This is a genomic window from Dielma fastidiosa (genome assembly GCF_000313565.1).
GTDB classification, from domain to species: Bacteria; Bacillota_I; Bacilli_A; order Erysipelotrichales; family Erysipelotrichaceae; genus Dielma; species Dielma fastidiosa.
Window position 1 is genome coordinate 55,580 of record NZ_HE578926.1, and the last position, 57,671, is coordinate 113,250.

The following is a 57,671-nucleotide window of genomic DNA, read 5'->3' on the forward strand; positions in this document are numbered from 1 at the left end:
ATACCACACTGAAGGAGAGACAAAAAACAACTGTGAAAGTGCATAAAAAAGCCTGCGAGCCTTTACAAACGACTCAAAAATGCCTATAATGAAGGAGAAATGAAGTGTCTCATAAAGTATACTTTTTGATACACTATACTAAATTGTGATTTTTTTAAAACAATTTCTTTAATAATAAACAATCAAAAGAATATTTAACTATTCCATCCATATTCTTCAAACAAAAAAGCCGAATCAATGCAGATATTAATTCTGCATAATTCGGCTTCTTATATTATTCTTTACAGCTAATCACAAACAATTAGCCTTTCATATGATATGAACTTTTATGTTTAGAAAATCAAATACAACATGGCAATTGTCATACCCAAACCAAACAGCACAAGGCTCTTTGCCAGATTAATTGATTGTGCCTTATCAGGATCAAGCGCCGCAATCGTAATTTTATCATCCTCAGGCGGTATTACAACACCATTTTCCTGATTGAAGATAAATCTTCGTGACAGTTTAATCAGCCATTCAGGAATTGAGGCAATCACCCGTGAAACTAAAGCGCCAATAAATGGCAGTACATGCAGCAGCAATGGCCGGTAAACGCCATTCTCAAGATTAAGCCATGCCGGCCAGCGATCCACATAAACACTAGATCCATCAGCCTGCTTACTCATCAACCATGTGCGGACAAAACCAAAGTAAACAACGGCACCGATAACGATGGAAATTAAAGCACCCTTTAAATTAGTCAATGAGAAATATGCGACAGCTTCCCCGGCATGTGCGTTCATTGATCCCAGCGTCATAGCCGCAATAGCGTCCATGCTCTGATGCGGGAACATTCCTAAAATCGGCAGGATCAATGCCGCAATCAACAAGACAGCACCGCTGACTTTATTCATTGATTTAGCTTGATCCATTTTCTTTTGATCAGCATTTGATTCCACAAATAAAGCTACAAATAATTTTGTCATATAAGCGATTGTCAAGCCGCCCGCAAAAAGGAACAGCATTTCAACACCCTTGAAGAAAAGCATTGAACTGCCTTGTGACATTGCAATCATCTCAACAATACTTTCATGAATTAACGTTTTAGAAATATAGCCATTCCACAAAGGAATCCCACAGATTCCCAATACACCCATTAAAAAGATAAACATTAATAATTTTTTATGCTTCCCATATCCACGGATCTTGTTTAAATCAAGCTCATGCAGATTCATGTAGACAACTCCTGCCGCCATAAACAGTACCAGCTTCAATAAACCATGATTAAGAATATGCAGCATCGTACCTTGAGCAGCCAATGTATTATGCTCGCCCAATAAACACTGCATACCGATGGCCACGGTAATAAACCCAATCTGTGAAAGTGATGAACAAGCCAGCGTTCGTTTCAGGTTGATTGAGAACACTGCCAGTACCGCGCCTAATACCATAGTGATAACACCAAGAATTAAAATCATCATTCCCCAGTCCGCATTATGCAGAAACATTCCGCAGCTCAGCATAATGACACCAAACACACCGCTTTTCGTTAGGATGCAGGAAAGCAATGCACTCGCCGGTGCCGGTGCTGCCGGATGCGCTTCAGGCAGCCAGATATGCAGCGGAAACATTCCCGCCTTCGCCGCGAAGCCGGTTAATACCAAGATGCCGCTGATCATCAGCAGCCCTGGATCAGCTACAGTATCCACCGCTCCAATTAATTCATTATAAAATAACGTCTGACATTGATGATAGACCATAAAGATACCCATCAACGTCACTAAACCGCCGACAACCGCAACCGCCAGATACGTCTTTGCCGCTTTTAATGCCGTATCACTCTCATCATGAATAACCAGGACAAATGAAGTGAAGGACATAATTTCAAAGAAGACAAAAGTCGTGAATAAATCCGCTGACAGGAAGACGCCCAGCGTCGCTCCTAAGCTTGCCAGCATGAAGAAATAATAACGGTTGCGGTTACGATAATGCGCGAAATATTCATCAGAGAAAATCGTTGTCATCATCCAGATAAACGCGCACAAACAAGCAAGCACACCATGGATGCCGCTTGCATCAAAGCTCAAACCCAACCCACAAATATTTTCCAAAGTTAATGTTCCATTCTGATTAAGCAAGCTCAAAGCTGCTCCCATCACTAAAACGGTAACTAAGATTGCGAACCAATTTCTGGCATGCTTATTATAACGCCCGATCAAGTAACTGACAGGGGCCATCAGCAGCGGAAAAAATACGGTGAAAATCAGCATTATTTCAATGGTCATCGTCTTTCCCTCCTAACTGATACCCGCAATCAAATTGATTGCCTGCAGCAATGGCTGCGGATATAGTGCCACAAGTATAGTTGCTGCTGATAAAATAATCAATGGTGCGCACATGAGCCAATTCGGATCATGCCCTTCTGCCTGTTCACCCTTTGGCGGGAAATAGGCCTTAACCAATAATGATATACAATATAAAGCGGTCAGCAATGCCGATAGAATTAATACCATCACACCGACATAGGCTAATGGATTACCGCTGTCTACCGCTGCCGTAGCCAATGCCCATTTACTGAAGAAACCAGCGAACGGCGGAACACCAATTAACCCAAAGGATGCCACTGCCATACAGCCAAAGACAATCGGCATCTTTCTGGCCAAACCGCCAATTTCATAAATATATTCCTTATGTGTCTTATATAAGATAGCTCCTGCCGCAAAGAACAAGGTAATCTTAATCAGCGCATGATAAATCAGATGCAGCAGCGCGGCTGACATCCCCTGCGGTGTACACAGCAGAATACCAAAGATAATATAAGAAAGATTAGAAATTGTCGAATAAGCAAAACGGCGTTTGATATGCGGTGTTCTTAATGCCATGATGGAACCGTAGAGAATGGTAATCATCGCCAGAATCAGCAAAAATGACTGTTCCCAAGAACCGCTGATCAATTCAGTGCCAAAGCTGAAATAGGTCAGACGAATCATCGCAAATATCCCTGACTTAACAACCGCTACCGCATGCAGTAAAGCAGTTACCGGTGTCGGTGCCACGGATGCCGCCGGCAGCCAATGACTGAATGGGAATAATGCCGCCTTGACGCCAAAACCCAAAAAGGTCAGCAGGAAGACAAAACGCAGCAGCTCCTCATTGCCCTTCACAAGCATCGGATCAAGCGTACCGCCCAAGGTGAATAATTCATTGCCGCCATACAGACAAATGAAAATAAAACCGATAAATGCCAAGGATGCACCTGCCATCATATAGATAATATAAGTCTTGCCCGCATGCCGCGCCTTGCCATCCATCGCATGCATCACTAAAGGAATCGTTGACAGCGTCAAGAACTCATAAAATACATAAAGTGTAAACATATTGCCCGCAAATGCCAAACCAAGCACAACCCCAAAGGCCATGATAAAGAAAGCAAAGAAACGCTGCTCATGTCCTTCATGCTTCATATATTCAAAGGCATAAAAAGTAGTTAATACCCAGAGGATTGAAACCATCGTGCCAAAGAAGGCTGAAAGTGAATCTACTCTGAATACAAAAGCCAGCGTATCTGTAAAGCTAAACAGTACAAACGGTTCAGCACCGTGGGTAAAAATCATCAATAAAGCTGCCAAAGCATTTAAAATCACAATACCGGCAACCCAAAAATACAACGTCTTGCGTTCCTTAAAACGGAACGTCAGCAAGCCAGCTCCTGTCAAAACAGGAAATAGCACGGGGATGATAGTTAAAACTGAATCAAGCATCTTGTTACCTCCTGTTTTAAAAGAGTGCGCTAAGCAACAGCGTCAATGAATCCATGATTGTTTTTGGGAATAACCCGCAAACGATCAAAATCACTGCCAATAGGCCTAACGGCAGCCCCATAAGTATATTCACATCATTCTTTTTCAGCTTCTTATAATTAAACGCAGAGCCTGGAAAGAACGCGTCAATGATGATAGGCAGCGTATAACCAGCTGTCAAAAGGGCTGAAATCATCAATACCGCAATACCCAATAAACCTAACGGATTACTGAAAGCTCCCTGCGCGATATACCATTTGCTGACAAAACCGCCCAATGGTGGAATACCGATCAATGATAAGGAAGCAATGGTAAAGATAATCATGACAAATGGCATCTGCTTACCGAGTCCTTTATATTCATCAACCCGTTTCAGACCTGTCTTATAAATGATTGATCCCGCTGAAAGGAAGAGCATATTCTTAGCCAATGCATGATAAATAATCTGCAGAATTGCACCAATCAAGCCAAGCGGTGTCATTAAGAATAAGGCAAACAGCACATAGGATACTTGTGATACGGTAGAATAAGCCAATCTTTTCTTTAAGACTTTTTCCTTATAAGCCAGCATTGAACCCATAAAGATCGTAAATATAGCTAAGCCAAGACAGATTGTCTGCGCGAAACTGCCTTGCAGAAACGATGCGCCAAAGACAAAATAAGTAACTCTGATAATGGCCAGCACACCACCCTTAGTAATTACACCGGACAGCAGTGCGGAAGCCGGTGAAGGAGCAATGGGATGCGCCGCCGGCAGCCATGCATGCAGCGGAAACATACCCGCTTTGCAGCCAAAACCAATCATCATCAATAAATAAACGGTATAAAGCAAATTCTCGTTGCCCGCAATCAGCTCTGGGACTAAACTTCCACCCGGCACAAAGGCTAATGTAGCGGCAAAGTGATTGATAAAGAATATCCCCAAAAGGCCTAAACCAGCGCCAAAGACGGAATAACCGAGATATTTCAAACCCGCGCTGATTGCTTCCTTGCTCTGTGTATGCAGAACCAAAGGCACACTCAGCAGCGTCATCATTTCATAGCACAGATACATCGTCACTAGATTCTTTGCCATCGACAAGCCCATTAAGGCCGCCAGTGTCAGCATATAAAATAGGAAATAGCGCGGGCGATGATCCTCATGCTTCATATATTCAAATGAATAAACCGCCGCCATCAGCCACAGCACACTGATTAACAGTAAAAAGATCATTGATATGACATCAACACCAAATACCAGTGCAATCGAATCAGTAAAACGCAGCAATTCAAATTCACTGACTGGATGCATAATAAGCATAACTGCCACAAATACCTGTATAAGCAAACTAATTAATACAACACCATTTCTCAACCTGTCCTGTTTCAGACAACCGGCGATAAAACCAGTAAGGACAGGCAGGAAAAGTGCAATTAAACATAATACTTCCATATTGTTCCCCCTATCCTAATAAACGCAGTCCCTGTTCGATCACTGCAACAATCGGCTGGAAAAAGATGCCGAGAATAAAATTAATCATCATAAAAGCTACACATACACATTTAAAGCTGAATGTCGGTTCTGCTTTAGGCTTAATTTCCCCTTCTGGTTTTGACCAGATACTGATCACGGTAGGAATAAAATAAATCGCATTCAAGATCATTGAAATAGCTAAAGCCGTCAATACAATACTCAGCTGAAGCTTGCCGCCGGCTGCTGATAAAGCAAAATAATACTTAGAAGCAAAGCCGGCAAACAGCGGGATACCAACCATTGATAAGGCTCCGACACTATAAGCGACACCGGCAAACGGATTTAAACGGCCAGCCCCCTGAAGATCTCGGATTCCCGTCTTGCCGCCATTAGTTTCAATCAATGAGCCAACGCTGACAAACAGCAATGTTTTGGTAGCCGCATGAGCAAGAATATGAAAACAGGAAGCCGTAAAGCCGGCCATATTGCCGATACCAAAGCCCATGAAGATATATCCGATCTGCGCGACTGAGGAATAGGCAAGCATTTTCTTGATGCGTACCTCCCTGAAGGCATAAATCGATCCCATAATCATACCGACAATACCAAAGACAAATAATACATTCTCAATCTTTAATGCCTGAATGACTTCAAGTGAAAATACCTGAAAGATAAACTTCAAAATCAGAATAATATAGCTTTTCAGCACCAGTCCCGATAAGATACCGGCACCCGCTGAGGTTGAATTATCATAAGCATTCGGCAGCATTGTATGGAAAGGAAACAACGCGCTTTTAATCGCCAGACCAATAAACACCAGCCCGCATACTACGGTTAACGGCAGCGCATATTCCCCGCTTCTTGATAATAAAATCAACTGTTCCTGAATATTTGGCATCAAGAGATGACCGGTAATATCATAAAGCAGACACAAACCGATCAAAAACAAACCTGATCCCAGTGAACTCATGATCAAATAATGAATTGATGCGATAATACTGCGGCCATGTCCCTTAGCCATAACCACTGCACAGGAAGCAATCGTATTAATTTCAATAAATACATAGGCGGTAAATACATCATTTGTATAAATCAGCGCCAAGATTGAACCAAAAATCAGATTGATCATAATAAAGAAATACTTTACTTTATCTGACACAACATCGGTAAAAATTTCTCTTTGACCGCCGGTTACCGTCAGAAACATTAAAATACTGAATACAAATGCCATTAATGCTTCCAGCGGGCCGGCTCTTAGCTCATTTCCCCAAGGGGCTGGAAAATGTCCCATCATAAAAGTAAATGATTCATTATTAGCTGTGACATTTAATAATAAACATAAAGAAAGAATCGCAACGATCAGAGTAATCAGCTGATTCAATCGCAGAGCCTTTTTCCCGTCATTCAGCAAAGCGGTTAAAATCCCTCCCAGCATTGCCAAAAAGATTGAGAAAAAGGGAAAGTTATGAATCCAATTAATACTCACGTTTTTCCTCCTCTCTAGCCAGCTTCATGATCTCATCCATATCAAAAGTATGATACACCTTATACAGACGGATAATTAAAGCCAGTGAAAAAGCGGTCACACTGACAGAAACAACGATACCAGTCAATACTAAGCCGCTCGGTACCGGATTGACAAAACGCTCAATCACCGCTTCCCCGCTTGTGACGATAGGTGCAACCCGGCCATAGATAAAGCCTTTAGCTGCCAAAAACAGGTAAACCGCGGTATCCATGATATTCAAACCAATAAACTTTTTAATTAAATTGCTCTGCAGCAGCAGATTCATAAAGCCAATGCCGAAAAGAATTACAGCAGCTGCTTCATAATAGTTATGCATGAGATGTTCCATTAGATTTCACCTCGCGTAAATAAGGCATAGAAGCCATACATTGTACAAGCTACAATCAGTCCGACACAGATATTCAGCGGCAGAATCAAACCTCCGCTTAAGATATTCCCGGGGATTCCCTTAGGAATAATATTTTCAAGATGGTTAGCACCGGTAAAGAAGGAATAGCTCTTACAGGCACAATAAGTTAATAAGCAGCCGACACTGATATAAGTAAAGCGTTTAAAATTAAAGAATTTGCGGACTGCGCTTTGACCAAAGGCTGTATCAAAAAGAATCAGTCCGGCACCGATGATTGCACCGCCGGAAAAACCGCCGCCTGGTGAAAGATGTCCATTTAAAATAACATAAACACCATATAGGGTAATCAGCGGGAAGATGATCATGGTAAAGCGTTTTAATATGATATTATCATCCTCATCATCAAGATCCATATCCTCATTTAAAATCTTTTCATCATCTTCATCAAAATTATTGCGGTCGCGTTTAAGCAGCATCACGACAGAAATAACTGCTAAAAATAAGACATTTGATTCACCAAAGGTATCAAAGGCACGATAGTCAAGAATCATTCCCGCAACCAGATTAATAGCGCCGGTTTCTTCAATGCCTGATTCAATATAGCGCTCTACAACCTCATTGCTGGCTGGATTATTCGGACTGCCGAAGGTTGGCAGCTTACTCACTGTCGCAAGCAGAATCAATACAAATATACTGCAGATCAGCACACCTAGGATACGATAACCAAGCAAACGCTGTTCCATTGTTAAATGCGGCAGATGCTTTGCTTTTGTCTTTTTCTTTTGATGATGCCCATGCTTTAAATCATCAACGACTTCCTCTCCGTTGACCCAAGCAACAAAACGGGACAGACCGCCCTTTGGCAGCTTAGCCATTATCGCGGGTTCCTTCCAGCATATGCGTCTTTTTCAAAGTGAGGAAGAAAAGCACACTGGTAACACCGGCCCCGACTGCCGCTTCGGTAATCGCCAGATCCGGTGATTCAAGAAACAGCCAGATGATTGACATGATCGTAGAATAACCCATAAAGATCAGGATTGCCTGCATCAGGTTTTTATAGAAAGAAACTGCCAATGCTGATATGATCAGAAATACCAGCAGCAGGATTTGAATAATTTCACTGATTTCCATTATTTTCTACCGATCCTTTCATCTATTTTGGTATTAGTTAAAATTTCCGTTTTAGCAATGATATGCGAACATACGGGACTGGCCATCCATAAAAAGATAACTGCCAAACCTAAACGCAGCACATGGAAAAAATCAAGCGCTAACAGCATTAATCCCAAAACACAAAGCAGCAAGCCCATCGTATCCGCAATCGATGCCGCATGCATGCGGTTTAATACATAATTAAATCTAAACAATCCCAACACTGATACCGCAATGCAGAACATTCCAGCTAACAGCAAAATGGATGCTAATATTACACGGATCATAGTTCTTCCTCCTTTTGTTTCTGATTCAATAAGCGTCCCTTATGATGCAGCGTGATTACATGACAAACCACAACTCCTGACAAACAGCTTAACAGCGTATAAATCAAAGCTATGTCAACAAGCGCCGCTTCTTTTAAGTAGACGGATAAAATACAGATAAAGATTACCGACATCGTACAGATTACGTTATTGGCAACCAGACGGTCAGAATATCGAGGACCGCGGATGGCCCGATAGATGCAGAAGAAAAACAACACTGTCAGAATGATCATACAGAAAATAAGCACCATATTTTTAATCGCATTTGGTTCCATATGTCCTCCTAATCCAGATCCTTATCATCCAGAATTTTCAATTCCTTCACAAATACTGATTGATCTAAATCCTCAGCAAAGCTTTCATCAACCGCTAACACAAGAAAACGGTCACGGTCAAGATCAACCGTAATCGTCCCCGGCGTTAAAGTAATCGAATTAGCCAGCAATACATTCAGCTTAGAATGTTTCAGCACTGATTTAAACTCCGTCAGCACTGGTTTAATTTCAATCTCCCCCGGTGTAAGGATTAAATCCATGACCTGAAGATTCGCCTTAACGATTTCTACCACCAAAACGCCGTAATAACGCAGGCGGTAAGCAATCCTTTTCAGCATCCGCTGATCAATCTTAAACAGGTTCTGACTAGTAATCATACTTAACAGCAGACAGATTGCACTGCATATAACAATACCGAAAATCAAGATTTCTAAAGTGATCCGGCCATTAAAAAGAATCCAGAGCAAAAGCATTCCAATAACCATTTTCCCATCCTTTCTTCCAGCTGCAACCCTGAATAAACAATCAGTCTTTCATCGCCGCTGGTTCATATAATTATGAATTAGCGTAATTGATTCTGTTTGGTTCCCCTTATAAGAAAAGCAATTACCAACAATGATTGATTATAGCACTTATTTGACAATTCTTGTAGATTTAATTGACGCATAAATTAAAAAAATAAATATTTCATTAAAATTTATAATGAAAGGAGCGATTTAATCAATAAACCGCTCCCCAGCTTGACATAATACCGTGTTTTAACTGCTTTTAACCTCTGACAATGGCGCCTTCCTTCATGATTACTTCCATGTTTTCGACAGCGATTGCACGGATGTTTTCTAATGGGTTGCCATTAATTACTAACAAGTCAGCAAACTTGCCGGCTTCAAGTGTACCAGTAATATCGCCGACCTTCAGCATTTCAGCGCCGTCTCTGGTAGCCGCAATGATTGTATCCATTGCTGAGATGCCTGCTTTTTCATTGAAGCTATACATTTCACCAATTGCGGTGGTGCCATAAGGTGTCAGACTAGAACAGAAGGAATCTGAACCAATTGTCAGCTTGATACCCTTTTCCTTAGCGCGGCGCAGATTGCCGTACACGCGGTTCAATTCTTTTTCCGCAACTGTATCACCTGGGAATTTATCATGAACCTCTGGGATATAAGGCGGCTGATAGGTTTTAAACCATTCATTTAAGAATTGAATCGTAGGACAGAAGTAAATACCTTTTTCAGCCATGATATCTAAGCATTCATCATTTAATGTCTGACCGTGAATAATCAGATGCACACCGGCCTTCGCAGAATCAAGAGCACCGCCATAGCCTTCCGCATGTGACCAAACCGGAATGCCGACCATGTTGCATTCATCAACAACCGCTTTAATTTCTTCAAAGGTATAATGCTGATCCAGCTTTTGATCCCAGCGCCAGATACCGCCGCCGGTTGACCAGATCTTGATCGCGTCTGGATTTTCACGCAGTTTCGCTCTTACTGCTTTGCGTAATTCCCATGGTCCGTCAACTCTTTCTGCCCATGGATGAGATTCATTATTATACCAGGTTGGCAGCTTGTGTGAGTCACCATGACCGCATGTGCGGCAGAATCCTGTACCCGTACCTACAACACGCGGACCGCTCATTACACCTGCTTCAATCATATTGCGGATGTGCAGACCTGAACGAGAGATTTCCCCAACGGTTGTTAAGCCATGTTCCAGACATTCATGTGCCTGCTGTACAGCAACAACAGTTTTTTGTACTGGATGCTCCAATACCCAATCAGAATCATCATCAGTTAAATTCCCTGAGAAATGCAAATGGCTGTCAATAAGACCTGGCATAATTGTTTTGCCGCTGATATCGCGTACCTCATAATCAGCTGGTACTTCTTTACTTTCACCTGCATAAACGATTTTCTTGCCATCAACTAATACCAGTGATTTTTCAATCGGTTCACAGCCGGTACCATCAATCAGTAATCCATTTACAAATGCAACTTTAGACATAGTATTCTTTCTCCTTTTCTCTTTTAAGCCTGATTTATAAGGCTTTCGTGACAGCGCTTTCACTGTTCATGACCCTATTTAACTATGAAATCTAAGGCTTGACAACCCTGTTTCAACAAATGGGATTTTCACTGTCATAATTGGTCAGCGCATCACTCTTTAAATGATTGAAGTTTTAAATCCTTTAGTGTACGCTATAAGTGTAGAAAAAAAAGGGGGTTCTTATGATTCATATTGCTATCTGCGATGACAATGCATCAGAACTAAAACAAATTAAAATAATTGTGGAAAAGATTTCATTAATTGAATATGAAATCCATGAATATACTGATCCGAATGAGTGTATCCAAGCCATTGAACAGGGTATGATTTTTGACTGTTTTCTGCTTGATATCTTAATGAATAAAGACAATGGGATCGATATCGCACAAAAGCTGCGGGAAACACATCCGGATACACCGCTGATTTTTATCACCGCGACACCGGAGTTTGCCTTGGCCGGCTATGAGGTCAATGCCGCCCGCTATTATCTTAAACCGCTGGATGAGGTTTGCTTCCTGCGTGATCTGAAGAAGATTTTAGCGCTGGCTTATGCTAAGAATAATGATTATATGACGATCAGCAACGCATCTGGGCTGACGAGAATCAGATTGAGTGATATTTATTATATTGAGTCAATGCTCAGAACCATTCAAATTCATACAAAAGATAAAAATTATACGATGGTTGGGAAAATCAGTAAGTTTGAAGAATCACTGAGGCATCAGCATTTTATCCGTGTTCATAAAAGCTTTCTTGTAAACCTTCGTTATGTGCAGAATATTTTCAAGGATACGATAACCTTGGATAATGGCGAACAGATATTATTAAGCAAGCACCGCTCTAAGGAAACCCATGAACAGCTGGTGAAGTATATTCAGGAGCATGTATGATTGAGCTGTTATTTAAGCTGTTTCTGGCAACGTGTGAAACGTTTCTGATTGTCTATTTTTTAAATAACCTGCTGACGAAAATTGATGAATTAAAGCATGAGCGGACAGCGGCTTATGTTCTCTATTTTGTTTTTCAGTGCATTACCTATCTGATTGACTTCCCATTCTTTTCAACAAGTACCTATTATGTGCTTTTTACCTTAGTGATTTCACTGCTGTTTTATTTTAATGAAATACGCATCAAGCTGATCGCATCCAGTATGTTTGTGACTTTGAATTATGCGTCGAAGCTGCTATCGGCAATTATCTTTACCGCTTTGACAGATTATACGATGACGAATAATCCGTTTACTTATGTATTAAATCTGCCGACACAGCTAATGGCCTGCATCATCATGGCTTTGGTCATTACCTTGATCATCGCCCTGCGTAAGATCAGCAACAACGCGGTTAAAATACTTGTAAATATTTTAATTTTTATCCTGCCGCTGACGATTCTTTATGTGTCAATGCATTTACTGGAAAATCTTCAGCCGGTCAATCTGTATTTTAATATTACGATGCTGCTGTTCTGTTACACCTTTCTGCTCTTTTTTATTATCGATCAGATCATTTACTCCAATACCCATCTGATGCAGAGCAATCTGATGCATGAGCGGCTCCAGATGCAGAGTGTTTATTACAAGGATATTGAGCAGTATAACCACAATATGTCACGTTACAAGCATGATATGATTAATCATTTAGACAGTGTCTATGGGATGCTTGAAAGTAATGAAATTGAAGAAGCGAAGAATTACTTGGAATCAATCAGCAAGAAATTAAATCGTGTGGAAGCGGTCATTAATACCGGCAATTCTGTCATTGATGTAATTTACAATGCTAAAGCCTCACTTGCCAAGGCGAATCATATCGTCTGTCATAACAACATTGTCGTACCACCGCATATAGATATCGACAGCGTTGACTTGTCCGTGATTCTTTCTAATCTTTTGGATAATGCGATTGAAGCAAGCCTGAAGCTGGAAAGCGATCGGATGATTGAATCCCATATTCATATTTATAAAGGAAATCTGTTTATCAGTGTAAAGAATCATTATAACGGTGAGATTATTTCCAGTCATGCTGTCTATCTGACAACAAAAAAAGACAGTCATGAACATGGCCTCGGATTAAAGAATGTCCAGCATGTAGTGACTAAATATAACGGCACACAGAATGTTGAGCATGATGATACAACTTTCACCGTCAGCATTATGATCCCGTTAAATAAATAAAGCATTCGTTCATCACAAACGAATGCTTTTTGGTTATTTAATATCTATGCTTTACCAGCCTCAGCCTGCGCTTCCAGCGCTACTTTAGCTTCCTTTGCCTCTGCCTTTTTATCAAGGACAGTCAACAATGTCACAGAGCCGAGAATGACGATACAGCCCATGATTTTCATCGGTGTCAAAGGGGTACCGAAGACAATCAATTCGCCGACTACCGCGGTAACCGGTTCAAACATACAGAAGATGGCAGCTGTTGAAGCACCTAGATATTTGATTCCCAGCTGCAAAGTATAAACTGCCAGGAAAGATGTTCCGATACCGATTATAAACGCATATACATAAGCCATCGGTGCCATCTGTGATAAAGATAATTTACCAGTAACAAGACTGTATCCTAGCATAACGATGGCTGAGAAGATAGCCAGATATAACGTCAGCTTATAGGAATTAATTTTATTTAGCTTGAAGATTTCAATACCGCTCATGTAGAAAGCATACGTACCACCTGATAATACTGATAATACGATACCTAATAAAGCGTTGCTGCCTTCCATTGATTCAAGGAAGAAGAAGATGCCGCAGGTAGCAATCAACAGTACAAAACCCTTTACCTTTGAGATTTTTTCTTTAAATACCACTAAACCAATCAACGCTACGAATACCGGATATAAGAAGTGCAGGGTGGTTACCGTTCCTACCGGCAGATACAGATATGCGTTATACAGCAGCAGCGCGGTCGCTGTCATACCAAATACCCCGACAATGAATGCATGCTTTAAATCCGTACCGCCCATTTTCAAATCAATTTTCTGTGCCTTGCAGACAATAAATAAAACCGGTATAACGAATAGATTTCTTAAAAATACCAGTGTTTCCGGTGTTGCTCCCAGCTTATTGGCACTGGCGCAAAGCAGCGGTGTTAAACCAAAAGCAGTTGCTGAAACAATTGTGTAAAATATTCCCTTTTTCTTGTCCATTTTTACTCTCTCTTTCTTAGTTTCTGACCTTGTAAAATTCTTCATAGACTGCTGACTTTAGGCTGAAGCAGCGGGTCTATGTTAACTTCATGATTATTTAAACATGAACGATTATGCATTTTCAACCGCTTTCAATAAACGGTCATTTCACTGTCATCACTGGCTTAATGGGCAAGAAAAAAAGATGCACTTGGCATCTTTTTCAATCGTTATATGCGCTTATTTTTTATGCTTGTACAAGCTGCTTTTTAAATGCAGACAGCTGGTTTCAAATTGTGAAATCAACAGCGGCGAGGAGAAGTAATTTCCTTGTCCGATATTGAAGCCGCAAGCTTTTAACTGTTCAAACTGCTCCTGATTACTGATGCCTAAAGCCACACTCTGCGGCTGCTTAGCATCACTGCACATATTGATGCTTTGTCGGATATGCTTTCCACATTCAGCATCACTCATCAGCATTTGAATACAAGCTTCATCAAATCTAATTTCATTAAGCGCAATTTCATTCGTCAGCGCTAAATCATTCAGCACGTGCGCATTTAAAGAGACCGCAAATCCGCTGGCTAAAAACCGATCAACAACAGCTTTAAGTTCATTTATATGAAGCTTTGAAACAGCTTCATCAATTTCAAGGCAGAATTGTCTTGGATGTACTTCATGCAGTTTCAGCACCCGCTGGATGGACTCAACAATGTTAGGTTCTAAGAGTGTTGTCTGTGACAGCTTAATTGAAATTCTGATTTTCTTTTCACCAAGTTTTCCCCAGCTGCTTAATGCTTTGCATATCGTTTCCAGTGCATAAAAATCAATAAAGCGAATTACCCCTTCATTTTCAAATTCAGATTTGAATTGATCATACCATAGAAAGCTGCCATCCTGTAACTGCCGGCGAATCAACGCCTGTGCTCCGGCAAGCTCATTGCTGCTTAACCATATCCTCGGCTGGAGAAAAACCGCAAACCGTTCATTGTTAATTTCACTGATTACCCTCGCAACAGCATCAGCATGATCATTACTTGCATTCGGATGCTGGTCGTGATAGTTTTGCTTTTCCGCATACATTAAATCATCGGCATGATTGACCAAAGAATCCATTTTAATCGTACCCTGCTGCCAAGTAGAACCGATGGAAGCATCAAGCTCACTATCTTCACTAAGACGCCTGCGAAGCAATGCGATACGCTGATTAAAAGCATCTTCATCAAGATCAAGGCAGATCACCACAAACTCATCACCGCCGATTCGATAAATTGGTTCACTAAAAACACCGCATAATATATCAGCCGCTTTTTTGATAATATAGTCACCATAGCGGTGACCAAAACTATCATTAATTCTTTTCAGACCGTTGATATCAAGATAGAGTACACCGCTGTACATGTGGTTTTCAAGCTTTATACTTTCAAGATCTGAGATATAACGGTTGCGGTTATAAACCCCTGTCAATAAGTCTATATAGCTCATATACTCTAACTTCATCAGCATTTTACGCTTTTGAATATCATTAATAATATAATAAGTAATCGATTTTAAAAGATGCAGATTATTCATATTGGCAATCGGATCATCTACACCAATGAAACCGATAATCACATCATTTTCAATTAACGGTGCAGCTATCAGGCTTTTGATTCCCTGAGCCGCTAGGATGCGGTATTCTTCACTGTCTTTATTTAATGTTTCATTTACTGAGGTAATATAAAATTCACCAAATTTTTCAAACTTCGCTAGCCAGCGGCTGATAGTATCGATTGGCATATCTTTCAAATTCTGAATTTCCTCACTGACACCTTCAGCGCACCATTCATAAGTATTGGAAATTGTATCATTATCATAATTGATTTCAAAAATATAGACACGCTGTCCCTGATAATAGGCTGCCACAATGTTCAGAAGCTCATTAATCGCCGCCTGCTGATCATTATAAGCTGAGAGCGTCTGTACACATTTAAGCAAGGTTTCTTCTGTTGTCAGCCGCTGCTCGAGATCCTGAGCCCGCTTTTCACTTTCGGTAATATCAACAGCAATTTCCAGACGGACTGCATGGCCCGGTTCAATTTCAATCAGCTTATCATTCATCATAAAGTAACGGTTAAGCGGTACATTAAAATGTGTCCATTGGTAAAAGCTTTGCTTATTCAATAAATGATTCGTGCAGAATTCACAGGGTGAGTCTTTGCCTTGAAGCAGCTTATAACACTTCTGGCCTTGATATTTATTATCTTCAATTTGAAATGCCTTTTTCCCCTTCTCGTTAAGATAAAGCAATTCATAAGTAACAGGATCAGAAACATAAACGATATTATCCAGATGCTTTACTATCAGTTGTTCATATTCAGCTTCCTTAGCCAATGGTACTCACCCTTTCTTATTTACATATCCTATGCAGCAATCAAAAACATGTAAATAGTTATAATTATTTAAGTTCTATCGATATGCAAATCATAGATGTTAAATCTTAAAAAGTCAACCCTGTTCAGGATTTAAAACACAGCTTTGATAAAAAATTATCATATTAAAAATAATAACAGCTCCGCCCCTTTAGAAAAAGCCGGTAAAACTGCTTTTTTTACCTGCCGTCTTATAAAGTATACTTTGTAAGACACGTAAAAATCCGGTTAAAAAGCACAATAATCAGCAAAATTAGTTTTACAAACATCAAAAAAAGCCTTATAATGTGATTAAATACAGTGTCTCATAAAGTATACTTTATGAGACACTTCTCGTTTGATATATAATATTAGAATTTAAGTTCTGATAAAATCAATCCGTTAAGGAACACAATTAATTTTCCATTGTCTATTTTTAATCGTACTTTTTTAATATTTTTCATTTTGGTTATTTTTCCGTTTAATCACAATGAAAATAAAATTTCCTATATAATAAAAAAATCCATGGATATCATCCTTGGATTTGTTTTACACTTGGTGACTCGTACGGGATTCGAACCCGTGAATGCTTGCGTGAAAGGCAAGTGAGTTAACCGTTTCTCCAACGAGCCAAAATGGCGCCTAAAACAGGACTCGAACCTGTGACCGTTCGGTTAACAGCCGAATGCTCTACCTACTGAGCTATTTAGGCAAGTGCTTAATTATAATACCACAGGGATATTGATTTAGCAAGCACTTTTTTAAATTTTTATCATTTTTTTGATACCAATTTCTGCCAATATAAAGACAAACAGCCATTTTATAATGGCTGTTTAAATTCACTTATTTAATTTTTGCTAACGCATCTTCAACTGCAGCAATAATTGCCTTGCTGGTTACAGTTGCGCCAGAGATTGTTTCTACTTCTGTTGACTGAGCTTCAACGATTTCATCCGGTACAGCTTCAATTGCCGGATCACTGATTCCTTCTGATTCTGAATGAGAGACAATTTCAACTTTAGCAATCTTGTCGCCATCCATTGTAACTTTAACCGTCAGTGTGCCGCCCATACCTTCGGCTGAGCCGATATATTCATTATCTGCTGTTTCGATTTCCGGTGCGTCATTCTTGAGATCGGTAACATCACCTAAACCAGTAGGTGTTGATTCTACCTTAGCAGCTGGTGTATAAACCGGCAATGCTTCTTTTGCGGCCGCTGCATTCTTACCAGCAATCTGTCCGAATGTGATACATTCTGCAAGGTTTGTACCACCCTGATACATTGAAGAAGTGATACCGCCTAATTCACCCGCACTGTATAAGTGAGGAATTGGATTACCGTTCACATCAAGAATTTCAGCATTTTCATTCCGTTTAGGTCCGCCCTGAGTGTTTAAAATCTCAGGCAGAACTTCAAATGCATAATAAGCCTTGCCATCAAAAGCACGCATTGTATCCGCAGGTCTGTTTTGTTCTAAATCAATACCTGTAGATGCATAATTAGAGAAATTTTCAATAGAAGCTTTCAATTGATCGGCTTTGGCACCGATTAAACCTGCCAATTCTTCGATTGTAGCCGCACTTACGACCTGATTTCTGAATTGCTCAGGCATGCTTTCATTAGCTGCAATCTCATCAGCCTTAGCCTGATCATAAACAACCCATGATTTAGTTGGGTATTGTGGATTTTCCCAAACACCATTGTTATAAACATGACCATGACGTACAACTTCTGATTCATTCAAATAACGGTCGCCGTCAGTACCAACCATAATCAGTGAACCTTGGTTAAAATCATTCAGTGTCAGAACAGCTACCTGAGAAGCACGTTCACCTTCATTAACTTTAAATGAAGTACCGCCTAAACCAAAACCACCTTCATATACATGCATATGCCATAAGTCAGCGCCAACCTCTTGAGCCATACGCAGGCCGTCACCTGTATTATACAAGGCACCGATTACCGCATAATTACTTAAGCCTAAGTAAGTTTCTACCATTTCGGCATTGTCTTCAAAACCACCAGTACATAATACAACACCATTATTGGCACGAACATTCATTGTTTTACCGTCACGTTCAACTTTCACACCAATGATAGTTTTTGAGACTGGGTCCTGAATCAATTGAACAGCTGGACTTTCAAACCAAACATCAATTTTATCCGAACGATCTGTTACATTCTTCTTTAATAAACGATATAATTCACCATCACTGACACCTTGGTGAATAGTATCCAGTGAAATATTGTCTGAATCTTCAAATTCAGGATATTCCGGTGACATATTGCCAATTACAGGCAAGCCTGTCCAAGACATAAACTGTGATCTGTCAGCACCAAAATCATTAGCTAATGTATCAGCCATATTCGCTACACCTGTAGCAATTACTCTCAGCATTGATTCTGGTACATCCGTATCAGCAGCAAGCTGTTTGTAATAATTTAATGTTTTCTCAACATCACCATGTCCGTTTGCGAATAACTGACCGGCATATTTACTATTACCGCCAGATTCACCTTCACTCATCTTTTCTACAATTAATACAGTAGCACCTTCTTCAGCTGCTGTCTTGGCTGTTACGGCACCTGCGGCACCAAACCCTGCGACAACAACATCATACTGCGCATCCCATGCAATCGTATCTGCGTAAGTGTAGTCACTTTGAACCGGTGTCTGTGTGTTAGAACAGCCGGCAAGAACTGTGCAGATCATCATGCTGCTTAAAGCTAATTTCAATAACTTTTTCATTCTTAAATCCCTCCTGTCCATATTTTATCATGCTAATATATTATCATAGTACGCCAAAATATTTTATTTTCAGAAAATTTATGCTAAACTGGAAACATGGAAAAACATGAGTTAATACAAAAACGCAGCACTGACTTTGTTGCCCATAATATGCTGATGAATTATTGGCTATGGGATGATAATCAATTATTAATTGAAAGCTTCATCAAAAATTGTGAATTAGAGATCAATTTTGATGTCAATCACTACCATTTCTGCATTACCGGTGTAGACAGCAAATATAATAATTATACTAAATCAGATTCCTTTGACCATGATGTAGCTAAAGTATTAAAAGAATATGAAATCATTTATGATATACTTGAAAAATATCATTATCAAGGGAATTGTTTTCTGATCAAAGTCGATAATTCTAAAAAAATCGCTGTTTTATTTAGTGAAAAGGGACAACCGCTTTGTCCGCCAATTGCGGCTGCAACAAAGATTGATAACGTAATCAAGGCCCATTACCGTGACCGATATGTTCCTATTGCAACTTCGTTGGCAGTGAATTACAGCGGTTATGAATCAATTCATTTAGCTTATGAAGAAGCCCGCCGTTTAAATCAGCTGGTTTTCTTTGGCATCAACGAAAAAGTTATTACTCAGGAGCTTGTAAGCCAGACTACAGTTGAATGTGCATTAACCTTAATTGATGAAAATTGCCGTAAATTAAAATATTTATGCTGCAATGCATCCTTAGAAGAAATTCTGCATCAGGTAGATGTTATATTTAATGAATTGGTACGCTACTCTTTGAGTGCTGAATGTTTTAATACGGCATTCATTCTCTGTGAAATGATGATTCAGCTGTTTCAAAAAGTCTATAATTTGACAAATATTCCTTCTAAAAAACGTCAAAAGGATTATGATTCTTTGGAAGCTTATATCAAAGACTTAAAAGCACGGCTTACTTTGATTTATGAAGCTTGTCAGAATCGTCAGCGCTTCTCACACAACGTATTGCTTGCGATTAGTTTTATTATGGATAACTATACTCAAGACGTATCTTTAAAAATAATTTCTGAATATACAAATGTGAATCCAACTTCCCTCAGTACAGATTTTAATCGTGAGGTAACAATGTCAATCAGCGAATATATTTCTAAGCTGAGAATTGATAAAGCAAGGTCACTTTTAGCAACTGATTTGGATATCCAAGAGATCATGACTGCTGTTGGTTTTACAAATATGCGTTACTTTACAGATGTGTTTAAAAAAGAAATGAACATGACACCATTGGCATACCGTAAAGCTATACAAAATGATATGATTTTGTAAAGGTATTTAGATGCTTAAAAATACGATTTCATATATAACAAAAATCCCACCAGAAACAAATTTTCCGGTGGGATCATCCTTTTTGATTATCAAAAAGTTTATTTATAATTTGGTGACTCGTACGGGATTCGAACAATAGTGTTTTTTAATGTTTTTATATAATTATAAAATGCATATAATCAATTATCTATGTATATAATAACCCATTAATTTATATGTCTTTTACTAAAAGTGGACATAAATTGGACATAAAAACTAGTTAAAGTAAAAGTCGTTTCACTTCATCCGGCAATTCTTTTTGCTCAAGTAAAACTTTTCTCATTATGAATAACAATTCTTCATTTTTATTATTCCTATTGTAAAAGCTATATAGCTGATGATAGTCATTGGGCACATCCATAATTCTCTTAATTTTATTTAATCTTCTAACCTTCGCTGCCTTATTTATCTCTTCAAATTTCTTGATTTTTTTCGTATTCATCGCCTCTCAGCATTAGTATATATATTTATTATATTTTAGTAAATATATTTATTAGATTTACTTGTTATCACTTAGCACATGATAAATTGAGTTAGGTGATTAATATGAATAAAAATTACATACAAATTATTAGAGAATTGAGAGAAGATAATGATTATACTCAACAGCAAATTGCTGAGAAATTAGGTACATCACAAACCATGTATGCTAGATATGAACGTGGCGCATCGGAATTGCCTATCCGTCATTTGATTGCATTAAGCAAGTTATACGGAGTATCCACTGACTATATTTTAGGACTATCGAAATCTAAATAATAAAACAGCTTACCCTCAATTAAGAGAGTAAGCCAATTTTTATATATTAAAGTCTAGTAGCAACGCCACTATTGTCGAAAGAATATCTTACACCGTCAACAGTGAAAATACCGTCTTTATACATTTTCCCGTCAGAGCCAACATAATAGACTTTATCAATCCATGTTGAAACAGCCATTTGTCCTGCTTCAGCACCAGAAGTATATAAGAAATACCACCCTAGCCAAGCGGAGCTCCATACCCAGCCTGTCTGCATTACACCACCATCACCAAACAAATACCAGTGATCATCAATCCACTGCCATCCAGTAAGCATTACACCCCCAACATAATTCTCTTTATGCCCTGCTTCTCCATCCTTCGGATTAAAGTAATAACTTGATCCTTTTTCTGTAAACCAGCCTGTCAACATGGCATTACCTTTATTAGGATCTAAATAGAACCAACCATCGCTAGTTTGTTTCCATCCCGATACTTTTACACCGTTTTCGTAATAGTACCATTCTGAACCATCTGCAATCCAACCATTCCATTGACCAGAATTAATTAGTGTAAATTTTCTAACATATATTGAATTTTCAAAATCAAGCTTCGTACCATTATTATAGAAAATATCCTCAATTGGTAAGTCACCCTCTAAATAATAGTTTTGTTTAATTTTTGTTAGATCCATATCAATGAAATTATCGCCTAGTCTCGCATCAATATGTATATGTGGTCCAAATTCAATTAGATTACCATCATTATCTTTACCATCTTCTCTTCCTTGTGTATAAAAATGATCTCCTTGTTTGAAGGAAGCTCCTTTCTTTACCTCGACTCCTTTGTCAGTTACAATCTTTTTACCGCCATGTGTACAAAAAAAAGTAACCTTATGGTTACCTACAGGAGTCATAACTACATTATCTGAAACAAATACCGACATATATGGTGAAATTGATCCATCTCTATGTATTTTACTCTCATGCATTACACAGTGCATATCAAAAGGTGCGTAGAATTTTCCGTCTGTAGGACAAATATCATTCGCTCTATTTTCCTGATGTGAAAATGTAGTTAAAGCTATATTATTACGATCAATTCCAGCAGTTTGAGTCACAGCTGCACTTCTTGTTGGAAATAAACTTGTTTGCATATAAATTCCTCCTAAAAAAGCACCAAACGGTGCTCTTCTTAACTTATTTTTATTTTAATACTATTGCCAAAATATAATGGATTATTTAGAAAGCCCATGAAATATAAATCATTATTTTCAACAAACAATACGTATCTTTCTAAGTTATCTTGTTTGATATGATTTGGTTCAGTAAAACAATAATTTTGCTCTTCCTCTGTTTCCGCCTTATCGCAGGAAACCGTCGATCCCTTTGAAGCATAAAAATCTAGAAGTTTATCCTTTATATCATCTATACTTAAAGAATAACGATCAATTAGATTTGTGTTAGAAATTAGATTTCCATTTGTTATATCAAAGTTATAGACAAATTTGCTCCCTTTCCAATCTGATCCCGGAATGAAGCTCCCTTCCTTCACTACTATAGAAAGTATGCTATCATTAAAAAAACATTTATAGCTTAAGTATTGATGACCTACTTCTGTTTGCTTACTTTCATATAGCTCTTTAATGTATTTATTAACTGTATCTGCATCCTTACTATCTATATTAATGCTAAATAAAGTGATTTCAGGATTTGGTGTATAGATTGTATTATACCAATTCGTAAAATCATCACTATGCGTAGATACTAAATCAGAGAGCATTTTTCGAAATATTTTCTCTTCTTCTGTTGAATATAAATCTAATACTTCTGTTTTTTCAACAATAACCCAATCCTTATTTTCATCAATTTTTTTAACATACTTAGTTTCTTCCGGCTTCTCCTGTTCCACAGGCTTTTCAGGCTGTTCAACCACCGGCGGTTCTTCTGGTTTCTCTGCCTCCGTCGGGCCTTGCTGAACACATCCCACTATCATTACCATTAATAAGAAACTTGTTAGTATTTTTTTCATAATATCTCACCTTGTTAGTATAAGTATACGAGATTTTTCAGGATATTTCTAGGTTACGGCGAATGACTCCACGGTTTTGATTTACTCATTTTCTTTATCAATTTGCTACTAGATCTTTGATTTTCTGATTCAGTGCATCTACATCATAATTTGATAGATTTCGGCAGTTTCCTTCTTGGTGGTTCCATATAGATGCTCCTTTCTTTTTCTTTTCGGCAATAAAAAATGCAGGTACTCTCCTCAATGAGAATCCTGCATTTTAATTCATGGTCATTATACGTTTTATCAATCGTTTTTACATAAGCGTGATTACACACCTCCTCATCTTCCTTCAAGGTAAAGAAAAATACCCTATACAGGTGCTAAAACATTTTTTCTTTAGCTTCTTTGATTTTATCTTTCAAATACTTACGATATTGCTCAATACTGTCATAAGTATCCCAATGATACGGACATCCCTTACCATATAACTCAAAATATTCATGCCTTAGTTCAGCTATCTCTTGATCATTAACTAAAGTTTCCATAATACCATTACCCATTTATCCCACCATCCTTTTATATTCCTCATAAACATCTTTTAATATCCCGTTCGATTCTAAATCTAGTATATCAATACTAGATTTATTTGCAAATTTTCCTTTAGCTACATTATGTTCTATTAACCAGTATTCATCCGCGTGCCCTGCAGGCAATTCAATTTCGTTCCTTGTTAACGCAATCCGTCGATCGGATTATAATACAAAGTCTATTCATCATCACTGAATTTATGAGATTTTTCAGGATTCGAATCATCTAATAAAAAGCCCAAGTTCTCGATACACCCTAATGGATAAAACATTGCTATCTCATTAGCAGGATGATCTTCTTCAACAAATTCAACCATATCCTGAACTAGTTTTTGTATTTCTTTTTTGGTAACTGCTTTGGATGCAGAGTCATCTTTAAGCCTTATCCACAAGTCTTCATTTCTTTTTATTAAATCATCATAGTTTTGAATGTCATCACATTTTCCCTTTTTTATTTCTGTACTTACTCATATGCCTTTGAGCTATCATAGTTAACAAATTTCTGACATTAGTTAAGATAATGAGCTACTACATGGATCATCATCAATGGATTCCAATCATGTAAAAACTCCGAGGAATCAGGATTTGATAAATGATATTCTTTGAGATCTTTCATTAACTTTTTTACTTCTTCTAAGCTCATCTTATCCACATGCAGAAATCTATCATAGATTTCATCAAATCTATTCATTTTAACATTTCCCTAATTTTTCTAATATATTTATAGCTTCACTCATCTATAAGGAAGCCTAATGATTCAAGAAGACCAAGAGGCCCTGCAAATTTAACTTTTTCCTCTCTAGGATGATCTTCACTCACAAATTTTTCCATGTCCTGCATCAGTTTCTTAATTTCCTCCTGAGAAGTTGAAGAATCTATTTAATTGTATCTGTTGATTAATTCATTATAATTATACATAATTACCACCTCCATACAAACTTTCTAATAATTCGTAAATTATTTCCAATTGATCTATACTGCTTTGCATATCCATATTATCATAAATGCTTTTCTCAAGCCAATCCAATCTTTCCAGAAGCTTGTGCTTAATCAATTCAATAGAAAATTCATAATCCGTTTCATATGTCTCAATATCTATCTTTGCTAATTTTTTGCGTAGCTAGCTGCACTGATGCTTCTTCAATATTCTGATATTTTAAATATGTATATCTATCGAAACTTTATTATACAGGTTGCGCTGCGGTGAAATGCTTGCTGTAACTTGGTAAGATTTTACCAGAAGTACAATCATTATCAATAAATCACTTACCAAGAAAACTAAGACAGCCAGTTACTTAATAAAGTCTGTAAAAACAAATACCTCTAAAAGAGAAATCGTTTTACCTCACAACCTCATCATATCAATGAATGAACTCCTTGAGCATGAAAAAAAAGAAGGAGGGATTTGAAGAAACATGGTTCATTTTTCCAACACCTTTATCCCATTCAATCTTACGAAGAAGGGCTGATGATGCTATGTTGGCAGCTGGTCTCAAATACATCACTATATATGGTTTTCGACATTCTCATGCTTCACTTTTAATTAATGGCAACATGAACATCAAACTTATATCATCAAGACTAGGTCATTCTGATGTGCCAGAAACCCTTAATACTTACACGCACATGTTTCCTGATCAGCGTACAGTTTGTGTCAACTACCTGGATTCAATTATTAAAAATAACGAAAAACTGGACACAAATTGGACATTGATAGCACTAAGCATAAAAAAACGCCTTGTAATAGGCGTTTATTTATAATTTGGTGACTCGTACGGGATTCGAACCCGTGAATGCTTGCGTGAAAGGCAAGTGAGTTAACCGTTTCTCCAACGAGCCAGAACTGCAGTATCAGCAGTGCTTTTAGATTATAGCAAATACCCATAGATGCCGTCAATACTTTTTTTAAATTTAAGCTTACTTTCCTGAACAAATCAAGTGTTTACATAGTAAAACAACCATTAGATTCATTTACTTTCAGCCGTCTGCGGCAATGCCCGGCTTACCTTTTGCCTCCACACTCCGCTGATGAAACGCAGAATAAACACACCGGCTCGAATCAACTCATCGGCTGCCATCGCAATCCAGATGCCAACCAATCCCCAGCCCCACTGCACACCTAACAGATAACCCACTCCGACAGCAATTCCCCATGCTGACAACACGCCGGCAATAACTGGCACATTCACATCATAGGTCGCGACTAACGTGCGGGTCATTGCAATGTTCACTGACCGGCCCACCTCCAAGGCAAACTCCACAAAAACAATTTGTTTCGCCAATGCGAGAATTTGCGGATCATTCGTAAAGATGCCAAAAATCAAATCAGAATTAAAATAAATAATGCCCGTTAAGCCAACCGATACTGCAATCGATATAAATACACAGTTCCATACTTTGCGGCCAACCTCATTCAGCCGCCCGGCACCTACTAAGTAACCAATGATAATTTGGGTAGCCTGAGCAATCGCCATTGAATAAATATAGGCTACATTCGCCATCATGCTGCAATACACCTTTGTCGCAATCACTGCCGTACCCATCATATTAATAAATTTCATGATGATCGTCTGTGACAAATTATATGACAATGCCTCCGCACCTGAAGGCAGTGATATATACAGCAGCTTTTTACATGTTTCAACAGGAAAAGGCTTCAAATAAGACAGCTTCAGCTCAGCATAGCCTCTGAAACGAAAGAGCATGAATACCAACACCAAACCGATCAGCTTACTGAAATTGGTTGAAATCGCCGCCCCTACGATGCCTAGTCTTGGGAAAAAGAAATAGCCATTGATCAGCATCGCATTGCCGATGATATTCAGCACATTCATCACCACCGATATAGTCATAACTTGCTTCATCAGTGCATAACTGCGCAAAATTGCTGAAAACGTCAGATACAATCCCTGTACTAAAATAAAGCTGCCGACAATCAAAAGATAAGAAGCCGCTTCATTGAAAATTTTTTCCGGTATTGAAAGCAGCTGGAAGACCGGCTTATAAAACAGAAACAATACAACCGTGAGCGCAACACTGAAAAAGCCCATGATAGCCAGAGACACATTACATACTTCAGAAACCTTATGCTCATCCTTAGCACCAATATATTGCGAAATCATGATCGTAATGCCGACACTTGTCATATTTAAAACAATGATAATCAAATTCATTATCTGATTGCCATTACCGATTGCTGCCACTGAATTTTGAGAAAACTGCGACAGCATGATCTGATCGACATTGCCAACCAGCATCTGCAGCAAAAGCTCGATAAAAATCGGCACCGACATCATAAAAACTTTACGTGAATCATATTTTTCTGACAGCATAAACAAGTCCCCTTCGCATTAAACATGTTTATGATACAGCAATTTCACTAAATGTAAATAATCAAATCAGATGATAACGCTAACACTTTTTAAAGACTTACTTCACCTACATAATTCACCTCAAAAATAGCCTTCACCACCTGCGGATCTAAGGTTTTACCAAGCGCCCACATCAGTTTTGTAACCGCTGCTTCACTGGTCATGTCAAAGCCTTGAATCACACCTTGCTTCAGCACCTTCTGACCTGTCTGATAGATAGAAAAATCACTTCGCTCATACAAGCATTGAGAACATACCACAACACTGATGCCATGATCTACCAATAGCTGCAGCTTAGCAATTAAATCACGGCGGATAAAATGCAGCCCGCCGGCACCAAAGGCTTCAATGACAATGCCCTTATAACGCATTGATACAAGCAAATCAAAAAAATCAGGATTAAAGCCAGGTGTCAATTTAATCAGAATCACTTCACTGCATAAATCTGCCTCCAGCTTAAAATCGCCAGTACGCTTAGGCAGCAGTTCACGATGAATCGTTAAGCCACGGGCATCAACACAGCCTACAGGTTCACAATTAACACTTTCAAATGCGTCAAAGCCCATCGTTCGTACCTTAACAGAACGTGAACCAAGAATTATTTTACGATTAAAAGCTACAAACACACCACAGCTATCACTGGCAGCCATCGCAATCGCACAGCGGATATTATCATATCCATCGCTTAACGGATGTGATAAAGGCAGCTGAGATCCTGTCAATACGACGGGAATTGGCAGATTGCGCAGCATAAAGCTTAAAGAAGAAGCGGTATAAGCCATCGTATCTGTTCCGTGCGTCAGCACGATGCCGTCAACCTCATCAACATGGCGGGCAATTTCTCTGGCTATCACCTGCCATTCCTCCGGCTGCATATTAGAACTATCAATCTTCATCAGGTCAATGCAGTCGATACTAATATCGGATTGCGGCGGCAGGAAATCAAGCAATTGTGAGCTGGTCAGTTCAGGCTCTAGTCCTTCCTCACCTTTAGCGGATGCGATGGTACCGCCCGTAGTAATCAATAATAATTTTTTCATAAACCTCAAATCATCAATATAGGAATCGTCTATATTGATTTTTCCTTCCTAGACCGAACTATAATAAGTATATCTTACGGCCATCTGATATATTTATTTTACACTGTGAATAAGTTTCTATAAATTTAAAGCTTAACGGTTAAAAGGAGCATCCTGCCACAGTTCTTTTCTGATTTGTTGATTAACACCTTGATGATTTATAAATAACATGTTTATTTGAACTGAACACGATATGAATATTATCAATAGTTCCATTTATAAGAAGATGTCATCATGACATACTTTATCGGCATTGATATTGCCAAATATAAGCATGACTGTTTTATCTATAATCATAAGGATGAAGTTATTTATGACTCTCCTTATTTTTTTATTTGCCAACTGCCGGCTTTTCAGACCGCACAAAATAACCGATCACACAACCTATTATGGCCGGTATCAGCCAACCCAGACCAAGATTAAACAAAGGCAATGATGATGCCCATGCACTGATGCCCGGAAGCAGGATTCCAGCATTTTTTAAGCCATCAAGCAAAGAGAACGGAAATACAAAAAGCATACCGCACAGCATGATTCGATTGTGATCCTTCAGCCATGGATCAAGCAATGAAACCACAATCAGCACAACTACGATCGGATATAAAACAATCAGTACCGGCAGCACAATTTTAATCAGCATGCTTAAACCCACATTAGAAATCACAAAGGAAAATAAGCATACACCAGCCAATACCCAGCGGTAAGCCAGCTTAGGGAAATGCGAACAAATAAAATCAGCGAAAGAGGTGGATAAACCGATGGATGTAGTAAGACAAGCCAAAACCACCGCAGCGCCAAGAATAAATCCGCCTAAACCACCAAATAAAGTACGTGAAGCATAGCTCAGTAAAGCGCCGCCATTGGCAAATAAATCCATTGATGATGTTTGCAGACCGATCAGCGCCAATGCCGCATAAACAAGAATCAGCAGCAGGCCTGCCAGACAGCTGCATAGGAATGCCGATTTCACCATGGTTTTGTGATCAGTAATCTGAAACTGCTTCAATGCCTGATAAACAAGAATGGCAAACACTAAACCAGCAAAACCGTCTAATGCCAGATACCCCTCAATGATACCCTTAAACAGCGGAATCTCCAGATACTCACCCCGCGGCATGCCTACACCGCCCAGCGGATTCATTAACGCCGCGATGAATAATGCCAGAATGGTAAGCAGCAGAATCGGTGTCAGCACTTTACCGACAATATCTACAATTTTACCTGGTCGAATACTTAAAAGAAAGGTCAGGCCAAAGAATACTGCAGTAAACAATACTGAAAATAGCATCGGCTGATTGTTTATGTAAGGCAGCAGACCAATTTCAAAGGATACCGAACCGCATCTTGGCAGTGCAAAGAGCGGACCAATACATAAATACACAGCAAAAGACAGAAACAATGAGAATTTCTTTGAAACCCTTGAGGCCAGCTCATTCATTGAAGTTCCGGCGATAACGACAGCCATAACACCTGCTACCGCAATCCCTACATCGCTTAAAACAAAACCTAAAAGGGCAATCGGCGTACTGCTGCCCGCAAGCTGAGCCATAGCTGGTGGGAATATCATATTTCCAGCACCAAAAAAGATAGCAAAAATCATACAGGATAATCCTGCAATTTGTGATAAACTCAATTTTTTCATAATCGTCTCCCTCTCTTTAATTATATTAATTCAATCCAGCTTAGAGGCAGACTCGCACAAGAAAAGGATAACAGACGCTGACCGCATGCTTATAAGATATTATCGATAAATTTTTATGTAGTTCATGACTCATGCCATACGTCCTCCGCTTTATTAATCATTATAGCATAAAAATATTCCTATTCACTACAAATCATAATTTTATGTATGCTGACAAGGATGTAAATCCATCAGATTTTCTTTAAATTTATGATGAATATGCTATGATAATACCAAAAGAAATGAGGAATTGTATGAAAACTCAATTAGTTCTATTAGGCTGCGGAACACCCAATGCATGCCCTAACGCATCTGGCCCCGCCTCAGCCATTACTTACGGTGAGGACAGCTATCTTTTTGACTGCGGTCCAGGCATTGTCAGACAGGCTGCGAAAGCATATCATCAGGGAATTGATGCATTAAGCATGGATCGTTTGAAGTATGTATTCATCACCCATCTGCATTCTGATCACACGCTTGGCTTAAATGATCTGATCCTGACACCCTGGGTACTTGAACGTCATGAGCCGCTGCATATTTATGGTCCTAAAGGAATTAAAGCGATGGTTGAACATCTGATGCTGGCTTATCAGGCTGATATTGAGCTGCGTATTCATGGCTTTGAACAAGCAGATGCGAAGGCATGCCAGCCAATCATTCATGAGATTGAAGCCGGTATTGTCTTTCAGAATGACACGGTCAAGATAGAAGCCTTTGCGGTCAGTCATGGTGAATGGCCTTGCTATGCATATAAAATCATTACTCCAGATAAAACGATTGTCATCAGCGGTGATACTTGTCCGTTAGACCTTATGATACAAAAAGCTAAGAACTGTGATATCCTGCTTCATGAAGTATATTATGCCGCCGGTCTTGCGCAGCGGACACCCGCGTGGCAGAAATACCATGCTTCGATGCATACTTCTTCCTATGCGCTGGCAAAAATTGCGCAGGCTGCCCATGTCAAATTATTAATTACTTATCATCGCATTTATCATATGAACATACAGGATAACCATGAGGATATCACGGTTAAAATGCAGGAACGCGACAAACTCATTGAACAGGAGATCAGAGAAATATACGACGGTGCTCTCGCTATGGGCAAGGATCTTGATGTATACGAATAACCATCATCACATAGAAAAAAGGAAGCCTTATAATCATTGCAATGAATTAAAGCTTCCTTTTTATTGTATGAGCCATTGCTCAGCTTATTAAACTTATTTAGCTAATGCTTCTTTAGCAGCATTCATACCGCCTAATTTACCTGAATTCAAGGCAAATCCAGTTGCCAAACCTTCATATGAAGGATAAGATGTAATATTGCCATAGAAACCGCCAGCATCATTACCAACTACATATAATCCCTTAACAGGTTCAAGATCAATATTAACTGCCTGTAATTTTTCATTAACGCGTACACCGCCTAATGTACCTAAATTACTGATCTGCATCTTAACAGCATAGAAAGGACCGTCACTTACCGGATAAACCAGATTTTCAGCACTCTTGCCGAATGGATCCGCTTTAGAAGCGCATGCGGCATTGTATTCTTCAATATTAGCAGCAAAACGTTCAGGATCCATACCGGTATTTTTTGCCAGTTCTTCTAAAGTCTCACCCTTAAATACATTTCCTTGCTTAACACCTTCTTCAGCTAATTCCACAAAATCAGCCGGATCAAAATTAGCGCCGCCAACTGCTGGGTCAGTCACTAAATGTTTGCCTTCTGTATAAGCATTTAAAGTTGCAGTATCGACAACGATATAATAGATACCACCCACTGAATAACCAAGATTTGATGTATACGCTGTATCATAAACAGCTTCTTCATTACCAAAACGGTTACCTGAACGGTCAATCCATAATAATGGTGAACGTACAATCTGATTAAATGGTGAAGAAGCTAAACTTACTTCTGTTGGATTAGTCGCAGCTACAATACCTGAACCATGCAGCAGTGAAGATTGAATATCCCATTTTGCAGCACCGGCATTCCATGCCATCTGTACACCGCTGCCTGTTTCACCCCATGTAGAGATGTATGGCGTATGATAATATTCACTCATCATATCAGCATTGCCGGCAAAACCACCAGTGCCCAGCACTACTGAATCAGCATGTACAATTAATTTACTGCCATCTTCTTTAGTAGCGATAATGCCCTTAACAACACCGTCTTCGATGATTAATTCATCACATGTAGTATTCATTCTTAAATCAAGACCAGCCGCTACCATGTTATCTCTTAATACATCACTTGCGGAAATATCTGTAGGTGCATAAGAGAAAGTATCAAACCAGTGATAGATCCGCCATCTCAGACCATCTGCCTGATGAGCCAGCTGCGGTGCTTCTGGATTGACATGGAAAGTCAAGCCATAGCTCTCTAAGAATTCAATCGTATCCGCACTTGTTTCAATAATTTCTTTTGTTAATGGTGCGTAATTAATAAAATGACTGTAATCATTTAAAGTTTGGAATAACTCTTCTGTCGTAATAGCTGCATATTCCCCGCCAGCTTCTTTCTGCAGGTGACTTTCTACCGCAAAAGGCCCGCCAGAGAAGAATTTACTGATACCGCCGACATTGCTTGTCTTTTCAACACACAATACATTAGCGCCTTCTTTTAAAGCCGCTCCGGAAGCTGATAAACCAGATAAACCAGCACCAACTACTACTACATCGACAGTGATTTCTTCATCATCCGCCTTTACAACTTCTTTTTCTTCAACACCGACACCGGCTTGTTTCAAACAATCCTTACTGGCTTCAATGATAGCTTTGCTTGTCATTGTCGCACCGGATACTGTTTCTACTTCAACCGTATTACCGTCAATGATTGCCTGCATAACTTCTGGTGCGGCTACTTGACCGATTTTATCGGTTTCAGTTGTGGCATTTACCTTGCCGTCAGTAATCTTTCCATTTTCATCAATCGTTAAGGTTACTGTTACATCACCGCCGTAACCGGCTGCCGCTGCTGTATATTCACCAGCCGTAATCTTACCTTCAGGCTGATCAGATGGTTTGTCATTATTGGCAGTACATCCGCTCATAACCATGAAGATTGAAAGTGAAAGCGCCGTCAACACTTTCCATGATTTATTCTTCATATGTCCCTCCATTTTTGTTCTGTTACCGAACAAATACACTAATAATTTAACAATTTCACATTAAAATGTCAATAAAATTTTGATATATTTTTCACATTTTAGTATGATATACGAACATTATAATTAATACACATATAAGTTGAAGTGATGTGAACATACTTGTATTATCATTCATCTTACAAAATGGCATGGTATTATGAAAAACGTTGATACTAACAAAGCGCATTGTATAAAGCAAGACTGCACTCAATGTCCTGAATGCAGTCTTGTTAGTTTTTATAATTAAATTTCGTTATCAGCTTCTGAAAAACCTCAATCTCTTCTTCACTGAAATTCTTATAACAGCGAGCGCAGTATTCATCAAAATATGTTTTAATAGCTGCCGCGGTTTCGCTGCCCTTAGCACTCAGATAGATGCGGGCCACACGTTTATCACTGGCATCTCCACGGCGCTCAACAAGCCCTGCTTTGACCATTTCAGTAATAATTTCTGAGGTAGTTGAACGTTTCATCATGGAAACATTGGCAATCTCCTGTTGGGTAATACCCTCATGATCCGCAATCAGATGGATAATTTTCGCATGTGTTTCTTTAATTTTTAATGCGTCAATTTCCTTTTCATAATATGTATAAAAACGGCGTACAACATCGGAAAAGCCAATCAGCAGATCAGGCTGTATTGTGGTATACATCAGCATCACTTCCTTATACCAGCATTTTATCACAATCAGTTCCGTTTTGCATTACAATCCGCTCAGCCTATTTGATAAGAAAAAAGGGTTAGGCCCAAGGACCCATACCCCTTTACAGTAATTCAAGTATATCTTTTAATGATTTCTTACCAAAATGTACCTTTTCATCATTGATTACCATACACGGAACACTCATGATTTTATATTTCTCTTTTAATTCAGGGAATTGCGCGAGATCATAGATTTCCGTATCAACATGATGATTTTCCAGTGCGATTCGCTGGGCAGATTGGACTACTTCCGGACACATCGTACAGGATAAGGATACCATTACTTTGATGTTCTGTTTAGCTGTCATTTTGTGAATGGCTTCTAAGAGACTTTCATCAAGCGGCTGTTTTGGGCCTGCGGCATTATAGACTGCCAGTGCAAAGGATGTGAACTCATGGCCGCCGGGAACCGCATGATAGATCAAGCCGAGCGGTTGTTTATCAGCATCACAGAACACAAAGCAAGGCTGTGAATGTGCGGCATCAAGCGGCTGCTTAGTCACCTTGATATGGGGGCTTGTCTGAGCAAATTCATCGATGAAATTACTCATCTCCAACCCAAACTTACTCTCATCAGCATAACAGCTGATCCATACATCTTTATCCAGCTTTTGGTAAAGTGTTTTGAGCTGGGCAGTCATATCACTGCTGATAAAGCTGTCTGCGGATGCTGCTTCAACATTATCTGCCGATGTATTTGCTTTTACTTTCAGTTTTTCAGTTTTCAAGCCATGCTTTTCCACCACTGCCTCAATCACCCGTTCCAGTGAGGTAGCAGCGATGGCGCCATCACTCACTGCCGTTACCACCTGACGCAGATTTTTTTCACAGATATCACCCGCCGCATAAACACCATCCAGGGAAGTTTTGCGGTTCATATCAGTGATGACATTACCAACTTCATTAAGCTTAACCTGATCCTTAAATAAGGCATTGGCCGGTTCATAGCCGGCAAAAACAAAGATACCGAAGCTTTCATTTGCTTTTGCTTCATAAGTCCACGTTTCTTTAGTTTCATTGTTGATAAAGACAGCCTTCTTTAAAGAGCCTTCACCGCTGGCCTCAATGATTTCAGTGTTGGTATAAACCGTGATATGCTCATTGGCACGTGCTTTATCAGCGATCGTCTTGGCGCATGTGAAATCTGGTTCACGCACAATGATATTTACATGACGAGCATATTTAGTAAGGAAAATGGCTTCCTCAGCTGCCGCAAAGCCGCCGCCGATGACAAAGACCTCCGAACCGGTGAAGAACTCGCCGTCGCATGTAGCACAATAGGCGACTCCGCGTCCCTGAAACTCTTTTTCACCTTTAAAACCAAGCTTGCGCGGACTTGAGCCGGTTGCCAAAACGATGCCTGCGCATTGAAAATTACCTTTGTCTGTTTTAACGGTTTTGATTTCATCCTCAAGCTGTAATTCTTCAACCTCAGCCAGCAGGAATTCGGCGCCAAACAGACTCGCCTGTTCCCGCATTTCCGCTGTCAGTTTTTTTCCGTCGGTTTTAATTACCCCCGGATAGTTAACCACTTCTGAAGTAATCGTTATTTGCCCGCCGAATTTTTCTTTTTCCAATACCAATACACTGAACTTGGCACGCGCCAGATAAATTGCCGCCGATAAACCAGCCGGCCCGCCGCCAACGACGATAGCATCGTAGGCTTTATTCATATTAGATAATACCTACCAGATCTAAAGATGGTTTTAATGTATCAGCACCTGGCTGCCACTTAGCCGGACATACCTGATCACCGTGTTCATGAACAAACTGAGAAGCCTGAACACGTCTGAATAACTCATCAGCGTTACGGCCAACATTACCGGCAATTACCTCATAAGCTACGATCTTTCCGTCTGGATTAACGATAAAGCTGCCTCTTTCCGCCATACCGTCAGCTTCGATATAAACCTCAAAATTCTTTGCTAAGAGAGCTGTTGGGTCCGCAAGCATTGGATACTGAATCTTTTGAATTGTCTTAGAAGCATCATGCCATGCTTTGTGTACAAAGTGTGAATCACAGCTTACTGAATAAATTTCACAATTAATTGCTTTGAATTCTTCATATTTGTTGGCTAGATCTTCTAATTCAGTTGGACATACGAATGTGAAATCCGCTGGATAGAAGAAGAAAACACTCCATTTACCTAATACATCTTCTTTACTTACTTCTTTAAATTCATTATTTACATAAGCCTGAACTTTAAAATCTTCAATTGTTTTACCGATTAATGACATATTTTATATCCTCCATTGTCGTATAGTCTATGAATATGAAGCATAAACCTCATGAATCAAAGCACCCTTATTAGCATGCTTCAACTTTATGCTATTATTCATTAGTTAGTCTTAACTAACTGCATACAGGATACCATGGCTGTCGGCATCACGCAACTTTAATGCTCTGGGTTAAAAGAAAAAATCTCTGACTGATGTCAAAGACTTTTCTCAAAGAGATTCTACTTAGTTTTCATTCACCGTTAATACAGAGAACACATTTCCTTTTTCTTGGCCGTGTCGTATCAAAATCAACAAACCAGATGGAACCAAAGGGGCCGCTTTGCAAAACACCTTGATCGATTACAAAGGTTTGACTTGCGCCAATCATTGTAGATTTTAAATGCGCAGGCCCATTTAGACTAATGCCTTGAAAATCAAAGTGCGGACGGCCTTCACGATTCATATGCTTAGGTCCAGGATAATAATAGTTGTCATTAAATGCAACCTCATCGGGAAATATTTTTCTTAAACAGCGGTTCAGATCCAGCTGCAGATAATCGGTGCCATTCGGATCTTCATCATGTACATATTCTTCAAAGAATATTGCGCATGTCGTATGCAGCGACTGAACTGTAACAGTGCCATTAGAAATTCCTGATTCAGCAATCCGCGCTTTTATTTCATCGGTAATATTAAAGAAATATATTTTAGGATAACGGGTTTCAAGCTCAATATAATTTATTTTTATCATGCTTCATCATCCTGTACGATTCTTGAGCCAAAATCTTTTCTGGCTTTAAGAATGCCGGCTAAAAAATCATCAATTTTTGCCAGCGGATCATCACTGCAGAAAATACCTGAAGCGCCGCCGCCTGATTCCGAGCCATATTTGATATTATGATAAATATCCTCGCCATTTTTAATGCCGGCTCCCTGTAAGACCATGATATTGGCATCATAGTCCTTAATGGCTTTCGTTGTCGCTAATAGATAATCTTCAGAGGCCACTATACCGGTGCCGATCAGTTTTGATTGTTCGCAGATAATGCCGGTTGGATGCAGTGATGCGATAATTAATGCCTCCTCAACCGAGTCAGCACACACAAAGGTATACAGTCCTGCTTTTTTAGCCAGCTCGATGGATTTGATTAATTGACTTAAGGTTATCGGTTTGGCGGATGCATGATTGAGAATCACACCATCAGCGCCAGCCTGTGCCAACGCCTCAGCAAGCACGCCGCCCATCGTACCGCCAGGTTCAATTGGGTCCATGAACTGAGCATTGATGATTACATGGGGGGCCGCCTGCGCAATGCGGTAGATATCAACGATAGGTACATTCAATGTCACTGTTACATCATGATCAACCGCAATCTTTTCGCAATATTTCGCAATTGTCAGCAATTCCTCTCCCCACATATAAGCTTTTGCATTTACTCCCAAAGTAGGTGTTTTAATCTGTTTTTTATGTTTCATTTACAACCTCCTAATCACAGTTAAAGACGTGATAATAATGTTCAAGAACAGCCTTGATCGCCTTATCGGCGGTACTCATCATCTGCTTATAATTATCTGCATGCTCCTGATTAATTGCCTGCGCGCCGGCTGTGCAGAAATCCGTGAAAATATTAATCTTGCTGATGCCTGATTCAGCGCATCGCCGTAAGTTTTCATCACCGGTTGAGGAGCCGCCATGCAGCACTAATGGGATCGATACCGCGGCTTTCAGTTCAGCCAAGCGGTCAAAATTAATCTTGGGTGTTCCCTTATAGAAGCCATGAGCGGTACCGATGGAAACAGCAACTGAATCAATGCCGGTCGCATTTACAAACTCAACCAGATCAGCCGCTTCAGTATAGACAGAAGCATCCCCTTTTTCTTCTTCATAATTGATTCCCGCTCCCACATGGCCGATTTCTGCCTCTACACTCACATTACGCGGATGTGCATAATCAACGATAATCTTGGTTTTTCTGATATTCTCAGCAAGCGTATCGGCAGAGGCATCAATCATAACAGACGTAAATCCTAAATCGATTGCTTGCTTCACAAATTCAATAGATTTGCCATGATCAATATGCAAAGCTACTTCCACATCAGCTTTTTCAGCATAATAGCGGCCGATAAAATACGCATCCTCCAAAGAGAGTACCGACTGCATCGCTTCACTATAAGCTAAAATTACCGGTCTGCCGACAGATTGCGCAGCTTCAACATACGCTCTTGCCATATTCATGTTGCAATAATCCGGTGAAGGGATTGCATAATTACTGTCATTAGCCGCCATCAGCATAGCTTTTGTATTTACCAGCATTTCTTACCCTTCTTTCCTAATGATCCTGTTTTTCAGCCTTGGCAAGCTCAGCTGCTGACTGCATTTTCTTCTTGAAATAGATCTTTTGTAAAACAACACAAGCGATGATAATTGCTAAACAGCAGACTGCCCCTATCGTAGAATTGATATTAAACAGCAGGAACAGCGGGAAGGTTGACCATAAGGTACCTGATATAGCTGAAATCAGCGTATACTCACTCTGACTCCACGTATAACCGCTGGATAAGGCAACCTCCGTGATTTTCGGTGCCATGATGGAAGCAATCACTAAGGTTAAGGCTAAAAATATCGTACAGGATAACAAGGTTCTGCCAACCTTGCCGCGATGCACAACATTCAGCATGGAACAATTGTAACCACAGGCCGCCAAGGAAGCGATAGGAATGATTCGATTGCCAGGCACGATTGCACATAACGCGACACAGACTGGAATCGCTATTACTGAAATCAGCATTACGGTTGTATGTCCTAAACCAACCGCATTATCCATACCAATATATAATTCACCGCTCTTATTCTTCTCAGCCATAATCTTACTGCATGCCTGAGAAATCGGTACCAAGCCTTCCATTAAAATCTTCACCATCCGCGGTGTTAAATATAATAAAGCCGCCATTGCCATTCCTGTCGTAAAAGATGTTTTCGCATCCTGACCGCCGATAAACGCAATCACGGTACCCAAGATAAATCCCAGATAAATTGGATCTTTTATGACCTTTAATACCGGATTATCCTGCAGCTTCTTAGCATTTGTCTGACTGATCGTTTTTTCTTCACCCGTTTTCCCTTTGCCGAGTAAATTATATAAAGGCTCAAGAATAAAACCGACGATCCATTGCCCAAGACAGCCGCCGTGCGGAATTGAAATACCCGGAATACCGATAACCTCCTGAACGCGTTTTGCTGTTCGATCCGCAATTAAGAAGATAACAGCCGCATGCGCCAGCGCTGCCAGTAAACCAAAGAATAAATTATTCGTAATGACATAAATCAATGAACCAGTTAACGCATAATGCCAGAAATTCCAGATATCGATATCCATTGTTTTCGTCGCTCCGACAGCTAACATAATTAAATTAAACGCCAGCATAAGCGGAATGATGAAAGCACCAATTTCTGTGCCATAGGCAATTCCCGATAAAGCGGTCCAGCCTACATCAATGACATCAAGATTCAAATTAGCTTTACCGACCAGTCCAGTTGCCACCGGCCCCAGATAATTTGAGACAATAGACAAGGCTAAATCTAAGCCAAATAAACCAATACCAACAGTTATACCACCCTTAACCGCTTTATTAACATTACACTTGAAGGCAATACCGATCAATGCAACCATTAACGGAACCATCAAATATTTGCCTAAGCCAGAAATCGTACTGAAAAATGTACTTAGAAATTCCATAGAATCCTACCTCCTTTTATTTATTTAAGATTTCTAACAGTTTACTTGCCGCTTCTTCTGCCCCTATGCCGGAAATAAACCCAATACCCATGACCGACGGAATCGAATATTCATTTTGTAACTGAGTGGAACTGACAATAACATCGCCGCGGTCTTCATAGCTGTCAATCTCATTAATGCTGCATTGAATAATTTCATGAGAAATATTATGATCATTTAATAATTCATCGATCCGCATGGAAATCATCGTCGAAGTAGCAATGCCGCTTCCACATGCTATAATTACAGTCTTCATATTCACTGCCTCCTTTCTTTTTTTATTTTTCAATCATAAAAGCCTAAAAATAAACTGCCGGATAAAACTACTCAGCTTCAGCCTGCTTAACCAAAGCCACTAATTCCTCCTTACTTTTCACAGACAAGACAGCATTCATGAATGTCTGATTGAACCAGAGCTTTGCCAAACTGGAAATGGCTTGAGTATGCACTGATATATCTTTGATCAGCAGCATAAATACAACCTTTACATGGATCTGCTCATCAAGCTTATCCATCCGCACATAATTGATCGGATGGTTTAATACAGCGATGATTAAAGCGTTTTTCTTCACATGCACTGCATCGACATGCGGCAGAGCGATGTTGTAACAGGTGGCGATTATCCCCGTTGGAAATGTTGCTTCCCGCTCTTTCAAGGCTGACAGAAAGGTATCCTGCACATAATCTTGAGCATATAAATCATCTGCCAAATACGCATATAAATCATCTCTGCTTGTGAAATCACAAAAGTAAACCTTGCCATTTTCAATTAATTCACTGATATGTACCATTCTCATTCTCCTAACTTTCAACGATTATAAGCCTTCCTTTCAGCTTATTAAGTGTAATCATATACACGGCTGTATTTATTACTTATGCTCTTTAATAAATCGAACAAATTTATCATATGTGTTGATATAGCTGTGATGCGCCATCCATCTTGATGATGAAAACATCTCAATTAATTGTTTTAAAATCTTTAAAAAATTATTCTTATCCTTCTGTGATACTGAAAGCAGGAAAATGATATTAATATCATTCTTCCGCCAGCGGAAAGGTTTTTTAAATATGCCAACCGTTATGAACGTACTCTTTTCATCACACTGAATGGGATGCAGCACCGCGATGTTCATATATTCTGAGGGTGATATTTCCTCTCTGATCATGACGCGCTTCAAAAAATCATCATCCAGCTCTTTATGTGTTGCACATAGCTGCTTTATTACTTCTTCATAATTCTTTGCATGTTCAAAGTAACAGAAAGTACCATCAAAATATTGCAGCAGTGAATCATTCTCCATCATGCGTTTCTTCTTAATATCACTGATAGCCGCAAAAATAGTTTCGATATCTTTCTGTGAAATAAAGACGGTGACATCAACAATCTCACAAGTGTAATAGCCTTTCAGCGGCATTGTAGTTAAAATTAAATCAATGTTTTTACTGCCGATTTTAGCCAGTTCACTTTCATCAGAAACCATTGTAATACTTAGATCATTCAGAAAATTTGTTTCCAATTTCGAGTAAATCAAGGCATTTAATTTCAGATATTCCGGATTAATGACTACCGTCTTGATTTTTGTCAGTGTCTGCTTTTCAATTTGAGCGCCGACATGCAGGGCAATATAGGAAATCTGATGATCATTCATATCGATACCGGCATATTGATCCTGAATTTGCTTGGCTATAAATACCGATATTTCATAGATTGTCGGATAAGAATCTTTAATGCTGGTCAATAATGGATTGCGCAATGACATTTTACGATTAATGATGTTATTTAAATGTAATGCGAAATTGGAAATGAATTCATCATTGTCCAGGTTGATATAGTATTCATTGTAAATTTCCACGATTAATTTCTTAACAAAGCGGATAATAGATGGTTCCACAAATTCATTCAGCCGCGCATAGTTTTCCTTTACACCTATTTTTTTCATACTTATCAGCAGAAGCGCATAGATACTGTCAAAATCATTTCTGCTTGCCTTAAAATCATATTTATCCGTTATCCGCGCTAAGATTTGAGCAGCACATTGAGAAGGCGAGTCAGCGTCAAGCAGCGCTGGTTTCATTTCAAAAAGTTCTGGCTGAAGCTCATACTTATTACGGTCAATGATGATGCATACATGCAGGACGATGTTGTTTAAGGCAAAGTCATTGATTTCAAACTGCTGTTCACTGATGATTTTAAAAATGGTATTTTTTATTTCAAAGACATCAATATCCACAAAGAAAGCATTGAGAATGGCGGTATTTAAAATGCTGTTTTCAGCCTCTTTATAAACCATGTCACAGAACAGCCGGCGGATGTTTTTCTCCGTCCCTTTCAGCGCAAGTGTTGTCTTACGGCGGATAATAGTAACTTCATAGGGTGCAATGATTTTCTTTAATGCGGTGATTGATGTCAGCAGTGTCTGTTCACTGATAAATAAGGAATTGGCTAAATCGAAATAATCGAGAGGCTGTTTACTGATTAATAATTCCTTTAAGATGATTAATTCACGATTATTTTCATCAGATGTTTCGGGCTGATCTTTATCCTGAAGCAGTTCTTCAATTTCTTTCGTCTTTTTAATAATTCGATACCCTTGATTCGACGAAAGTATATAGCTGCCTGATGTATTGATGTTTTTGACATCGCTGCGCAGTGTTCTTAATGATATGCCGAAAAAGGATACAATTTCATTGGATGAAACCCAAGCATCCCTTTGCGACAGATATTTGATTAACTTTTTTTCTCTTGATGTGAAAACAGACATAATGGTTCCTCCAATCACACGGTGACAATCTAACTTATAATAAGCATTAAATAGGGTTTTAAGTTGGTTCAGCATATCGTTGATCCTAATTATGAAATTACTTCCCCTTTGATGAGCGGCTGAGCCTTTCACATAAGATTGGTTAAGCGGCTGCTTATTTTAAAAAGATGACATAAATATTGTGCGTTGACTGAATTCTGAATATACTGTTTTAAAAGTTATAATTCCTTGACTGGCTGGGCAAGACAACGATATTCTTACTGAATCATATTCTGTTCTCCAAATTGTTTTTGTATGATGCTTTTTAGATACCCATGGCGCAAAGATGGCAGTTTCTTTTGCGGGAGCGGTTGCCGTCATAGTCAACAAAGTAGATATAGCCATAGGTGCCGGTCAGGATTTCACCATTTTTGATAATGAAGGTTTTATCTGAACCTAATAATGTAGCTTTGCAGTGGGCATCGCCATTTAATAGGCTGGCCGGACGTGTGGCCATAGCGCCGCCATTGTCTTTGGAGAATTGACGATGGAGCGGGCCTGGATATTTATAATCGTCATCGTAAGCAAGCTGTTTGGGAAACAGTTTATTGAGACCTTTATTTAAGTCAGCCTGCAGATATTCATCACCGAGTGCATCAAAGTCATGGACCATTTCTTCGAAGAAGACGGCGCAAGTGGTATGCGGTGACTGTACGACAAGGATGCCATTTTGGATTCCCGTTTCATTGACAAAGTTGCGGCAGTCTTGACGTATTTCAAAATAGGTGGCCTTATTCCCCTGGGTTTCAAAAGTCAGCTGTTTATGATAGATGTGAAATTCATTCATAGTATCCCTCCTTTTGATTTATAGACATTCGTTGAGTATTTGAACAATGTCTTGTTTAGATAATTTGCGATAGCCACTCGTGAAATAACCGTGATCTGAGGCAAGCTTGGCGGCCATTTCATCAAAGTATCGGTTGTCGATGCCTAAAGACGATAAATGTGATTCAAGATGCAGCTGTTCATAACAGAAGGCTTCAATTGCTTCAATGGTTTTCTCTGCCAAGGTGATATCGTCATTTTCGCAGCTTAAGCCGAAGGCATTGATGCCGAGATTTCTAAAGCGTTTTAAGCTTTTTTCATCAATGATGTGACGAAGATAACGCGGCATAATAATCGCGAGTCCTAAACCATGCGTGATGTCATAGTAGGCTGAAATTTCATGTTCAATGGGGTGCATCGTCCAGTTATTTTCTTTGTCATAGCGTAAAAAATCGTTGATTGCCCATGGCGCGGCCCACATCAGATTGGCTCTTGCTTCATAATTATCAGGCTGCGTATAGGCTATTGGCGCATATTGAATCACGGTACGGACTAAGCCTTCCATAAAGGTGTCAAGCATGAACATGCAGTTATCACTGGAAAAGTAAGTTTCAAGTGTATGACAGAGAATGTCAGCGGAGCCGCAGGCGGTTTGAAATTGCGGAACGGAATAAGTATATTCTGGATTCAAAAAGGTAGCCTTAGGCCGTTGGCTGGGTTTGCGCAGGCCCAGTTTATCTTTAGTTTCAAGATTGGAGATGATAGCGCCGAAGTTCATTTCAGAGCCTGTGGCAGATACCGTGGAAATTGTGAGTAACGGCAGACTGTTTTCCACTGGATATTTACCTAATACGACATCCCAGATAGGGGCGTCAATCAGCACACCTGAAGCGATTGCCTTGGCACTGTCAATGGCGGAACCGCCGCCGGCAACGAGAATTACATCACATTGTTCTTGGCGGCAAAGGTCGATGCCTTCCTGGACATCGCTATGACGCGGGTTAGGCTGAATCTTGGTGAATTCAACAATTTCAAAGCCGTATTCTTTACCTGCACTGATGACTAAGTCATAGATGCCCAGCTGTTTGATAAAGTCGCCTTGATAAATGAAGAAGAGTTTATGACCATAGCGTGTGATTTCCTGTCCCAGCGAGGACTTATCAATAGGGCCGAAATAGACTTTCGTACCAATATCATAGACAAATTGCTTAAACATGTGATCCCTCCTTAATGTTGATGGTGTATCAACCTTTTTCTTAATTTCATTATCATGGAAATTGGAGGATAAAAAAAGTTAATAATTGCACAAGGTCATGCAACTAATCTATACCTGTTGATAAATGGAAGGCATGAAAACGCTGAAAAATAAAAAATCTTCAGATTGCTCTAAAGATTTTGTGTTAATAGATATTTATTTTTTGGCAGGCTGGTTGTCATCGGCATGTTTCAGCAATTCTTCTTTATTTAAAACATGGCGCGTGGCAAAGTAGTCCAGATCAAGCTTGTTTAGATCTACAACCGGTTCGTCCTTGATTGCTGCCAGCAATTCTTTTTCCAAGGGCCATAGCTGTTGGCATTCTTCTTCATGAGCCAGATGGGATGGAAAGAAAGGCGGATTGCATTCACGATAGAAGTTCAGTGTGAAGTCTGGATAAGATACAAAATCATCATTGACGATGCAGCCTTCAAGTCCCCATTTTTTCTCATGGGCAATCAAGTCACGCCGCAGTTCAAGACGTTTGGCATTATATGCCTCAGGCTTTGTTTCCAATAGGTTCTCTGTTTCCTGAGGGTCATTTTGTAAGTCGAATAATTCCTCACGCGGGCCGCCATAGTAGTAATTGTATTTGAAGCTGCCTCTGCGCAGGCTAACCCAGCGGCGGGCTCCATGCTGATGTTCAACGTATTGCATGCTGCGGTCTTTCTCGTTTTTTAGCAATGAGGCACCCGGCAGTTCTTTATTTGATGGATAAGGGACGTTGGCGGCATCAAGGAAGGTTGGCAGGATGTCGTTGAGATCTACAAAGTCATCGCAGAAGGTGTTGGGTTTAACTTTTCCTGGATAGCGAAGGATCATTGGTACGCGGCAGGAAGGGTCATAAGGCAGGAATTTTTGATATGTACCCAGATCGCCCAGCATTTCGCCATGATCGCTGGTGAAGAGGATCAATGTATTGTCAAGTTCACCCATGGCTTCCAGCTGGTCGAGAATCAGGCCAATGTTTTTATCAACAAAACTGATGGAAGCATAGTACAGCTCCCTTGCACGCATGAGCGTTTCCATGTTAGGATAATCGGCGATATTTTTGTTTTCTTCTGCAAGTGTTGAAAGTGTGGTTTTGGTGATGGAAGGCTTAGGGATTGCTTTGCCTTTGTACATTTCAGCATAAGATGCCGGTACGTCAAACGGCGGGTGTGGCGCTATGAAGCCAGCCCATAGCATGAAGGGTTTATCCTTGCTCTTGTTTTTGAGGTAGTTGATGGTTTCTTTGGCTACCCAGCTTGAGCCGTGGTCTTCTTCTTTGACTAAGGATTGCTGAGGCTGCATGTACAGCGCGTGACGGACACCGTGCAGGCTTTGCAGGTGCGGATATTTTTCTTTTAGATAGAGTGCGTATTCATCATCTTCTCTGAATCTTGGTATTTCATCCATTAAAAGCAGGCGGTGGAAGCCATTGTGTCGGCGATAAGGCTGAAAGTGCATTTTACCGACAGCGATGGTGTCATAGCCGGCGTCGCTTAAAATCTGCGCGAAGGTAGGCAGGTCATAAGGGATTTGATGGGAGTCATCGAAATAGTTGTCGTCAAAGGTATGTTCTTTGCATGGCAGGCCGCAGAGGATGTTGTGACGAGCCGGGATGCAGACGGGGTTGGGTGAAAAGGCGTGCGTGTAGCTGCAGCCTTCGTGTGCCAGGCGGTCGAGGTTTGGCGTATGCATAAATTCATAACCGTGAGCGTGGATGGTGTCGTAGCGCTGCTGGTCGGTTGTGATAAATAAGATGTTTGGTTTGTTCATGAAAAAAAGCCTCCTGATATGAGTACATCATAGCATATTGGAGGCGTGTGGGAAAGGGACTGAAAAATTTAAATTTGCATATTATTTATTATCAATTAATTAATTAATAAAGATAAGTTTTATTTAGAGTTTACCTCACAAGTATTATTTACCAATTACTAATTATATTTTGTCCTATTTTGAAGGATATTGGCTGTAGATATATTTTTGTTCCCAAATTTCATCATGATAATGCGAGAATTCTGAAATTTTACAATCATTATACAAATCATTTGCCAGCTCAATGATAATATCTTTTAATTCAAGATTGTCTAAATATTTCTGTGGAATGGCTTTTAGCCCTAAATAGGCTCCTAATATGTTTCCAGTGACTGCTCCGGTTGAATCACTATCACCGCTATGATTCACAGAGGCAATAAGTGCTTTATCAAAGTCATCACTATATTTTAATGAACAATAAATAGCAATCGCTAAAGTTTCCTCAGCCACCCAACCTTCACCTATTTGCTTGATGGCATCCAAGTCATTAATATCACTTTTTTGAGATAATTCGATTGCTTTATCCACTAAATCAAGGAAATCTTGTAAAAACATTTTATCAGAAAATAGTTGAGCAATAGCTCTTTTCATATCTTTAACCGCATCTATAAGTGATATATCATCATTATGAGCAACAAGATTAATAATGTGAACCAATCCTGCTGCAGGAATGTAGCCCAGCGGATGTCCATGTGTTAAAGCTGCAACTTCAGCTCCAATCATATCAACCTTTTCGCTACTCCATTTTTCACTAAAATATAGACCAACAGGAGCGACCCGCATCACACCACCACAACCTTTGCTTTTATTGAGCGGTCTATTTATTGTCCCGTTTATGCCATTTGAAATTGTAGAAATACATGTATAGCCAGGATCTCTGCATACAAATAATTCAGGAATATCTACTAACCAAGAAGTGTGTTGTTCCTTTGGCAAAGGATAACGCTCAATTTGGGTTCTATACCAATCTTTATAGCTTTCAAATACATAGTTAGGATAACTCCCCATTATGCCTCGAGTCATTCCTCTTGTATGACCATATAAAAGACCTGTAGCGGTAAATAAGGTCATCTGGGTATCATCAGAAATTTCAGCAACACCATTCTCAAGCGAATATTCAGTAATGCCATTATTCCCGTATTTTGAAAAGATAGCAGAGTCTTTCATAAACTCCACGGGATAGCCTAATGCATCACCAGCAGCACCGCCAATTAAGCAACCTCGATATTTGTCAATGTCCTTCATTACAACACCCTCCTTTTAGCTTAACGTCTTCTATATCTAATTGTAAATCTAATTCTATTCTCTTTAACTCAGAAATGTTTAATTTGCATTATCTGTAATTTTCAGCAATTATCAATCACTGTAATTAATTTGTTTTCAATGATTTTATTTCATAATGAGCATAATTATATGCAGGCATAACCATTCATTTTTCTCTTCTTAAAAGTACAACGGTCTCCACATGGCTCGACACCTCGATTATGATGTCAGGCCAACTTGATAGTCGCTGCCTGTTCTCGGAAACATATCATGTCGATTTTGCATTTGTAGAAACAGTTCCAATAGCACATTCCTCCCTAGATTATATACGTTAGAGGAATAGGGCTTTTTTCGCAACCGTCACGACTTTGACTTTTAGCGTCTCTACTTATAAATTGAACTCCGTTCTCAAAATATCAATCAATTCAGATGCACGTTTCTTATCAAACTGAATTGTTTGTTTTGCTCCTGCTGTACTACCTTCAGAACTATACGTCTGGATTTGAAATAGTTTTTCTCCATAAATTTCAGTTACAGAATAGCTTGTTTCTCTAACATCCTGTTTTCTGAAATTTCTATTTTCCTTTTCCCATTTTTCAACAAACATAATAATGTCCTCCAATCGATGCTTTTTTTCTTATTGCTCCAGCATTTTAATGCTTTTCAAATAATCCTTTTCCACACGGCTAAGTGTTTTGGCTTTATATTTCTTATATTCCATCTGAGCTTTTTCCACCGCCTGCAAATGACTAACTGCTCCATTTCCAATGAGAAGATTTTCACCCGTTGAAGTCAAAATCCCATCCAAATGTTTTACCCAATCCTCCATTGTCATAGGCACTTCACGTTCTGCTTATCTCTGCGCAAAATCAATAACCAGATACTAACTGACCCATTGCCTGCAATTCTTTTTCGTCCAAATAATTCTTTGCGATTTTCGCTTCTCGCAGCGTCGGCTGTTCTCCCGAAAATGACATCAATCCCATGAAGTCTTTTTCGGCATCCGCACGATGGTAAATCACCTCCGCAGCAGTTTCGCCGGAAACAGCATTTATTCTCCTTCTTTTTCTGTAGCAGCCATAACTTTTTCCATCTGCAATTACTATATCTCTATGAGGAAATATAGACTTCCAAATACGTTGCAATTTATCTAACACCAATTCAGGAACTAAATTATGCATTTCCCCCTTGTGCTTCTCTTTCTTTACATTCTGTTACAAACTCTTCTTGCTGATTTGTTTGCGATGCAACCATAGCAGAAAGCACGTTTTCATAATCATTAAGTAACGATGATGTATAATTATATTTTTCTCCGTCCCATTGCCATCTATCATCATGTCCATTTGTTGGAGTTTCTCTTCCGTAAATAAGTAAATTTGTAGCTTGCTCATAACTTTTTTGCTGAATATAATTTCCAAATGTCAAAGCTCTTTGAGCACTTATTCTATACGTATTATTGGGGGTTTGTTTCTCTATTCACGCACCTAATTAACTTTTTCCAGAACCATTAGCCCCTATTATAACCATAGAATGCCATTTACCCTGATGTACAATTGGTTCATTATTTTCAGTTGGCAACACATACTCATATTTTTTTCATCTAACATACTTATATCTCCTCAAAGCACCTCAATACACTCTTTATTTTTTCATTTTTTTCACCATTTGGTGTTTCCATTATTGTTTTAATTCTCCTCCAAGTCAGCTTCGGCTAGTTCGATATATTCCTTTAGTTTTCTCTGTAGTAGGCTCTTATCTATTAATTTCAAATTATATTCTGAAACCATCGTTGGAGACAAACTACGACTAAGTGCAAATTCTACAACCTCATCATCTTTACTTGCACAAAGAATAACACCTACACTTGGATTTTCATTTTCCTTTTTCACTTCACGATCTAAAGCTTCAAGATATAGATTTATTTTACCTACATATTCCGGCTTGAACTCTCCAATTTTTAATTCAAAAGCTACCAGGCAAGAAAGTCCTCTATGATAAAATAAAAGATCAATGTAATAATCATGCTTACCAACTTGAACACGATATTCTTCTCCAATAAAGGTAAAATCCTTGCCGATTTCAAGAATAAAATCTTTTAAATTCCGTATAATAGATTTCTGCAAATCACGTTCAGAAACAGTTTCCGGCACATCAAGAAAGTCAAGCACATAATTATCAAGAAAAACATTTCCAGTTGCTCTCTTTGATTCTGCAATAGCAGGTGTTAGTGTTTTTTGTGATAACATATATCGTTCAAAATAACTGCTATCTATTTGTCTTTCTAATTCTCTTTTTGAAAGTCGCTCTTTCACACACATATTCATGTAAAAAATACGTTCTTCCATTGTTTTGCACGCAGACATAATCTTCAAATGATTCGTCCAGCTCAATTGTGTCACCAGTGGTGACACTTTTTCTTCATCTTTGTACATTTCATAAAATTGCTTCATTCTATATAATCCACGACGATTAAATCCTTTTAATTCAGGATAATTTTCAGAAAAGAAATTAGCAAGCCTCTCTACAAAAGCATCTCCATATTCCGCATTTTTTGATTCTCTGCTAATGTATTCACCTATATCACGATACATCAAGATCAGTTCTTCATTCACTTTACGATACGCTCTATCTTTAGCTGATTCAATAATAGTAATGATTTTTTGAAACTGTTCTCCATGCGATACTATATCTTTCATTAAATCCCTCCTCTCGAACAATTAAATTTATTTACTCTTAGAAGAAGTCAAATCTAATTCATCCGCATGTAACTCTATGTTGACATGTTTTTTTGTAATAAGTTTGGAAAGTAACACAACCGTCTCCACATGATACGTCCACGGAAACATATCCACCGGCTGCACCCGTTCCACCCCATATCCTCGCTCCCCCAAATACTTCAAATCCCTCGCCAGCGTCGACGGATCACACGACACATACACAATCCGCCTCGGCGCCATCGTCAGCATCGCCTCCAGCGTCCGCTCATCACAGCCCTTACGCGGCGGATCCACACAAACCACATCCACCCTTTCCCCGCTATCCGCAATCCGCGCCGCATACTCCCCAGCATCCGCGCACACAAAATCTACATTCACAATCCCATTCCGCGCCGCATTCCGTTTCGCATCCTCGATCGCCGCAGCCACAACCTCAACCCCCTGCACATGCGCTGCCTGCCTTGCCATAAACTGCGTAATCGTCCCAATTCCGCAATACAAATCAACCACACGATCATCCTTCGATAACTCCGCAAACGCCACTGCCTGATTATACAGCTTCACCGTCTGCACCGGATTCACCTGATAAAACGACTTTGATGAAATCTCAAAACACAGCCCATCCAACTCATCTACAATCGTCGGCCGCCCATAAAGCAGCTCCTCCTCATCCCCCAAAATCACATTATCCGCACGCTGATTCAAATTCAAAATGACACTCTTAACCTCTGGTACCTCAGCCACCAGCATGCTTGCCATCTTTTTCAGCTCAGCAACCCTTTTCTCCCTAACAATAAAAACCACCATTATCTCACGGGTACTGAACCCCACCTTCACCAATAAATGCCGAAACACCTCCGCGTTGCCAAACTCCCCAATCAGCCGCTTCATGCACTGCACCGTCTTATTAATCAGCTCATGCTGAATCAAACACACATCCATATCGATAATATCATTGCTGTTGATCCGATAAAACCCACACACCGTCTTCCCAGCCTTATCCACACCAACCGGCACCTGCCCCTTGTTGCGGTAATACCAGCCATCCTCCATCATCAGCGCATCCTCGACATGACAATCCAAACCACCGATCCGCTCAAGCGCATCCTTCACCCGCTGCGTCTTAAATCGCTGCAGCTCCGCCAACGAAAAATGCTGCAGCTGACAACCGCCGCACTGCTTAAAAATCTTACAAGGCGGTTCTGCCCGCTCAGGACTCGCACTAATCAGCTTCATCAGCCTGCCGTAGCCAAAATTCTTCCTCACCTGCGTAACCACAATCTCACCGCATTCCCCAACTAGCATATCCTTCACAAAAAGCGGAAAACCATCCACCTTCACAACTCCCAGACCTTCAAAAGTATAATTCAGGCACGTCCCTGTAACACGATCATTTTTCTTCATCATCAACACTCACTCTCATCATTAATTATCACCATTATAACATAAAAAAGCCGCCTAATTTTCATCAGGCAGCAAGTTCGGCAGCAGATTTTTAATATTCCTCAAATTCGTAGAATCCTTACTGATCCAGCAGGAAATCAGATTCCCATGAATCAGCGTCAGCAGCATCTTCGAATACTGATCCGCATGCATCTCATCATAACCGCACGCCATCAATTTCTCACGATACAAAACCTCCCACTTTCGATACACTTCCTTTGAAGCCTCATCCAGCTCCTCACTGATATAAGTAGCCTCAATCCCCATAAACGTGATAATCAGCGACTTCAGACCTTCCCTGCCATTTTCAATATCTCTGGCAAGACATTCCGCCATCCAGCAAAAAACCTCCACCGCATTATCAGAGACTGAAAATATATTCTTGCGAATCCCCATCTCCATCTTATCATAAGCGTCATGAACAACAGCCACCGCCAGCTGATTCTTACCGCCAGGAAAATAATGATAAAAAGATCCTTTTGGAATATCACATGCACTTACGATCTCATTGATACCAACACCAAAATAACCCTTCTGCGAGAATAATGTAGACGCCTTTTCAAGTATCATCTCCCGCTTTTCCGCACTGTGATTCATACTGCCACCACCCTTACAATTAAATATATAATAAAGGGGCTGACTTCTAATATCAACCCCTTATTTATAAAATTTTCGCTTATTTCTTCTGCTTTTTTACATTCACAAGCATTATTTAATCATTGAGGAAGCAGACACACCAGCATTTCTACCGCTAGTCATAGCCCAACCGAACAATGAACCGCCATAATAGATATCGCCTTCAAGACCGCCGACAACCTCACCGGCAGCAAACAATCCATCAACAGCCTCCTGCTTCGTATTCAGAACCTGCATCTGATCATTAATATGCAAGCCGCCTAATGTTGCATAATAACGCAGCCACATCTGCACTGCATAATAAGGACCATCATTGCTGATTTCAACCGTTAGCTTTCTGCCGAATTCATCAGTACCTGCAGCCACATCAGCATTATACTTCTCTGCCGCAGCAGTTAATGAACCTTCAGGCAGATTCAATGTCTTCGCAAGATCTTCAAGCGTTTCACCCTTAACCATCACTGGATTTGATGAACCATTATTTTCAAGCCATTCCTTAACATTCTCTTCAGTATAAATTGCACTGCCGATCATTCCCTTATTGAAGGCATCAAAAGAAGCCTGATCAAGAATTAAATAATTAGTCTTATTCTGTTTCATAGCCTGAATCAGATCATAAGCCTTACCTTGTTCATTCGCAAAACGAACACCGTTTTCATTTACTAAGAATGCACCACTTGTCGCATAAGCACCGCCGACACCTGGATTGCAGTATTGACCTAATCCGCTAGGCATTACAATACTGTTAGGCTGTACATTCACAAATTCCATATTGATCAAATCAGCATCAACAGCTTTAGTCATTTCAATTGCATCACCTGTCGCACCAGCTGCACCGGCATAAACAAATTCCTGATATTCAGCCGGAACTAACTCGTCATTAGCACCAAAGCCGCCAGTCGCTAAAATAACAGCCTTCGCATTAATTGTATAAATCTTATCCTTGCTTTCAGCTTTAGCACCCACAACCTTGCCATTTTCAATAATCAATTCAGTACCTGCAGTATTCAAATAAACATCACCGCCGGCATCCTCTACACGCTGAAGCAATGTCTTAACAACACCAGCACCGCGTCCAACACCTGAGTAAGTACGTCCCGGTTCAGAATTATCGTATTCAACATTAGCGCCTTCCGGATCAACCAACCAGTCAAAAGCAGCACCTACTGTATTTACGAAAATATCCAAGGTAGCTTCATCATTATAATTATGTCCATTAGCCAGCATATCCGCCTTAAGCATTTCAGGACTGTCTTCATAACCTGATTCAATCTGCCACTTACTGCCTGTCGCCGTCGTTCCAGCACCAGCCATTGATGACGCACCGCCGGCAAAAGACATCTTTTCTAATAATACAACTTTATTGCCTTCCTGAAGGGCAGATAATGAAGCTGTCAAACCAGCACCACCAGCACCAATTACCAAGATATCCGTTGTTAATTCAACTGTTTCCTTCTCAGTATTGCCAGTTACAGCCTGGCTCATCTTATCCAGATCAGCACCAGCCTGAGTCAGCGCATCCTTTAATGCTTCAATAAAGCCATTGCTTGTTACTGTAGCACCGCTAACCGTATCAATCGCAATACTTTGACTATCCAGCACTTCCTGTACCAAAGTTGGCAGCGCCGCACCGCCGATCGCTTCAGTTTCTGAATTCTCTAATACATCAATAGCCGTGATCTTATCAGCATCCACAGTCACCGAGATCTTTAAATCACCGCCAAACCCTTTTGCTGTTGCTTCATATGTTCCAGCTGTCATCCCTGTTTTGTCATCGACAGGTGCATCGCTCTTAGGCGCACAACCGGAGAACAACATTGCTCCAGCTAAGCATAAACTCAATAATTTAGCCTTTTTCATAGTTCCTCCTATCCCGTTTGTATTTCACTAGACGAACGGTCTACTATTAGTATACCTGAAGTTGCTTCAATGTCAAGACAGTTTTGTGAATTGTTTAGCTTACAAGCATCAATAATCACTTGTGGATTTATTATCCCTTACATGTAATGTCATCATAGATCTATCAAAAACTCAGCTCCACTTACAAAGAAAAAGAGAAATGCATAATACATTCCTCCACAAAAAAGCCCCAATTTTTCGAACCTATTATTTCTGCTTCAGCAATCCCATAAACGAGCTGCCATTCTGCGGCGCCGCCACTCCAAAGAAATCGCAGACGCTCGCACCCACATCCGACAATGACTTCCGCAAGCCTAACTCAACGCCATGCACCTGCCCATGCCATACCAACAGCGGCACATTTTCACGCGTATGCTTATTATGACCGATATCCGGATCGTTGCCATGATCTGCCATCACGACCAGCACATCCTCATCATTCAGCAGTTCAATGATTTGAGCAATCTTCGCATCCGCCAGCTTCAGCAATTCCATATACCACTTAGCATCCTGACTGTGACCGGCAAGATCGGTCTCCTGCACATTGGTACAAATAAAACCATGCTTCATAGACTTCACGGCATCCAGCGTCAGATCCAGCACTTCACCAGTATCCACACAGGAAATCGACTTGCCATCATCATTTGCGACAATGTCTGCCACCTTACCAAGCAGCGTTACTTCAATCCCCGCCTCACTCAAAATCGTCGGTGCCTGAACGCTCTTATCCACACCATAACCAAGATGGCGGCACATATAACCTTGTTCATATGACTTTGACTTCACGGCATGAATCCCGATAAAACGATCCTCACGCGTCTCCTCGGCAGCCAGAATATCCTTAATCGTATTACCTGTACCGCCAAAAGGAATCACCCGGTTGACCGTTACTACCTCTCTGACCTGCCGGGCCAGCTCCAGCTCTTTTTCAAACGGCATGACATCCAGCGGCGCCGTACAATTATACGCCATGCCAAAATCTGCATCAATATTATCCGCCACCGTACACGCATCATCCACTAACAGATAACGCAGCTTGCCGCGGCTGATAACATCAACCTTATGACCCAAGGAAAGCAAATGCTCAGCAACCTCATCCACCTTATCCTGAAAAGGCTGTACCTTTGGAACCTTTGGCAAAGTGCCCATAATTTCCTGATGTCCCATAAACGTATCAGCGCCAAAATGCATCAACTCACATTTTCCAAAATTAGCTTCCTTGCTGAAATGCATATTTTTGCTTGTCTTGCCAAACGCATTCATCAATCCCAGCCGTTCCAATGCCGGCAGCTTTAAATCCGGATAATCATTCAAAATACTGCCTAATGTAGAGCTGCTTTCATCGCCGGGCCGTGCCGTTGCCGCATCGCTCATCGCGCCGATGCCAAAACCATCCAGTACAATGACTACAAATCGCTGATTCATTTTATTTCATCTCCCAAGCTGTTGTAAATTCCAAGCAGCTTCATCTCGCCTGTATGGATGCCTTCAACAACCGCTACATTGCTGCGCGTCACAAAAATCTGAAAACGGAAAGCCATGACCACCGTATCACTCACCGTACAAGGCTGATCCAATTCAAAATAATAGTCAATACTTTCCAGACTCGGCGGTTCTACATGGTACAGCCTTGCATGATCCGCGGACTGACCAACCAATGCATTCGCAACATGAGAACGGCGATAAAAACCACCGCCATAACAATAGGAACGCTCATCAAAATTATGCGATATCTCACTGACATAAGTCACGCAGGGAATCTCCACACATTCCTTATGCGCATGAAGCGGCGTTGTTCCACTCAAACCATGCCCTGGTTCACCGCTGTTTACCGGATAGCCCTTCATTTCATTCAAGGTAAAGGTACAAGTCGCTGACGGCGCATTCACATTTTCAATCTCGATGCCATGTTCTGCCAGCATTTCCTGTGCCTTCAGCAATGATTCCATATTCGGTGTCGGTGCAATCGTATCCTTTTCTTCATCATAAAGAAAGCATGGGAACGAAGTCACACCGGCAATTTCAATCGCTTCAAGTTTTTTTAATTCCTCAATAACCGCCGGCAAAACATCTAAGCGAAAGCCCGCTGTCTGGCCGCTGTAAATCATATCCCTTGGACCGACAACTTTCAGCAAAACCTTTTGCCTGATACCAAGCGCTTTCGCACATTCATTAATTTCCCGTGCCTTTTCCACAGAAAATATAGTGAAATAATGACAGCCATAGGCTACTAATGCTTTAAGCATCGCTTTCGGTGCCTGAACCAGATGACCGACATTGGCGATTGGTATCTGATGATCAATCATCACCTTGGCTTCTTTAAAGTCTACCACCACAGCTCCTTCAAACCCTAATTCAACAAGCGTCTTCGCAATCAAAGGATTACGGCCCAGCTGTTTCAGCATAAAGTACAAAGCGATATGCTGCTGATTTGCAGCCGCCAGCATCTGTTTCGCATTCTTTTTTAATGTATCAAGATCTACCACATACGTATCCGGCAAAATAAGTCCCTGCTGATGAAGCTGAAACGATGCCTCGATAAGTTCACGGTTTCTTCTTAACGTAGAGCTTAAGAACATTCTTTCACCTTCCTTATACTTTCCTTTAAAATCCGCAGAATAGTCTCACTGCCGCCGCGCATTGGATTGATACGAATCATTCGTTTTTTCAATGTCGGATCGTTTTTAAGGAAAGTTCCCGATACCCGATAAAACATCGGTACCACTTCATATTTAGATTCAGCACCTACCGGATTTGGCGCCGCACCCAGTTTTTGCGCTTCTTCCAGTACAGCTTCCGCAATATCTTCCCTAAATTCAACCAAAAGTACCTTTGATTGGGCATTTGCCAAGAAGGCATCTTTAATTTCCGGGATTCTGCCATCATTTAATGCATGTACGATTCGTTCATTTTCCTCTGCCTGAATCGCCAGAGCTACCGGAGCATAGACAAGCATTCTCAGCAGCTCCATCGCCTGCCAGCCCTGTACCTTACTGCCGCCGGAATAATTATTGCGTTCTACCTCATCAATGAGTTCAGCCTTGCCAAGCAGGATGCCGACACCTTCCGGACCCAGCAGTTTGAATGCTGAGAAGGCACTTAAATCCGCCCCTAATTCAACACCGATTTTGCTGACCTTCATCGCCGCGTAATTATCATCAGTAATAATTGGAATATCCTTGCACGCTTTAATCGTATCAATGACCGCCTGCATTTCATAGCTGTCGTC

At 40.0% G+C, this 57,671-nt stretch carries 55 protein-coding genes and 3 tRNA genes (1 of these 58 cut by a window edge); 6 read left to right on the forward strand and 52 right to left on the reverse strand.

Translation table 11 applies throughout. The features are described 5' to 3' along the window. Positions 1-332 precede the first annotated feature (332 nt). The 11 genes from DAHG_RS08160 to DAHG_RS08210 all read right to left on the reverse strand — a co-directional run bounded on the left by DAHG_RS08160 (position 333) and on the right by DAHG_RS08210 (position 10,875). Positions 333-2,267, reverse strand: a complete 1,935-nt coding sequence (locus tag DAHG_RS08160) for a complex I subunit 5 family protein (RefSeq protein ID WP_022937853.1) — start codon at positions 2,265-2,267, stop codon at positions 333-335. A gap of 12 nt (positions 2,268-2,279) precedes the next feature. Continuing rightward, the gene (locus DAHG_RS08165) at positions 2,280-3,743 is read right to left on the reverse strand and encodes a complex I subunit 5 family protein (protein WP_022937854.1); all 1,464 of its coding nucleotides are present in this window, start codon (positions 3,741-3,743) and stop codon (positions 2,280-2,282) included. Between the two features lie 16 nt (positions 3,744-3,759). Next, on the reverse strand, positions 3,760-5,214 hold the full coding sequence (locus DAHG_RS08170; protein ID WP_022937855.1) for a complex I subunit 5 family protein: 1,455 nt from the start codon (positions 5,212-5,214) through the stop codon (positions 3,760-3,762). Positions 5,215-5,224: 10 nt separating this feature from the next. Continuing rightward, positions 5,225-6,721 carry a complex I subunit 5 family protein gene (locus DAHG_RS08175; RefSeq protein ID WP_022937856.1) on the reverse strand — a complete coding sequence of 499 codons (1,497 nt, stop codon included), beginning with the start codon at positions 6,719-6,721 and terminating at the stop codon, positions 5,225-5,227. Continuing rightward, complete coding sequence (locus DAHG_RS08180) at positions 6,711-7,091, reverse strand: sodium:proton antiporter (RefSeq protein WP_022937857.1); 381 nt, start codon at positions 7,089-7,091, stop codon at positions 6,711-6,713. The genes DAHG_RS08175 and DAHG_RS08180 overlap by 11 nt, the downstream gene beginning before the upstream one ends. After that, complete coding sequence (gene mbhE, locus DAHG_RS08185; RefSeq protein WP_022937858.1) at positions 7,091-7,987, reverse strand: hydrogen gas-evolving membrane-bound hydrogenase subunit E; 897 nt, start codon at positions 7,985-7,987, stop codon at positions 7,091-7,093. The genes DAHG_RS08180 and mbhE overlap by 1 nt, the downstream gene beginning before the upstream one ends. Beyond that, on the reverse strand, positions 7,980-8,243 hold the full coding sequence (locus DAHG_RS08190; protein ID WP_022937859.1) for a hydrogenase subunit MbhD domain-containing protein: 264 nt from the start codon (positions 8,241-8,243) through the stop codon (positions 7,980-7,982). The genes mbhE and DAHG_RS08190 overlap by 8 nt, the downstream gene beginning before the upstream one ends. After that, the gene (locus DAHG_RS08195) at positions 8,243-8,551 is read right to left on the reverse strand and encodes a cation:proton antiporter (RefSeq protein WP_022937860.1); all 309 of its coding nucleotides are present in this window, start codon (positions 8,549-8,551) and stop codon (positions 8,243-8,245) included. Before DAHG_RS08195 ends, DAHG_RS08190 begins: the two co-directional genes overlap by 1 nt. After that, positions 8,548-8,865, reverse strand: a complete 318-nt coding sequence (locus DAHG_RS08200) for a monovalent cation/H+ antiporter complex subunit F (protein WP_022937861.1) — start codon at positions 8,863-8,865, stop codon at positions 8,548-8,550. The genes DAHG_RS08195 and DAHG_RS08200 overlap by 4 nt, the downstream gene beginning before the upstream one ends. A gap of 8 nt (positions 8,866-8,873) precedes the next feature. Next, the gene (locus DAHG_RS08205; RefSeq protein WP_022937862.1) at positions 8,874-9,350 is read right to left on the reverse strand and encodes a Na+/H+ antiporter subunit E; all 477 of its coding nucleotides are present in this window, start codon (positions 9,348-9,350) and stop codon (positions 8,874-8,876) included. Between the two features lie 283 nt (positions 9,351-9,633). Further along, a complete protein-coding gene (locus tag DAHG_RS08210; RefSeq protein WP_022937863.1) occupies positions 9,634-10,875 on the reverse strand; it encodes a metal-dependent hydrolase family protein in 1,242 nt (413 codons plus the stop codon). A 224-nt stretch (positions 10,876-11,099) separates the two neighbouring features. On the opposite strand from DAHG_RS08210, the gene DAHG_RS08215 reads away from it, so the two are divergent. Together DAHG_RS08215 and DAHG_RS08220 are read left to right on the forward strand one after the other, a co-directional pair. Continuing rightward, positions 11,100-11,807 carry a LytR/AlgR family response regulator transcription factor gene (locus DAHG_RS08215; protein WP_022937864.1) on the forward strand — a complete coding sequence of 236 codons (708 nt, stop codon included), beginning with the start codon at positions 11,100-11,102 and terminating at the stop codon, positions 11,805-11,807. Further along, on the forward strand, positions 11,804-13,084 hold the full coding sequence (locus DAHG_RS08220) for a sensor histidine kinase (RefSeq protein WP_022937865.1): 1,281 nt from the start codon (positions 11,804-11,806) through the stop codon (positions 13,082-13,084). Before DAHG_RS08215 ends, DAHG_RS08220 begins: the two co-directional genes overlap by 4 nt. 44 nt (positions 13,085-13,128) lie before the next feature. Here the strand turns inward: DAHG_RS08220 and DAHG_RS19120 are convergent, their stop codons facing one another. The 5 genes from DAHG_RS19120 to DAHG_RS08245 all read right to left on the reverse strand — a co-directional run bounded on the left by DAHG_RS19120 (position 13,129) and on the right by DAHG_RS08245 (position 19,178). Beyond that, positions 13,129-14,058, reverse strand: coding sequence for a DMT family transporter (locus DAHG_RS19120; RefSeq protein WP_022937866.1), 930 nt, complete (start codon positions 14,056-14,058; stop codon positions 13,129-13,131). A gap of 219 nt (positions 14,059-14,277) precedes the next feature. Further along, the gene (locus tag DAHG_RS20890) at positions 14,278-16,410 is read right to left on the reverse strand and encodes an EAL domain-containing protein (RefSeq protein WP_022937867.1); all 2,133 of its coding nucleotides are present in this window, start codon (positions 16,408-16,410) and stop codon (positions 14,278-14,280) included. Between the two features lie 573 nt (positions 16,411-16,983). Further along, a tRNA-Glu gene (locus DAHG_RS08235) sits at positions 16,984-17,059 on the reverse strand. Between the two features lie 4 nt (positions 17,060-17,063). Continuing rightward, positions 17,064-17,139, reverse strand: a tRNA-Asn gene (locus DAHG_RS08240). A gap of 131 nt (positions 17,140-17,270) precedes the next feature. After that, positions 17,271-19,178, reverse strand: a complete 1,908-nt coding sequence (locus DAHG_RS08245) for an FAD-binding protein (protein ID WP_022937868.1) — start codon at positions 19,176-19,178, stop codon at positions 17,271-17,273. Positions 19,179-19,274: 96 nt separating this feature from the next. Here DAHG_RS08245 and DAHG_RS08250 point away from each other — a divergent pair, with 96 nt between their 5' ends. Continuing rightward, entirely contained in the window at positions 19,275-20,498 is a 1,224-nt protein-coding gene (locus tag DAHG_RS08250) for a helix-turn-helix domain-containing protein (RefSeq protein ID WP_022937869.1), read from the forward strand. Between the two features lie 259 nt (positions 20,499-20,757). Here the strand turns inward: DAHG_RS08250 and DAHG_RS08255 are convergent, their stop codons facing one another. Next, complete coding sequence (locus DAHG_RS08255; protein WP_022937870.1) at positions 20,758-20,979, reverse strand: hypothetical protein; 222 nt, start codon at positions 20,977-20,979, stop codon at positions 20,758-20,760. Positions 20,980-21,083: 104 nt separating this feature from the next. Between DAHG_RS08255 and DAHG_RS08260 the strand changes: the two genes are divergently transcribed. Further along, a complete protein-coding gene (locus tag DAHG_RS08260; protein WP_022937871.1) occupies positions 21,084-21,296 on the forward strand; it encodes a helix-turn-helix domain-containing protein in 213 nt (70 codons plus the stop codon). 46 nt (positions 21,297-21,342) lie between these two features. On the opposite strand, the gene DAHG_RS08265 is transcribed toward DAHG_RS08260, so the two are convergent. The 5 genes from DAHG_RS08265 to DAHG_RS21390 form a co-directional block, all read right to left on the reverse strand. Then, on the reverse strand, positions 21,343-22,431 hold the full coding sequence (locus tag DAHG_RS08265; RefSeq protein WP_022937872.1) for an N-acetylmuramoyl-L-alanine amidase family protein: 1,089 nt from the start codon (positions 22,429-22,431) through the stop codon (positions 21,343-21,345). Between the two features lie 38 nt (positions 22,432-22,469). After that, complete coding sequence (locus tag DAHG_RS08270; RefSeq protein WP_022937873.1) at positions 22,470-23,306, reverse strand: LptM family lipoprotein; 837 nt, start codon at positions 23,304-23,306, stop codon at positions 22,470-22,472. A 362-nt stretch (positions 23,307-23,668) separates the two neighbouring features. Next, entirely contained in the window at positions 23,669-23,848 is a 180-nt protein-coding gene (locus DAHG_RS08275; RefSeq protein WP_022937874.1) for a hypothetical protein, read from the reverse strand. 206 nt (positions 23,849-24,054) lie between these two features. After that, complete coding sequence (locus tag DAHG_RS08285; protein ID WP_022937876.1) at positions 24,055-24,267, reverse strand: hypothetical protein; 213 nt, start codon at positions 24,265-24,267, stop codon at positions 24,055-24,057. Positions 24,268-24,383: 116 nt separating this feature from the next. Beyond that, entirely contained in the window at positions 24,384-24,566 is a 183-nt protein-coding gene (locus tag DAHG_RS21390; protein ID WP_022937877.1) for a hypothetical protein, read from the reverse strand. A gap of 692 nt (positions 24,567-25,258) precedes the next feature. Between DAHG_RS21390 and DAHG_RS20530 the strand changes: the two genes are divergently transcribed. Next, positions 25,259-25,636: a tyrosine-type recombinase/integrase gene (locus tag DAHG_RS20530; RefSeq protein WP_022937879.1), complete on the forward strand. Its 378-nt coding sequence runs from the start codon at positions 25,259-25,261 to the stop codon at positions 25,634-25,636. Between the two features lie 2 nt (positions 25,637-25,638). Here DAHG_RS20530 and DAHG_RS08305 read toward each other — a convergent pair. From DAHG_RS08305 to brnQ, 4 genes are all read right to left on the reverse strand, one after another. Beyond that, positions 25,639-25,714: transfer RNA gene (locus DAHG_RS08305), tRNA-Glu, on the reverse strand. Positions 25,715-25,842: 128 nt separating this feature from the next. Continuing rightward, entirely contained in the window at positions 25,843-27,207 is a 1,365-nt protein-coding gene (locus tag DAHG_RS08310) for an MATE family efflux transporter (RefSeq protein WP_022937880.1), read from the reverse strand. Positions 27,208-27,296: 89 nt separating this feature from the next. After that, positions 27,297-28,286 (reverse strand): asparaginase, encoded by a 990-nt coding sequence (locus tag DAHG_RS08315; RefSeq protein WP_022937881.1) that lies wholly within the window; start codon positions 28,284-28,286, stop codon positions 27,297-27,299. Positions 28,287-28,656: 370 nt separating this feature from the next. Continuing rightward, a complete protein-coding gene (gene brnQ, locus DAHG_RS08320; protein ID WP_022937882.1) occupies positions 28,657-29,967 on the reverse strand; it encodes a branched-chain amino acid transport system II carrier protein in 1,311 nt (436 codons plus the stop codon). 293 nt (positions 29,968-30,260) lie between these two features. On the opposite strand from brnQ, the gene DAHG_RS08325 reads away from it, so the two are divergent. After that, entirely contained in the window at positions 30,261-31,136 is an 876-nt protein-coding gene (locus tag DAHG_RS08325; RefSeq protein ID WP_022937883.1) for an MBL fold metallo-hydrolase, read from the forward strand. Positions 31,137-31,229: 93 nt separating this feature from the next. Here the strand turns inward: DAHG_RS08325 and DAHG_RS08330 are convergent, their stop codons facing one another. From DAHG_RS08330 to DAHG_RS08455, 26 genes are all read right to left on the reverse strand, one after another. Then, positions 31,230-33,125 (reverse strand): FAD-dependent oxidoreductase, encoded by a 1,896-nt coding sequence (locus DAHG_RS08330; RefSeq protein WP_022937884.1) that lies wholly within the window; start codon positions 33,123-33,125, stop codon positions 31,230-31,232. A 269-nt stretch (positions 33,126-33,394) separates the two neighbouring features. Further along, positions 33,395-33,817 (reverse strand): MarR family winged helix-turn-helix transcriptional regulator, encoded by a 423-nt coding sequence (locus DAHG_RS20535; RefSeq protein ID WP_022937885.1) that lies wholly within the window; start codon positions 33,815-33,817, stop codon positions 33,395-33,397. A gap of 112 nt (positions 33,818-33,929) precedes the next feature. Next, positions 33,930-35,540, reverse strand: a complete 1,611-nt coding sequence (locus DAHG_RS08340; protein ID WP_022937886.1) for an FAD-dependent oxidoreductase — start codon at positions 35,538-35,540, stop codon at positions 33,930-33,932. A 1-nt stretch (position 35,541) separates the two neighbouring features. Further along, a complete protein-coding gene (gene ahpC, locus DAHG_RS08345) occupies positions 35,542-36,105 on the reverse strand; it encodes an alkyl hydroperoxide reductase subunit C (protein WP_022937887.1) in 564 nt (187 codons plus the stop codon). Positions 36,106-36,337: 232 nt separating this feature from the next. Next, positions 36,338-36,838, reverse strand: coding sequence for a YjbQ family protein (locus DAHG_RS08350; protein WP_022937888.1), 501 nt, complete (start codon positions 36,836-36,838; stop codon positions 36,338-36,340). Continuing rightward, positions 36,835-37,563: a triose-phosphate isomerase gene (locus DAHG_RS08355; protein WP_022937889.1), complete on the reverse strand. Its 729-nt coding sequence runs from the start codon at positions 37,561-37,563 to the stop codon at positions 36,835-36,837. The genes DAHG_RS08350 and DAHG_RS08355 overlap by 4 nt, the downstream gene beginning before the upstream one ends. Positions 37,564-37,573: 10 nt before the next feature. After that, positions 37,574-38,401, reverse strand: a complete 828-nt coding sequence (locus DAHG_RS08360) for a class II fructose-bisphosphate aldolase (RefSeq protein WP_022937890.1) — start codon at positions 38,399-38,401, stop codon at positions 37,574-37,576. Positions 38,402-38,417: 16 nt separating this feature from the next. After that, positions 38,418-39,824, reverse strand: coding sequence for a PTS transporter subunit IIC (locus DAHG_RS08365; protein WP_022937891.1), 1,407 nt, complete (start codon positions 39,822-39,824; stop codon positions 38,418-38,420). A 16-nt stretch (positions 39,825-39,840) separates the two neighbouring features. Next, complete coding sequence (locus tag DAHG_RS08370; RefSeq protein WP_022937892.1) at positions 39,841-40,119, reverse strand: PTS sugar transporter subunit IIB; 279 nt, start codon at positions 40,117-40,119, stop codon at positions 39,841-39,843. Positions 40,120-40,186: 67 nt separating this feature from the next. Next, a complete protein-coding gene (locus DAHG_RS08375) occupies positions 40,187-40,654 on the reverse strand; it encodes a PTS sugar transporter subunit IIA (protein ID WP_022937893.1) in 468 nt (155 codons plus the stop codon). Between the two features lie 78 nt (positions 40,655-40,732). Then, positions 40,733-42,625: a BglG family transcription antiterminator gene (locus DAHG_RS08380; protein WP_022937894.1), complete on the reverse strand. Its 1,893-nt coding sequence runs from the start codon at positions 42,623-42,625 to the stop codon at positions 40,733-40,735. 304 nt (positions 42,626-42,929) lie between these two features. Beyond that, complete coding sequence (locus tag DAHG_RS08385) at positions 42,930-43,451, reverse strand: YjbQ family protein (protein WP_022937895.1); 522 nt, start codon at positions 43,449-43,451, stop codon at positions 42,930-42,932. A gap of 18 nt (positions 43,452-43,469) precedes the next feature. Continuing rightward, positions 43,470-44,645 carry an iron-containing alcohol dehydrogenase gene (locus DAHG_RS08390; RefSeq protein ID WP_022937896.1) on the reverse strand — a complete coding sequence of 392 codons (1,176 nt, stop codon included), beginning with the start codon at positions 44,643-44,645 and terminating at the stop codon, positions 43,470-43,472. A gap of 195 nt (positions 44,646-44,840) precedes the next feature. After that, complete coding sequence (locus DAHG_RS08395; RefSeq protein ID WP_022937897.1) at positions 44,841-46,445, reverse strand: sulfatase family protein; 1,605 nt, start codon at positions 46,443-46,445, stop codon at positions 44,841-44,843. A gap of 174 nt (positions 46,446-46,619) precedes the next feature. Beyond that, positions 46,620-47,729: an ADP-ribosylglycohydrolase family protein gene (locus tag DAHG_RS08400; protein WP_022937898.1), complete on the reverse strand. Its 1,110-nt coding sequence runs from the start codon at positions 47,727-47,729 to the stop codon at positions 46,620-46,622. 406 nt (positions 47,730-48,135) lie between these two features. After that, the gene (locus DAHG_RS08405; RefSeq protein ID WP_022937899.1) at positions 48,136-48,354 is read right to left on the reverse strand and encodes a hypothetical protein; all 219 of its coding nucleotides are present in this window, start codon (positions 48,352-48,354) and stop codon (positions 48,136-48,138) included. Positions 48,355-48,384: 30 nt separating this feature from the next. After that, the gene (gene rhuM / locus DAHG_RS21995) at positions 48,385-48,588 is read right to left on the reverse strand and encodes a RhuM family protein (RefSeq protein ID WP_443985186.1); all 204 of its coding nucleotides are present in this window, start codon (positions 48,586-48,588) and stop codon (positions 48,385-48,387) included. A 28-nt stretch (positions 48,589-48,616) separates the two neighbouring features. Continuing rightward, positions 48,617-48,928 (reverse strand): RhuM family protein, encoded by a 312-nt coding sequence (gene rhuM / locus DAHG_RS22000; protein WP_022937901.1) that lies wholly within the window; start codon positions 48,926-48,928, stop codon positions 48,617-48,619. Continuing rightward, positions 48,921-49,172 carry a hypothetical protein gene (locus tag DAHG_RS08420; protein ID WP_022937902.1) on the reverse strand — a complete coding sequence of 84 codons (252 nt, stop codon included), beginning with the start codon at positions 49,170-49,172 and terminating at the stop codon, positions 48,921-48,923. Before DAHG_RS08420 ends, rhuM (DAHG_RS22000) begins: the two co-directional genes overlap by 8 nt. A gap of 260 nt (positions 49,173-49,432) precedes the next feature. After that, on the reverse strand, positions 49,433-50,443 hold the full coding sequence (locus DAHG_RS08425; RefSeq protein ID WP_022937903.1) for a PDDEXK nuclease domain-containing protein: 1,011 nt from the start codon (positions 50,441-50,443) through the stop codon (positions 49,433-49,435). A 27-nt stretch (positions 50,444-50,470) separates the two neighbouring features. Beyond that, on the reverse strand, positions 50,471-51,871 hold the full coding sequence (rlmD, locus tag DAHG_RS19145; RefSeq protein WP_022937904.1) for a 23S rRNA (uracil(1939)-C(5))-methyltransferase RlmD: 1,401 nt from the start codon (positions 51,869-51,871) through the stop codon (positions 50,471-50,473). A 51-nt stretch (positions 51,872-51,922) separates the two neighbouring features. Beyond that, positions 51,923-52,504: a TetR/AcrR family transcriptional regulator gene (locus DAHG_RS08435; RefSeq protein WP_022937905.1), complete on the reverse strand. Its 582-nt coding sequence runs from the start codon at positions 52,502-52,504 to the stop codon at positions 51,923-51,925. Between the two features lie 111 nt (positions 52,505-52,615). Beyond that, positions 52,616-54,403, reverse strand: a complete 1,788-nt coding sequence (locus tag DAHG_RS08440) for an FAD-dependent oxidoreductase (protein ID WP_022937906.1) — start codon at positions 54,401-54,403, stop codon at positions 52,616-52,618. Positions 54,404-54,649: 246 nt separating this feature from the next. Beyond that, positions 54,650-55,867: a phosphopentomutase gene (locus DAHG_RS08445; protein ID WP_022937907.1), complete on the reverse strand. Its 1,218-nt coding sequence runs from the start codon at positions 55,865-55,867 to the stop codon at positions 54,650-54,652. Beyond that, the gene (locus DAHG_RS08450) at positions 55,864-57,021 is read right to left on the reverse strand and encodes a YhfX family PLP-dependent enzyme (protein ID WP_022937908.1); all 1,158 of its coding nucleotides are present in this window, start codon (positions 57,019-57,021) and stop codon (positions 55,864-55,866) included. The genes DAHG_RS08445 and DAHG_RS08450 overlap by 4 nt, the downstream gene beginning before the upstream one ends. After that, positions 57,012-57,671: the 3' portion of an aminotransferase class V-fold PLP-dependent enzyme gene (locus DAHG_RS08455; protein ID WP_235696036.1), read on the reverse strand. It continues 444 nt past the right edge of the window; only the last 660 of its 1,104 coding nucleotides appear in the window; its start codon lies beyond the right edge, outside the window; it ends in the stop codon at positions 57,012-57,014. The genes DAHG_RS08450 and DAHG_RS08455 overlap by 10 nt, the downstream gene beginning before the upstream one ends.

Coding starts and splice junctions, on each gene's coding strand:
- DAHG_RS08160 (WP_022937853.1), bottom strand. CDS start 2,267: ATGACCATTGAAATAATGCTGATTTTCACCGTATTTTTTCCGCTGCTG.
- DAHG_RS08165 (WP_022937854.1), bottom strand. CDS start 3,743: ATGCTTGATTCAGTTTTAACTATCATCCCCGTGCTATTTCCTGTTTTG.
- DAHG_RS08170 (WP_022937855.1), bottom strand. CDS start 5,214: ATGGAAGTATTATGTTTAATTGCACTTTTCCTGCCTGTCCTTACTGGT.
- DAHG_RS08180 (WP_022937857.1), bottom strand. CDS start 7,091: ATGGAACATCTCATGCATAACTATTATGAAGCAGCTGCTGTAATTCTT.
- mbhE (WP_022937858.1), bottom strand. CDS start 7,987: ATGGCTAAGCTGCCAAAGGGCGGTCTGTCCCGTTTTGTTGCTTGGGTC.
- DAHG_RS08190 (WP_022937859.1), bottom strand. CDS start 8,243: ATGGAAATCAGTGAAATTATTCAAATCCTGCTGCTGGTATTTCTGATC.
- DAHG_RS08195 (WP_022937860.1), bottom strand. CDS start 8,551: ATGATCCGTGTAATATTAGCATCCATTTTGCTGTTAGCTGGAATGTTC.
- DAHG_RS08200 (WP_022937861.1), bottom strand. CDS start 8,865: ATGGAACCAAATGCGATTAAAAATATGGTGCTTATTTTCTGTATGATC.
- DAHG_RS08205 (WP_022937862.1), bottom strand. CDS start 9,350: ATGGTTATTGGAATGCTTTTGCTCTGGATTCTTTTTAATGGCCGGATC.
- DAHG_RS08210 (WP_022937863.1), bottom strand. CDS start 10,875: ATGTCTAAAGTTGCATTTGTAAATGGATTACTGATTGATGGTACCGGC.
- DAHG_RS08215 (WP_022937864.1), top strand. CDS start 11,100: ATGATTCATATTGCTATCTGCGATGACAATGCATCAGAACTAAAACAA.
- DAHG_RS08220 (WP_022937865.1), top strand. CDS start 11,804: ATGATTGAGCTGTTATTTAAGCTGTTTCTGGCAACGTGTGAAACGTTT.
- DAHG_RS19120 (WP_022937866.1), bottom strand. CDS start 14,058: ATGGACAAGAAAAAGGGAATATTTTACACAATTGTTTCAGCAACTGCT.
- DAHG_RS08245 (WP_022937868.1), bottom strand. CDS start 19,178: ATGAAAAAGTTATTGAAATTAGCTTTAAGCAGCATGATGATCTGCACA.
- DAHG_RS08250 (WP_022937869.1), top strand. CDS start 19,275: ATGGAAAAACATGAGTTAATACAAAAACGCAGCACTGACTTTGTTGCC.
- DAHG_RS08255 (WP_022937870.1), bottom strand. CDS start 20,979: ATGAATACGAAAAAAATCAAGAAATTTGAAGAGATAAATAAGGCAGCG.
- DAHG_RS08260 (WP_022937871.1), top strand. CDS start 21,084: ATGAATAAAAATTACATACAAATTATTAGAGAATTGAGAGAAGATAAT.
- DAHG_RS08265 (WP_022937872.1), bottom strand. CDS start 22,431: ATGCAAACAAGTTTATTTCCAACAAGAAGTGCAGCTGTGACTCAAACT.
- DAHG_RS08270 (WP_022937873.1), bottom strand. CDS start 23,306: ATGAAAAAAATACTAACAAGTTTCTTATTAATGGTAATGATAGTGGGA.
- DAHG_RS08275 (WP_022937874.1), bottom strand. CDS start 23,848: ATGGGTAATGGTATTATGGAAACTTTAGTTAATGATCAAGAGATAGCT.
- DAHG_RS21390 (WP_022937877.1), bottom strand. CDS start 24,566: ATGAATAGATTTGATGAAATCTATGATAGATTTCTGCATGTGGATAAG.
- DAHG_RS20530 (WP_022937879.1), top strand. CDS start 25,259: ATGAAAAAAAAGAAGGAGGGATTTGAAGAAACATGGTTCATTTTTCCA.
- DAHG_RS08310 (WP_022937880.1), bottom strand. CDS start 27,207: ATGCTGTCAGAAAAATATGATTCACGTAAAGTTTTTATGATGTCGGTG.
- DAHG_RS08315 (WP_022937881.1), bottom strand. CDS start 28,286: ATGAAAAAATTATTATTGATTACTACGGGCGGTACCATCGCATCCGCT.
- brnQ (WP_022937882.1), bottom strand. CDS start 29,967: ATGAAAAAATTGAGTTTATCACAAATTGCAGGATTATCCTGTATGATT.
- DAHG_RS08325 (WP_022937883.1), top strand. CDS start 30,261: ATGAAAACTCAATTAGTTCTATTAGGCTGCGGAACACCCAATGCATGC.
- DAHG_RS08330 (WP_022937884.1), bottom strand. CDS start 33,125: ATGAAGAATAAATCATGGAAAGTGTTGACGGCGCTTTCACTTTCAATC.
- DAHG_RS20535 (WP_022937885.1), bottom strand. CDS start 33,817: ATGTATACCACAATACAGCCTGATCTGCTGATTGGCTTTTCCGATGTT.
- DAHG_RS08340 (WP_022937886.1), bottom strand. CDS start 35,540: ATGAATAAAGCCTACGATGCTATCGTCGTTGGCGGCGGGCCGGCTGGT.
- ahpC (WP_022937887.1), bottom strand. CDS start 36,105: ATGTCATTAATCGGTAAAACAATTGAAGATTTTAAAGTTCAGGCTTAT.
- DAHG_RS08350 (WP_022937888.1), bottom strand. CDS start 36,838: ATGATAAAAATAAATTATATTGAGCTTGAAACCCGTTATCCTAAAATA.
- DAHG_RS08355 (WP_022937889.1), bottom strand. CDS start 37,563: ATGAAACATAAAAAACAGATTAAAACACCTACTTTGGGAGTAAATGCA.
- DAHG_RS08360 (WP_022937890.1), bottom strand. CDS start 38,401: ATGCTGGTAAATACAAAAGCTATGCTGATGGCGGCTAATGACAGTAAT.
- DAHG_RS08365 (WP_022937891.1), bottom strand. CDS start 39,824: ATGGAATTTCTAAGTACATTTTTCAGTACGATTTCTGGCTTAGGCAAA.
- DAHG_RS08370 (WP_022937892.1), bottom strand. CDS start 40,119: ATGAAGACTGTAATTATAGCATGTGGAAGCGGCATTGCTACTTCGACG.
- DAHG_RS08375 (WP_022937893.1), bottom strand. CDS start 40,654: ATGGTACATATCAGTGAATTAATTGAAAATGGCAAGGTTTACTTTTGT.
- DAHG_RS08380 (WP_022937894.1), bottom strand. CDS start 42,625: ATGTCTGTTTTCACATCAAGAGAAAAAAAGTTAATCAAATATCTGTCG.
- DAHG_RS08385 (WP_022937895.1), bottom strand. CDS start 43,451: ATGAATGAATTTCACATCTATCATAAACAGCTGACTTTTGAAACCCAG.
- DAHG_RS08390 (WP_022937896.1), bottom strand. CDS start 44,645: ATGTTTAAGCAATTTGTCTATGATATTGGTACGAAAGTCTATTTCGGC.
- DAHG_RS08395 (WP_022937897.1), bottom strand. CDS start 46,445: ATGAACAAACCAAACATCTTATTTATCACAACCGACCAGCAGCGCTAC.
- DAHG_RS08400 (WP_022937898.1), bottom strand. CDS start 47,729: ATGAAGGACATTGACAAATATCGAGGTTGCTTAATTGGCGGTGCTGCT.
- DAHG_RS08405 (WP_022937899.1), bottom strand. CDS start 48,354: ATGTTTGTTGAAAAATGGGAAAAGGAAAATAGAAATTTCAGAAAACAG.
- rhuM (WP_022937901.1), bottom strand. CDS start 48,928: ATGCATAATTTAGTTCCTGAATTGGTGTTAGATAAATTGCAACGTATT.
- DAHG_RS08425 (WP_022937903.1), bottom strand. CDS start 50,443: ATGAAAGATATAGTATCGCATGGAGAACAGTTTCAAAAAATCATTACT.
- rlmD (WP_022937904.1), bottom strand. CDS start 51,871: ATGATGAAGAAAAATGATCGTGTTACAGGGACGTGCCTGAATTATACT.
- DAHG_RS08435 (WP_022937905.1), bottom strand. CDS start 52,504: ATGAATCACAGTGCGGAAAAGCGGGAGATGATACTTGAAAAGGCGTCT.
- DAHG_RS08440 (WP_022937906.1), bottom strand. CDS start 54,403: ATGAAAAAGGCTAAATTATTGAGTTTATGCTTAGCTGGAGCAATGTTG.
- DAHG_RS08445 (WP_022937907.1), bottom strand. CDS start 55,867: ATGAATCAGCGATTTGTAGTCATTGTACTGGATGGTTTTGGCATCGGC.
- DAHG_RS08450 (WP_022937908.1), bottom strand. CDS start 57,021: ATGTTCTTAAGCTCTACGTTAAGAAGAAACCGTGAACTTATCGAGGCA.